Origin of the sequence: Leucobacter ruminantium (genome assembly GCF_017565705.1) — a bacterium.
GTDB lineage: Bacteria > Actinomycetota > Actinomycetes > Actinomycetales > Microbacteriaceae > Leucobacter > Leucobacter ruminantium.
In genome coordinates, this window is the sequence record NZ_JAGDYL010000017.1 from 1 (window position 1) to 54,766 (window position 54,766).

56 protein-coding genes and 3 tRNA genes (1 of these 59 cut by a window edge) are annotated in these 54,766 nt (G+C 70.9%); 35 read left to right on the forward strand and 24 right to left on the reverse strand.

The annotated features are described in order from the left end of the window. Positions 1–232: 232 nt before the first annotated feature. The 3 genes from J4H91_RS09865 to J4H91_RS09875 all read left to right on the forward strand — a co-directional run bounded on the left by J4H91_RS09865 (position 233) and on the right by J4H91_RS09875 (position 3,556). Positions 233–1,216: a sugar-binding transcriptional regulator gene (locus tag J4H91_RS09865; protein WP_243752871.1), complete on the forward strand. Its 984-nt coding sequence runs from the start codon at positions 233–235 to the stop codon at positions 1,214–1,216. A gap of 25 nt (positions 1,217–1,241) precedes the next feature. Then, positions 1,242–2,459, forward strand: coding sequence for a DNA polymerase IV (dinB, locus tag J4H91_RS09870; protein ID WP_208046098.1), 1,218 nt, complete (start codon positions 1,242–1,244; stop codon positions 2,457–2,459). Between the two features lie 101 nt (positions 2,460–2,560). Next, positions 2,561–3,556 carry a pirin family protein gene (locus J4H91_RS09875; RefSeq protein WP_208046099.1) on the forward strand — a complete coding sequence of 332 codons (996 nt, stop codon included), beginning with the start codon at positions 2,561–2,563 and terminating at the stop codon, positions 3,554–3,556. 133 nt (positions 3,557–3,689) lie between these two features. Here J4H91_RS09875 and J4H91_RS09880 read toward each other — a convergent pair. Beyond that, positions 3,690–3,762 (reverse strand) — tRNA-His (locus tag J4H91_RS09880). A gap of 137 nt (positions 3,763–3,899) precedes the next feature. Here J4H91_RS09880 and J4H91_RS09885 point away from each other — a divergent pair. The 3 genes from J4H91_RS09885 to J4H91_RS09895 are packed head-to-tail and all read left to right on the forward strand — an operon-like array spanning position 3,900 to position 5,175. After that, positions 3,900–4,247 (forward strand): metallopeptidase family protein, encoded by a 348-nt coding sequence (locus J4H91_RS09885; protein ID WP_208046100.1) that lies wholly within the window; start codon positions 3,900–3,902, stop codon positions 4,245–4,247. Next, positions 4,238–4,546 (forward strand): ATP-dependent Clp protease adapter ClpS, encoded by a 309-nt coding sequence (gene clpS / locus J4H91_RS09890; RefSeq protein ID WP_424960840.1) that lies wholly within the window; start codon positions 4,238–4,240, stop codon positions 4,544–4,546. The genes J4H91_RS09885 and clpS overlap by 10 nt, the downstream gene beginning before the upstream one ends. Further along, complete coding sequence (locus J4H91_RS09895) at positions 4,543–5,175, forward strand: DUF2017 family protein (RefSeq protein WP_208046102.1); 633 nt, start codon at positions 4,543–4,545, stop codon at positions 5,173–5,175. Before clpS ends, J4H91_RS09895 begins: the two co-directional genes overlap by 4 nt. 83 nt (positions 5,176–5,258) lie before the next feature. On the opposite strand, the gene J4H91_RS09900 is transcribed toward J4H91_RS09895, so the two are convergent. Genes J4H91_RS09900 through J4H91_RS15590 form a run of 3 tightly spaced genes read right to left on the reverse strand, consistent with a single transcriptional unit; the run spans position 5,259 to position 7,683 of the window. Beyond that, entirely contained in the window at positions 5,259–5,966 is a 708-nt protein-coding gene (locus J4H91_RS09900) for an esterase/lipase family protein (protein ID WP_208046103.1), read from the reverse strand. A gap of 59 nt (positions 5,967–6,025) precedes the next feature. Next, positions 6,026–6,937, reverse strand: coding sequence for a DMT family transporter (locus J4H91_RS09905; protein ID WP_208046104.1), 912 nt, complete (start codon positions 6,935–6,937; stop codon positions 6,026–6,028). Further along, positions 6,934–7,683, reverse strand: coding sequence for a TetR/AcrR family transcriptional regulator (locus J4H91_RS15590; RefSeq protein ID WP_341783510.1), 750 nt, complete (start codon positions 7,681–7,683; stop codon positions 6,934–6,936). The genes J4H91_RS09905 and J4H91_RS15590 overlap by 4 nt, the downstream gene beginning before the upstream one ends. A gap of 402 nt (positions 7,684–8,085) precedes the next feature. Between J4H91_RS15590 and J4H91_RS09915 the strand changes: the two genes are divergently transcribed. The 4 genes from J4H91_RS09915 (at position 8,086) to J4H91_RS09930 (ending at position 10,643) form a co-directional block, all read left to right on the forward strand. After that, positions 8,086–8,658 (forward strand): type IV toxin-antitoxin system AbiEi family antitoxin domain-containing protein, encoded by a 573-nt coding sequence (locus J4H91_RS09915; protein ID WP_208046106.1) that lies wholly within the window; start codon positions 8,086–8,088, stop codon positions 8,656–8,658. Continuing rightward, entirely contained in the window at positions 8,655–9,551 is an 897-nt protein-coding gene (locus J4H91_RS09920; RefSeq protein WP_208046107.1) for a nucleotidyl transferase AbiEii/AbiGii toxin family protein, read from the forward strand. Before J4H91_RS09915 ends, J4H91_RS09920 begins: the two co-directional genes overlap by 4 nt. 256 nt (positions 9,552–9,807) lie before the next feature. Then, entirely contained in the window at positions 9,808–10,281 is a 474-nt protein-coding gene (locus J4H91_RS09925) for a fluoride efflux transporter FluC (protein WP_208046108.1), read from the forward strand. Further along, on the forward strand, positions 10,278–10,643 hold the full coding sequence (locus tag J4H91_RS09930) for a fluoride efflux transporter FluC (protein ID WP_208046109.1): 366 nt from the start codon (positions 10,278–10,280) through the stop codon (positions 10,641–10,643). The genes J4H91_RS09925 and J4H91_RS09930 overlap by 4 nt, the downstream gene beginning before the upstream one ends. 31 nt (positions 10,644–10,674) lie before the next feature. Here the strand turns inward: J4H91_RS09930 and pdxY are convergent, their stop codons facing one another. Beyond that, positions 10,675–11,526: a pyridoxal kinase PdxY gene (gene pdxY, locus J4H91_RS09935; protein ID WP_208046110.1), complete on the reverse strand. Its 852-nt coding sequence runs from the start codon at positions 11,524–11,526 to the stop codon at positions 10,675–10,677. 294 nt (positions 11,527–11,820) lie between these two features. After that, entirely contained in the window at positions 11,821–13,203 is a 1,383-nt protein-coding gene (locus J4H91_RS09940; protein WP_208046111.1) for an FAD-binding oxidoreductase, read from the reverse strand. A gap of 228 nt (positions 13,204–13,431) precedes the next feature. Between J4H91_RS09940 and J4H91_RS09945 the strand changes: the two genes are divergently transcribed. From J4H91_RS09945 to gluQRS, 6 genes are all read left to right on the forward strand, one after another. Continuing rightward, positions 13,432–14,193 carry a DeoR/GlpR family DNA-binding transcription regulator gene (locus tag J4H91_RS09945; RefSeq protein WP_208046112.1) on the forward strand — a complete coding sequence of 254 codons (762 nt, stop codon included), beginning with the start codon at positions 13,432–13,434 and terminating at the stop codon, positions 14,191–14,193. Further along, complete coding sequence (pfkB, locus tag J4H91_RS09950) at positions 14,190–15,149, forward strand: 1-phosphofructokinase (protein WP_208046113.1); 960 nt, start codon at positions 14,190–14,192, stop codon at positions 15,147–15,149. Before J4H91_RS09945 ends, pfkB begins: the two co-directional genes overlap by 4 nt. Before the next feature lie 59 nt (positions 15,150–15,208). Beyond that, positions 15,209–17,350, forward strand: coding sequence for a PTS fructose transporter subunit IIABC (locus tag J4H91_RS09955; RefSeq protein WP_208046114.1), 2,142 nt, complete (start codon positions 15,209–15,211; stop codon positions 17,348–17,350). 33 nt (positions 17,351–17,383) lie between these two features. Further along, complete coding sequence (locus J4H91_RS09960) at positions 17,384–17,650, forward strand: HPr family phosphocarrier protein (protein WP_208046115.1); 267 nt, start codon at positions 17,384–17,386, stop codon at positions 17,648–17,650. Continuing rightward, on the forward strand, positions 17,650–19,374 hold the full coding sequence (gene ptsP, locus J4H91_RS09965; RefSeq protein WP_208046116.1) for a phosphoenolpyruvate--protein phosphotransferase: 1,725 nt from the start codon (positions 17,650–17,652) through the stop codon (positions 19,372–19,374). The genes J4H91_RS09960 and ptsP overlap by 1 nt, the downstream gene beginning before the upstream one ends. A gap of 179 nt (positions 19,375–19,553) precedes the next feature. Further along, on the forward strand, positions 19,554–20,507 hold the full coding sequence (gene gluQRS, locus J4H91_RS09970) for a tRNA glutamyl-Q(34) synthetase GluQRS (protein WP_208046117.1): 954 nt from the start codon (positions 19,554–19,556) through the stop codon (positions 20,505–20,507). Between the two features lie 114 nt (positions 20,508–20,621). Here the strand turns inward: gluQRS and J4H91_RS09975 are convergent, their stop codons facing one another. Further along, complete coding sequence (locus J4H91_RS09975; RefSeq protein ID WP_208046118.1) at positions 20,622–20,963, reverse strand: GerW family sporulation protein; 342 nt, start codon at positions 20,961–20,963, stop codon at positions 20,622–20,624. A gap of 23 nt (positions 20,964–20,986) precedes the next feature. Beyond that, positions 20,987–21,793: an SGNH/GDSL hydrolase family protein gene (locus J4H91_RS09980; RefSeq protein ID WP_208046119.1), complete on the reverse strand. Its 807-nt coding sequence runs from the start codon at positions 21,791–21,793 to the stop codon at positions 20,987–20,989. 85 nt (positions 21,794–21,878) lie between these two features. Between J4H91_RS09980 and J4H91_RS09985 the strand changes: the two genes are divergently transcribed. From J4H91_RS09985 to J4H91_RS10035, 11 genes are all read left to right on the forward strand, one after another. Then, the gene (locus J4H91_RS09985; protein WP_208046120.1) at positions 21,879–23,696 is read left to right on the forward strand and encodes a DEAD/DEAH box helicase family protein; all 1,818 of its coding nucleotides are present in this window, start codon (positions 21,879–21,881) and stop codon (positions 23,694–23,696) included. Positions 23,697–23,740: 44 nt separating this feature from the next. After that, complete coding sequence (gene ybaK / locus J4H91_RS09990) at positions 23,741–24,238, forward strand: Cys-tRNA(Pro) deacylase (RefSeq protein WP_208046121.1); 498 nt, start codon at positions 23,741–23,743, stop codon at positions 24,236–24,238. Positions 24,239–24,467: 229 nt separating this feature from the next. Beyond that, positions 24,468–24,553 (forward strand) — tRNA-Leu (locus tag J4H91_RS09995). Positions 24,554–24,631: 78 nt separating this feature from the next. Beyond that, a complete protein-coding gene (locus tag J4H91_RS10000; protein ID WP_279543886.1) occupies positions 24,632–25,222 on the forward strand; it encodes a GNAT family N-acetyltransferase in 591 nt (196 codons plus the stop codon). Between the two features lie 194 nt (positions 25,223–25,416). Beyond that, complete coding sequence (locus tag J4H91_RS10005; RefSeq protein ID WP_208046123.1) at positions 25,417–26,286, forward strand: PPK2 family polyphosphate kinase; 870 nt, start codon at positions 25,417–25,419, stop codon at positions 26,284–26,286. 125 nt (positions 26,287–26,411) lie between these two features. Further along, on the forward strand, positions 26,412–27,407 hold the full coding sequence (gene mvk / locus J4H91_RS10010; RefSeq protein WP_208046124.1) for a mevalonate kinase: 996 nt from the start codon (positions 26,412–26,414) through the stop codon (positions 27,405–27,407). Next, the gene (gene mvaD, locus J4H91_RS10015; RefSeq protein ID WP_208046125.1) at positions 27,404–28,390 is read left to right on the forward strand and encodes a diphosphomevalonate decarboxylase; all 987 of its coding nucleotides are present in this window, start codon (positions 27,404–27,406) and stop codon (positions 28,388–28,390) included. Before mvk ends, mvaD begins: the two co-directional genes overlap by 4 nt. Continuing rightward, positions 28,387–29,484 carry a phosphomevalonate kinase gene (locus tag J4H91_RS10020; RefSeq protein WP_208046126.1) on the forward strand — a complete coding sequence of 366 codons (1,098 nt, stop codon included), beginning with the start codon at positions 28,387–28,389 and terminating at the stop codon, positions 29,482–29,484. The genes mvaD and J4H91_RS10020 overlap by 4 nt, the downstream gene beginning before the upstream one ends. Then, positions 29,474–30,577 carry a type 2 isopentenyl-diphosphate Delta-isomerase gene (gene fni / locus J4H91_RS10025; protein WP_208046127.1) on the forward strand — a complete coding sequence of 368 codons (1,104 nt, stop codon included), beginning with the start codon at positions 29,474–29,476 and terminating at the stop codon, positions 30,575–30,577. Before J4H91_RS10020 ends, fni begins: the two co-directional genes overlap by 11 nt. Positions 30,578–30,623: 46 nt before the next feature. Next, a complete protein-coding gene (locus tag J4H91_RS10030; protein ID WP_208046128.1) occupies positions 30,624–31,694 on the forward strand; it encodes a hydroxymethylglutaryl-CoA reductase in 1,071 nt (356 codons plus the stop codon). Next, on the forward strand, positions 31,691–32,887 hold the full coding sequence (locus J4H91_RS10035; RefSeq protein ID WP_208046129.1) for a hydroxymethylglutaryl-CoA synthase: 1,197 nt from the start codon (positions 31,691–31,693) through the stop codon (positions 32,885–32,887). The genes J4H91_RS10030 and J4H91_RS10035 overlap by 4 nt, the downstream gene beginning before the upstream one ends. A gap of 116 nt (positions 32,888–33,003) precedes the next feature. Here the strand turns inward: J4H91_RS10035 and J4H91_RS10040 are convergent, their stop codons facing one another. Genes J4H91_RS10040 through J4H91_RS10050 form a run of 3 tightly spaced genes read right to left on the reverse strand, consistent with a single transcriptional unit; the run spans position 33,004 to position 36,169 of the window. Beyond that, positions 33,004–33,666, reverse strand: a complete 663-nt coding sequence (locus J4H91_RS10040; protein WP_208046130.1) for a DUF6320 domain-containing protein — start codon at positions 33,664–33,666, stop codon at positions 33,004–33,006. Beyond that, the gene (locus J4H91_RS10045; RefSeq protein ID WP_208046131.1) at positions 33,663–35,162 is read right to left on the reverse strand and encodes an alcohol acetyltransferase; all 1,500 of its coding nucleotides are present in this window, start codon (positions 35,160–35,162) and stop codon (positions 33,663–33,665) included. The genes J4H91_RS10040 and J4H91_RS10045 overlap by 4 nt, the downstream gene beginning before the upstream one ends. Further along, positions 35,159–36,169: an alpha/beta hydrolase gene (locus J4H91_RS10050; protein WP_208046132.1), complete on the reverse strand. Its 1,011-nt coding sequence runs from the start codon at positions 36,167–36,169 to the stop codon at positions 35,159–35,161. The genes J4H91_RS10045 and J4H91_RS10050 overlap by 4 nt, the downstream gene beginning before the upstream one ends. Positions 36,170–36,231: 62 nt before the next feature. Here J4H91_RS10050 and J4H91_RS10055 point away from each other — a divergent pair, with 62 nt between their 5' ends. Next, the gene (locus J4H91_RS10055; protein WP_208046133.1) at positions 36,232–37,914 is read left to right on the forward strand and encodes an FAD-binding dehydrogenase; all 1,683 of its coding nucleotides are present in this window, start codon (positions 36,232–36,234) and stop codon (positions 37,912–37,914) included. A gap of 6 nt (positions 37,915–37,920) precedes the next feature. Here J4H91_RS10055 and J4H91_RS10060 read toward each other — a convergent pair whose 3' ends face one another. The 4 genes from J4H91_RS10060 to J4H91_RS10075 are packed head-to-tail and all read right to left on the reverse strand — an operon-like array spanning position 37,921 to position 41,504. Next, positions 37,921–38,580, reverse strand: coding sequence for a response regulator transcription factor (locus J4H91_RS10060; protein ID WP_208046134.1), 660 nt, complete (start codon positions 38,578–38,580; stop codon positions 37,921–37,923). After that, the gene (locus J4H91_RS10065) at positions 38,574–39,764 is read right to left on the reverse strand and encodes a sensor histidine kinase (protein WP_208046135.1); all 1,191 of its coding nucleotides are present in this window, start codon (positions 39,762–39,764) and stop codon (positions 38,574–38,576) included. The genes J4H91_RS10060 and J4H91_RS10065 overlap by 7 nt, the downstream gene beginning before the upstream one ends. A gap of 9 nt (positions 39,765–39,773) precedes the next feature. Beyond that, positions 39,774–40,529 carry an ABC transporter permease gene (locus J4H91_RS10070; RefSeq protein ID WP_341783511.1) on the reverse strand — a complete coding sequence of 252 codons (756 nt, stop codon included), beginning with the start codon at positions 40,527–40,529 and terminating at the stop codon, positions 39,774–39,776. A gap of 3 nt (positions 40,530–40,532) precedes the next feature. Further along, entirely contained in the window at positions 40,533–41,504 is a 972-nt protein-coding gene (locus J4H91_RS10075; RefSeq protein ID WP_208046136.1) for an ABC transporter ATP-binding protein, read from the reverse strand. A gap of 160 nt (positions 41,505–41,664) precedes the next feature. Between J4H91_RS10075 and J4H91_RS10080 the strand changes: the two genes are divergently transcribed. Further along, positions 41,665–43,077 carry an APC family permease gene (locus J4H91_RS10080; RefSeq protein ID WP_208046137.1) on the forward strand — a complete coding sequence of 471 codons (1,413 nt, stop codon included), beginning with the start codon at positions 41,665–41,667 and terminating at the stop codon, positions 43,075–43,077. A 15-nt stretch (positions 43,078–43,092) separates the two neighbouring features. On the opposite strand, the gene J4H91_RS10085 is transcribed toward J4H91_RS10080, so the two are convergent. Next, on the reverse strand, positions 43,093–43,842 hold the full coding sequence (locus tag J4H91_RS10085; protein ID WP_208046138.1) for a PIG-L deacetylase family protein: 750 nt from the start codon (positions 43,840–43,842) through the stop codon (positions 43,093–43,095). A gap of 67 nt (positions 43,843–43,909) precedes the next feature. Next, a complete protein-coding gene (gene orn / locus J4H91_RS10090) occupies positions 43,910–44,557 on the reverse strand; it encodes an oligoribonuclease (RefSeq protein ID WP_341783513.1) in 648 nt (215 codons plus the stop codon). 123 nt (positions 44,558–44,680) lie between these two features. Between orn and def the strand changes: the two genes are divergently transcribed. Then, positions 44,681–45,244: a peptide deformylase gene (def, locus tag J4H91_RS10095; RefSeq protein WP_208046140.1), complete on the forward strand. Its 564-nt coding sequence runs from the start codon at positions 44,681–44,683 to the stop codon at positions 45,242–45,244. A 15-nt stretch (positions 45,245–45,259) separates the two neighbouring features. Here the strand turns inward: def and J4H91_RS10100 are convergent, their stop codons facing one another. Next, complete coding sequence (locus tag J4H91_RS10100; RefSeq protein WP_208046141.1) at positions 45,260–46,456, reverse strand: MFS transporter; 1,197 nt, start codon at positions 46,454–46,456, stop codon at positions 45,260–45,262. 135 nt (positions 46,457–46,591) lie between these two features. Here J4H91_RS10100 and J4H91_RS10105 point away from each other — a divergent pair, with 135 nt between their 5' ends. Beyond that, positions 46,592–48,472 (forward strand): BCCT family transporter, encoded by a 1,881-nt coding sequence (locus tag J4H91_RS10105; protein ID WP_208046142.1) that lies wholly within the window; start codon positions 46,592–46,594, stop codon positions 48,470–48,472. Positions 48,473–48,526: 54 nt separating this feature from the next. Beyond that, positions 48,527–48,599, forward strand: a tRNA-Arg gene (locus tag J4H91_RS10110). A 314-nt stretch (positions 48,600–48,913) separates the two neighbouring features. Here the strand turns inward: J4H91_RS10110 and J4H91_RS10115 are convergent. From J4H91_RS10115 to J4H91_RS10130, 4 genes are all read right to left on the reverse strand, one after another. Beyond that, positions 48,914–49,585, reverse strand: a complete 672-nt coding sequence (locus J4H91_RS10115) for an alpha-ketoglutarate-dependent dioxygenase AlkB family protein (RefSeq protein ID WP_208046143.1) — start codon at positions 49,583–49,585, stop codon at positions 48,914–48,916. Further along, positions 49,582–50,280: a methylated-DNA--[protein]-cysteine S-methyltransferase gene (locus J4H91_RS10120; RefSeq protein WP_208046144.1), complete on the reverse strand. Its 699-nt coding sequence runs from the start codon at positions 50,278–50,280 to the stop codon at positions 49,582–49,584. The genes J4H91_RS10115 and J4H91_RS10120 overlap by 4 nt, the downstream gene beginning before the upstream one ends. Next, positions 50,277–50,789 carry an RNA polymerase sigma factor gene (locus J4H91_RS10125; protein ID WP_424960841.1) on the reverse strand — a complete coding sequence of 171 codons (513 nt, stop codon included), beginning with the start codon at positions 50,787–50,789 and terminating at the stop codon, positions 50,277–50,279. The genes J4H91_RS10120 and J4H91_RS10125 overlap by 4 nt, the downstream gene beginning before the upstream one ends. 344 nt (positions 50,790–51,133) lie before the next feature. After that, positions 51,134–51,436 (reverse strand): hypothetical protein, encoded by a 303-nt coding sequence (locus J4H91_RS10130; protein ID WP_208046146.1) that lies wholly within the window; start codon positions 51,434–51,436, stop codon positions 51,134–51,136. Between the two features lie 121 nt (positions 51,437–51,557). Between J4H91_RS10130 and J4H91_RS10135 the strand changes: the two genes are divergently transcribed. After that, positions 51,558–51,851 (forward strand): chorismate mutase, encoded by a 294-nt coding sequence (locus tag J4H91_RS10135; RefSeq protein ID WP_208046147.1) that lies wholly within the window; start codon positions 51,558–51,560, stop codon positions 51,849–51,851. A 56-nt stretch (positions 51,852–51,907) separates the two neighbouring features. Here the strand turns inward: J4H91_RS10135 and J4H91_RS10140 are convergent, their stop codons facing one another. Further along, a complete protein-coding gene (locus tag J4H91_RS10140) occupies positions 51,908–52,387 on the reverse strand; it encodes an HXXEE domain-containing protein (protein WP_208046148.1) in 480 nt (159 codons plus the stop codon). A 302-nt stretch (positions 52,388–52,689) separates the two neighbouring features. Further along, positions 52,690–53,673: an FUSC family protein gene (locus J4H91_RS10145; RefSeq protein WP_208046149.1), complete on the reverse strand. Its 984-nt coding sequence runs from the start codon at positions 53,671–53,673 to the stop codon at positions 52,690–52,692. Between the two features lie 246 nt (positions 53,674–53,919). Between J4H91_RS10145 and J4H91_RS10150 the strand changes: the two genes are divergently transcribed. Then, entirely contained in the window at positions 53,920–54,327 is a 408-nt protein-coding gene (locus J4H91_RS10150; protein ID WP_208046150.1) for a DUF1801 domain-containing protein, read from the forward strand. 77 nt (positions 54,328–54,404) lie between these two features. Next, positions 54,405–54,766 carry the 5' portion of a nuclear transport factor 2 family protein gene (locus J4H91_RS10155; RefSeq protein ID WP_208046151.1) on the forward strand. It continues 13 nt past the right edge of the window, so only the first 362 of its 375 coding nucleotides appear in the window; its start codon is at positions 54,405–54,407; the stop codon falls past the right edge of the window.

Here is a 54,766-nt window from a genome sequence, read left to right on the forward strand (position 1 = left end):
TTCTGGCGGGGGGGTCTGGGTTTTCCTCCTGGGGGGGGGGGCCCCCCCCTCGGGGCCCCCCCCCTCTCGGATGCTCCGTCCCCAGACTGTCAGATCTGGAAGGGTTTGCAAGCTTGCTGCACATATGTGCAAGATTGGGGCAAGGAATCCGTACCCGTGGGGCCGCCGCGCCGCTGGGCCGCCGCGCGACCGGGGCAGCAAGCCGGGCGACAGCACGACAGGAGGTGCGAGTATGGCGATCTCGCCGGAGAGCCGCGCGCAGGCCGCGCTGGGCGCAGCGCAGGCCTACTACCTGCAGCACCGCACCATGGAGGCGATCGCGCGCGAGATGCGCATCTCGCGCTCCTCGGTCTCGCGCCTACTCAGCTTCGCGCGCGAGAGCGGACTCGTCGAGATCACCCTGCACTCGCCGCAGATCGCCCGCAGCCGACTCGAGGAGGCACTCGCCGACCGCTTCGGCATCTCCGTGCGGGTGGCGCAGGCGCCTGTTCGCGCTTCCGAGGCCGAACGCCTCGAGCGCACCGCGCAGCTCGCGGCCGGTGCGCTCGCCGCGGCCGTGCGCCCCGAGCTGACGATCGGCATCGCCTGGGGTGCGACGCTGTCGGCCCTCGTGCGACACCTGCCGAGCAAACCCACGCACGACACCCACGTCGTGCAGATGAACGGGGCGATGAACCCGCAGACCTCCGGGCTCTCCTACGCGGGCGAACTGCTCGACCGCTTCGGAGCCGCCTTCCAGGCCTCCCTGCACCAGTTCCCGGTACCCGCCATCTTCGACGATCCGGCGACGAAGCGCGCGATGTGGCGCGAGCGCTCCGTACGCAGCGTGCTCGACATCCAGGCGCGTGTCGGGCTGTTCGTGTTCGGACTCGGCGCGCCCGGTTCCGATATGCCCTCGCACGTCTACACGGGCGGCTATCTCGACGGCGACGACGTCGTCGAGCTCGAGCGGGCCGGCGTGGTCGGCGACTGCGCCACCGTCTTCTACCGCGAGGACGGCACCGACGACGGCATCGAGCTGAACACGCGCTCGAGCGGGCCGTCGCTCGACGCGATCCGCACGATCCCTCATCGCCTCTGCATCGCATCCGGGCGCTCGAAGCGTGAGAGCCTGCTCGGCGCGCTCGCGGCGGGGCTCATCACCGAACTCGTGCTCGACGAATCGTTGGCGCGCGAGGTTCTCAGGGGTGCGCCGCGCGCCCGGTCAGGTGAGTGACGGAGGTTCGTGGTGCAATGGATGCATGACCGGCCGGCAGCGCGAGACAGCCTCGATCCTGCACGTCGACATGGACTCGTTCTTCGTGTCCGTCGAACTGCTCGACCGGCCCGAGCTGCGAGGGCTGCCGGTCGCCGCCGCGCACGACACGCCGCGCTCGGTCGTATCGAGCGCCAGCTACGAGGCGCGCCGCTTCGGAGTGCGCTCGGCCATGCCCGTGGGGCGTGCGAAGCAGCTGTGTCCGCAGCTCGTGCTCGTGCCTCCCACCTTCGAGAAGTACCGGCGGGCGTCGAAGCAGGTGATGCAGATCTTCGGCGAGTTCACCCCGCTCGTCGAACCGCTGAGCATCGATGAGGCGTTCCTCGACGTCGCCGGTTCGGTGCGGCTCTTCGGGCCCCCGGCGGAGATCGCGCGGCAGCTGCGCGAGCGGGTGAGGGATCGCACCGGCCTCCCAGCGTCGGTCGGCCTCGCCGGCACGAAATTCGTCGCGAAGCTCGCCTCGCAGCGCGCGAAGCCCGACGGCGTGCTCGAGATCCCTCCGGAACGCACCCTCGACTTCCTGCACCCGCTGCCGATCGAGGCCATGTGGGGCGTCGGCCGCGCCACGGCTCAGGCACTGAAGTCGCGTGCGATCCACACCGTCGCCGAGCTGGCGCGCGAACCGCTGCCGACGCTCGAGCGGATCGTGGGCGGCGCCTCGGCGCGACGACTGCACGAACTCGCGAACGGCCGCGACGCCCGGAGCGTCGAGACGACCCGGGTCGAGAAGAGCATCGGCCACGAGGAGACCTTCGCGCACGACGAAACCGATGCCGTCGTGCTGGAGCGCGAGCTGCTGCGGCTCGCGACCCGCACGGGGGAGCGTCTGCGATCCGCAGGCGCCGAGGCGCGCACCGTGTCGATTAAGGTGCGCTGGTCGAGCTTCGAGACGGTGACCCGCTCGCGCACCCTCCCCGAGGCGACGAACTCGACCCACCGCATCTACCGCACCGCCCGCGAGTTGTTCGCCGGGCTCGGTGCCGCGGGACGACCCGTGCGCCTCATCGGCGTGCGCGCCGAGCAGCTGGTCGCCGAGGGCAGCGACACCGCCGCACTGTGGAGCGACGACGACGGATGGCGCGCCGTCGACCAGGCCGTCGACGAGGTGCGCGGTCGTTTCGGCTCGGCAGGCGTCACCTCGGCGAGTCTGCTCACGGATCGCGGCCCCGTCGTCGATCCGCGCTCGCTGCAGCCGCCGGTGTGAGCGTGCACCGCCCGACTCGATTCCGGGAGGGATCCGCGGGCGGGGCGCATCCGCGTTACATTGGCATCGAGCACTCACGATCCCTTTCGGAAGGCGGCGACATGACGAACCTCGATCGGCACCCGAGCCTCTCGCTGCTCGGCCCCGGCCGGCCGTGCACGGCCGTCGAGACGCTCGAGCCGCGCGCCGTGCCCCTCGGCGGGCTGCGGGCGATGACGGTGCACCGGACGCTGCCGCAGCGGCGCAGATCGCTCGTCGGCGCCTGGTGCTTCCTAGACCACTACGGGCCCGACGACGTCTCGCTCACGGGAGGCATGCGCGTGCCGCGGCACCCGCACACCGGTCTCGCGACCGTGTCGTGGCTGTTCAGCGGTCGCATCGAGCATCTCGATTCGGGAGGCAACGCCGCCACGGTGGTGCCGGGGGAGCTGAACCTCATGATCGCCGGGCGCGGCATCACCCATCAGGAGCTCAGCGCTCCCGACACGATATCGCTCCACGGGGTGCAGCTCTGGTATGCGCTGCCCGAGGAGACCCGGTTCAGCGAGAACCGATTCGAGCACTACGCGCCCGAGCCGGTCCACCTGCCCGGCGTCACCGCGCGGGTGTTCATCGGCGAGCTGCTGGGATCGGTCTCGCCCGTCGACACCCGCACCCCTCCGCTGCTGGGCGCAGAACTGCACCTGGAGCCGGGGGCGGAGGCCAGGCTCGACGTGCGGCGCGACTTCGAGCACGCGGTGCTGGCCGAGAGCGCGGAGGTCGCCGTCAACGGCGTTCCCGTCGCGCACCGATCCCTCGCCTACGTGCCCCCTGGCGCGGATGCGCTCGAGATATCGGCGGGGGAAGCCGGCGCTCGGGTGCTGCTGCTCGGCGGGGTTCCGCTCGGCGAGCGGATCGTGATGTGGTGGAACTTCGTCGGCCGCGACCATGACGAGATCGTCGAGTACCGCAGCCGTTACCAGGCCGAGCTCGGCTTCGAAGCCGAGCGACCGGAGGATGCAGGCAAGCCGCGCCTGTTCGGCGACTTCCCCGACGGGCAGCCGGCGGCGCTTCCCGCACCGCCGCTGCCGATCTCGCGGTTGGTGCCCAGGCGGTGAGTGCGGGCCGGTTCGGCGGCGGTTTCGACTCGCTCCGCTCGCCGGGCCGGCGGGCGGGCTGATTCGGCCGCCCCGCCACCCGCGCAGAAAAAGAACATCGGCCCCGACTCGAGAGTCGGGGCCGATGCATCGGGGTGGACAACGGGACTTGAACCCGCGACCACCGGCACCACAAGCCGGTGCTCTACCAACTGAGCTATGCCCACCATGCGACCTCACCGCTCGGGCGAGGCAACCCTACGATCATAGCCCATACTCGAGGCGCTTCGCACACTCGCCCGAACCCCGCGCACGCCGCGGGTCTCCCATCCCACTCCACGGCGCTCCCCGCTAGGCTGGACGCATGCTCGAGATCTCGCACGAGGAGTTCGAGTCGATGGTGTCGGACGGCCTCGATTCGCTGCACGACGACATGCTCGAACAGCTCGACAACGTCATCTTCCTGGTCGAGGACCGGCCCGACGACGGCAGCGACATCCTCGGCGTCTACGAGGGGTTCTCGCTCGCCGAGCGCAACATCTACGGCTACGGCGAGGAGCCAGACCGCATCATCCTGTTCCGCGAGAACCTGCTCGAGCACTGCGCCGACCGCGACGAGCTCGCCGCTGAGATCCGCATCACCCTCGTGCACGAGATCGCCCATTTCTACGGGATCACCGAGGAGCGCATCCACGAACTCGGGTGGGGCTGATGGTCGCGGTCGAGATCCGGTCCGAGGCGCGCGGCGCCGAGCTGAGCGAGACCGCCCCCGAGTCGCCGTGGCAGACGGTGGTGTGGGACGACCCCGTGAACCTCATGTCGTACGTCTCCTTCGTGTTCCAGAAGCACTTCGGCTTCACACCCGAGCGGGCCGAGGAGCTGATGCTGCAGGTGCACCACCGGGGGAGCGCCGTGGTCGCCGAGGGCGGGCGCGAAGCGATGGAGATGCACGTCGAGGCGATGCACGACTACGGGCTGTGGGCCACCGTGCGGAAGGCGGGCGACGGATGATGGTGGTGCAGCCGCCCGAGGGCGGCCTGCGGATGGTGCTGCAGCACGACGAGGCGGCGATGCTGAATCAGCTCGTGACGCAGCTCGTGCAGCTGCTGCAGAGCCACAGCTCGACCGCGCTCGATCCAGACCCGCTGTTCGCGAGCCTCGAGGTCGGCGGCTCCGACGCGAAGCCCGAGGACCCCGCGCTCGCCCGGCTCTTCCCCGACGCCTACGAGGGCGACGACGAGTCGGGCCGCTTCCGCCAGGTGACCGAGCAGGGCATCCTGAACCGCAAGCTGCAGGACGCGCTCGAGGTGACCTCGGCGCTCGGCCTCGGGGGCGATCCCTTCTCGGAGGCCGATGTGGAGGTCGAACTGCCGTCCGCCGCGCTCCCCGCGTGGGCCCGCACGCTGACGGCGCTGCGGCTCGCGATCGCGGCCCGCATCGGGCTCGAGCACGAGTCGGACCACGCGCGCCTGGAGGCCGACGAGGAGACACGCGGAACGGTGCTCGTGTTCGACTGGCTCGCCGCGATCCTCGACACGGTGATGCGGGTGCAGCTGGCCGATCTCGACCGCGAGCGAGCGGAAGGCGAAGGATCCGGAGGGCCCGGCGACGAGCCCGGCCGAGGCGGCGAGGGATCCTGACGCGCCTGCGCCTCACGTGGCCGCGGCGACGAGCCGGGCCTAGGGGCGAGGGATCCTAACGCGACCCTGGCGCGCTGGCGGTGTCATCCCACCGCGGCGACGACCGCCTCGATCACCGCCGGATCGCCGAGCACTCGGAAGTGCCCGGCCGTCTCGACGGGGATGTTCACGGCTCCGGCGAGGTGGGAACCGCTCGGGATGTGCGGGTCGAAGCGCGGGTAGATCGAGGTGATCCTGCCGTTCACCTCCGGGTGGGCGTCGAGTGCGAGGATGACGGCGTCGTCGGGGCGGAAGGCCCGCATCGCGGGGTGCGGCACGAGCCGCGCGAGACTCGAACCCGCGAACGGTGTCGCGACCGCCACGAGCCGGTCGATGCGGTCACGCGTGCGGTCCTCTACGCGGCCCCGGGCATCGCCGAGCAGGAGGTGCTTGCCGATGAGCCCGCCCTTGCTGTGCGCCACGAGCACCGTGCTCCGCAGGTCGAACCGCTCGAGATAGGCCTCGGCGAGCGCCGATGCCTGCGGCACCGAGACCGTGTTTCGGCGCAGCTCGGGCAGTGCATGCACGGGGTGGCCGAGCGCGTTCAGGCGCTCGGCGATGCGGCGCATCATGGTCCAGTTCTCGAGCACGCCGGGCAGCAGGAGCACGGGGGCGAGGTCGCCGTGCGCGAAGCGCGGAGGCAGGCGGGGGAACGCGATGCCCCTGCCGATCTCGCGTAGCGCCCACCCGTAGTCGGCTCCGCGGTGCCAGGTGCGGCGCAGTGCGCGCCCCGCTCGATCCCTCGCCCGCATGTCTCGAGCATAGGGCCGGTGCCGAGGGATCGGCCAGGGCAGGCGCGGGATCGCCGCTGCTACGGGGAGCCGCGCCGTGCAGGCAGTGCCAGCACCACGAGCGAGGCGGTGATCGCGGCGACGCCGCACCAGCCCGACAGCGTCAGGCGCTCTCCGACGATCACGACCGCGAGCACGGCGGCGATCGCCGGTTCTGCGAGTGTCAGGGTCGTGGCCGTGCTCGGTGGAACGCGTGTGAGGCCATAGCCGAACAGCACGTACCCGAGGAACATGGGTACGACGGCCATATAGACCGCGACCGCGAACGCGCCTGGGCTCGAGATGAGCGGTGCCCCCGTCGCGACGAGCACCGGGAGCAGCAGCGCGCCGCCGATCCCGAACACCGAACCCATCGCCGAGGCGCGCGAGACGCCGCTCGTGATGAGGCGGTAGGCCGCCCGGGAGTAGAGGGCGTAGGTGAAACCCGCGACGGTGCCGAGCAGGATGCCGAGCGCGGAGGCGGAACCGGCCCCGGTCGCCTCGGTCGCGCTCAGCAGGGCGCAGCCGGCGATGCCCAGCGCGGCGGCGAGCAGCCACTGCCCGCTCAGCCTGGTGCCGTCGAGGGTGCGCTCGAGCACCCCGGAGAAGATCGGCGCCGTACCGAGGGAGACGACCGTGCCGACCGCGACCCCCGCCAGATGCATTGAGCTGTAGAAGGCGAGCGGGTAGACGGCCACCGCGAGGGATCCCGCGGCGATCACCGCCGGGTGCGATCGCAGCGCCCGTCGCTCGCGGAACAGGGAGCGCGCCGCCACCGCGGCCTGCAGCAGACCGCCGACACCGAGCGCAGCCGCGCCGATCGCGAGCGGGCCCGCGGAGGGCGCGAACGTGGCCGCGGTGCCGGTGGTGCCCCAGAGTGCGGCGGCGACCAGGATCGCGAGGAAGGGCAGCGCGGGCCGCGGCAGCTGAGACGTACGGGGCGTCGGCGTCATCGAGCCTCGGCTCCGGGGCCGTGCTCGGAGCGCTCGATGTGTTCCTCACCTGCTGCGTGGGCGCTGCGGGTCGCTCCGTGTTGCGCGTGTGCGGCGTGTTCTGCCGGCTCGGCGTGTTCTGCGTGCACGGTGCATGCCTCGCCCGCCGCGTGCGCCAGCATGTCGGCGGCGATGGCGCGTGCGCGCAGCAGCCGCTCCTCGTGCTCCTCGAGCCCGGCGCGCGCGACGGCCCCCTCCAGCAGGTAGCTGAGCTGTTCCGCGAGCGCCGCAGCCGTCGCCCGGGGTGTGCCCTCGCCGAGCGCATCGGAGACGCGGGTGCGCAGGAGCGCCTCGACCTCCTCCTTCTGGCGGCGAACGAGTGCCCGCGCCGGGTCGCCAGCGGGGAACTCGGCCGCGGCGTTCAGCTGACCGCAGCCGCGGAATCCGTCGCCGATGTCGGGCCGGGCGTGGTCGAGGTAGGCGTCGAAGACGGCGAGCACCCGTCCCTCGGGCGAGCGGGCGAGCTCGTCGCGCGCTGCGAGCAGGTCGAGCCATTCGGAGTGGCGCTCGGCGAGGTAGACGAGCACGAGCTCGCCCTTCGACGCGAAATTGTTGTAGAGGCTGGCCTTGGCGACCCCCGCATCGGCGATGATGCGGTCGATCCCGGTCGCGTTGACGCCGTCGGTGTAGAAGCGGTGGGCCGCCGCGTCGAGCAGGCGCTCGCGCGCGCTCGGCGTGCGGTTTCCGTTTCGTGTGCTCGGTCGCACAGGGCTCCTCCGATCGTGTTCCGTGGGTGAGGTGTGGCCGGTGGTGGGTGAGGGGGTATGGGCAGTGCGAGCCTTGACGAGTCCCCGAGGCCCGCCCGCTGATCCCGATCTCAATGCTGCTGCTGATACCAATGTCGGTGCCGCCGATCCCACTGTCGGTGCCACCGTTCTCAATATAGACAGACCGGTCTGTTTGGTCAAATGAGGTGAGGTGCCCTGCATGATCCATGGCTCGGAAGCATGCCGATCTCGACCTTGATGGATCCCCACCGCTCGAATGTTCGAAGAGCGATACGGCGGCTCTATGTGAGTGGTATTGGGTGGGGTATCGCTCGCCCCATCTGCTTGTGGCCCCTAATTGTCTACAGGTACCATTGGTCTGTAGACGATTAGGAGGTGAAAATGGGGGAACTCACAGTGCCTGCGTTCACCCTTGCCGATGCACGCGCTGCCGGTATCGGCAAGGATCGCATCTACGATCTCCTGCAACGCGGTGATCTGGAACGTATCGCCCGCGGCGTCTTCGTGCGCCCCGGTGTTCTCGACCCGTCGCTCGTGACCCTCGCAGCCGCCACCGCCGTGCATCAGACGGCGACGCTGTGCCTGACGAGTGCCCTGGTTCACCACGACTTGAGCGATGCGATCCCGTTCAGTGCGGATATCGCGCTTCCACGAGGCACTCGCCACCCCGCGGGTTTCGACCACGCCTCATGGCATTCGTTCGATCCGGAAACCTTCGAGATCGGGCGGGAACTGAGCGACATCGGAGGGATGAGCGTGGCGATCTACTCCGCTGAGCGCACGATCATCGATTCATTCCGGCTCATGCACCGCGAAGGAAGCGACGTGGCGCACCAAGCGCTCCGACGCTGGCTCCGAGGGCGCGGCAACTCGCCTGCGACGCTTCTGAGAACAGCCAGGTCGTTCCCAACCGTTGCCCCGCGGCTTCGACTCTCCTTGGAGGCACTGTTGTGACCCCGGCCCCCAGGCGAGACACCCCGGCCGGCCGCGCCTACAACGATCTTCGTAATCTCGCCAAGCGTCATCGCCGAGATCCCGCGGAGTATTTCACCCTCTATGCACTCGAAGGGTTCCTCGAGCGTCTTGCCGTATCCGTGCGTGCGGATGACTTCGTGCTCAAGGGCGGGGTGTTGATGGCAGCCTTCGCCACTCGGCGCCCCACGCGAGACATCGACCTCGCCGCATCGGGCTTCGGCAATGACGTCGCTGAGGTCGAGCGACGGGTGCGTGAAGTTATCGCGCCGCCACTCGAAGACGGCTTGGAGTTCGACGCGGAGTCCGTGGCGGGTGAACCGATTCGAGACGAAGCCGACTATTCCGGCGTGCGAGTCAAGATCACCGCCGAGCTGGCTCCGGCCCGCATCGCACTGCACGTCGATGTGAACTTCGGCGACCCGATCTGGCCAGCCCCCACCACCGCGGAGCTCCCCAGGCTGCTGGGTGGCACGCTGCGGCTGAACGGGTACCCCGATCACATGGTGATCGCAGAGAAGATCGTCACCGCGATCGATCGTGGCGAAGCGAACACCCGCTGGCGAGACTTCGTCGACATCGCAGCGATCGCGGGAACACGCGCCATCTCAGCGGACGATCTGCGCGAAGCGATCCGCATAGTTGCGAACCATCGAAGCGTGGAACTCGAATCGCTCGCACAGCGACTCGGACACATGCCCCAACTCGCCCAGGCGAAGTGGGCGACCTGGCGGCGGAAACAACGACTGACCGAGACCACTCCCGTCGCCTTCGCCGAAGTCCTCGACGCATGCGTCGCGTTCGCCGATCCGATCCTCACCGAATCGACGCTCGGCGGCAGGTGGAACCCTGCCGACCGTGCGTGGGGCATTTGACAGGGCTCATCGAGCTTCCAAGGCGTCGGATCAGGGACCGCACCGGTCGCCACACAGTCGAAGCGGCCAATCCGTCTGCCTGGGGACGAGGCGACGAAGCACGAAGGCCGAAACCGATCCGATGGCCGACGCCATAGAAAGGATCAGGCTGCGGAAGGGCGGCCCGGACCGCTCGCTCATCGGCGCCGTCGTGCTCTGGGGAGTACGATGCGTCTGTGATGCGAGCAGGGGATCGGCGGATGCACGGGGCAGGCGCATGAGCGCCGCACGCAGGGCATCGCGCGTGCGAGCGGCACGTCTCGCCGACGCGGGGCTCGTCGCGCTCGGGGGAGCGTGCGGCACTCTGGCCCGCTATCTGCTCGACGCCGCGATCGGCGACCGCTGGGGCATCCCGCTCGGCATCCTCGCGATCAACGTCGCAGGCGCCTACTTGCTCGGCCTGCTCGCCGAAGGGCTCGCGCCCGGAGGTTCGGACCGCTGGCGAGCCACGCGCCTGCTGCTCGGAACGGGCGTGCTCGGCGGCTTCACCACCTACAGCGCTCTCGCTGTCGGGAGCGCCGAGCTGCTGCTCGGCGGCACAAGCGGAAGCCCCGTCGACCCGGGTCTCGCCGTGGGCTACGGTCTCGCGACGATCGCGCTCGGCGGTCTCGCGAGCTGGCTGGGAATCCTCACCGCACAGGCGTTGCGCAGGGGCCGGCCAGCGCGTGCGACCCGGGGGAGCGCCGCATGAGCCCCGCGATGCTTGCCCTCTGGATCGCCGCTGCCGGAGGTGTCGGAGCGGCCGCGCGCTACCTCGTCGACACGAGTCTGCCCCGCCGCTTTAGAGCGCGCTTCCCGTGGGGCATCGCGATCATCAACCTCACGGGCTCGTTCGCCCTCGGAGTGCTCACCGGCCTCGCACTCGAACACCCTGTCGCGGGCATCGCCTCGGTCGGGTTCCTCGGCGGTTACACGACGTTCAGCACCGCGAGTCTCGATACGGTGCAGCTGCTGCGCGAGCGGCGCACGCTGGCGGCGCTCGCGAACGGTCCGGGCGTGCTCGCGGCCTCCGTCGCGCTGGCCGTGCTGGGAATCGCGGTCGTGCGGGGCTAGGGGAGGGATCCGCGGAGAACGCGCACCGGGGTCAGCGCACGCGGTGCGCTTCGAAGCGCATGCTCGGCGAGGCGTAGGCCTCCTGCGACTCCACGAGCAGCAGTTCCCGACTGCCCGAGGCGAGGGTGCGCTCGAGCAGTTCGAACACGCTCGATGCGGTGCGCGCGAGCGCTCCGGCGGCGTCGCCCGAGCGCCGGAGGTGAGCGGTGAAGAGCGCGGCGGTGACGTCTCCCGATCCGTTGACCTTGAACGGCAGATGCGGGGTCTGCACGATCCACGCTCCGTCGTCGGTAGCCGCGAGCATCTCGATGGTCTGCTCGGGGCGGTCGGGGCGCTCGACGCTCGTCACCAGAACGGTGCGCGGTCCGAGCTCGCGCGCGCGGTCGACCGCGTCGAGGGTCGACTCGAGCGTGTCCGGCGAAGTGCCCGTGATGAAGCCGAGCTCGAACTGGTTCGGCGTGATGAGATCGGCGTTCGGCACCACGCGGTCGCGGATGAGATCCTGCACCTCGGGCGCGACGTGACAGCCAGACTTCGCGTTGCCGAGCACGGGATCGCAGGCGTAGATCGCGTCAGGGCTGTGCCGCTTCACCCGTGCGACGGCGTCGAGGATCGCGTCGCCGATGCTGTCGCCGCCCTGGTAGCCCGAGAGCACGGCGTCGACGTTCTCGAGCCCGCCGCGCTCCTCGATGCCCGTCACGATATCGCGGACGTCGTCGCCGGAGAGCATCGGCCCGCGCCAGGAGCCGTATCCGGTGTGGTTCGAGAAGCACACCGTGTACACGGGCATGACCTCGACGCCGATGCGCTGCAGCGGGAACACCGCCGCCGAGTTGCCGACGTGACCGTACGAGACCGAGGACTGGATCGAGAGGATACGCATGATCCGATCCTGCCACTGGACCAAGAGATGGACCACTCGTAACCCGTACGGATGGACCACTCCTGAGTGCGGGGAAGGGAAGGCCCGGTGAGGGATCAGGTGAGGGATCAGCCGTCGGTATGAAATCTGCCGAAGATATGTCGCAGCCGGCCGAATCGGGCATATCTTTTGAATATCCCATATCTTCGGCAGCGGTAGGCGTCTCCGCTGGTTGAGCGAGTGAGGAACGAACGAGTCGAAACCTCGGAGTTCTTGATTTCGACTCGCTGGCGCTCGCTCAATCAGCGGGGGCGCTCAGATCGCACGATCGGGCGTCAGGATCCCTCGCGGGTCGAGCGCCGCCTTGATGGAGCGCTGCACCTCCATCGCCACGGGGTCGAGCTGCCACGGGAGCTCGTGCCGCTTGAGCGAGCCGATGCCGTGCTCGCCCGTGATCGTGCCTCCGAGCGAGAGCGCGAGGCGCGTGATCTCGTCGATGACCCGCTCCGCGGAAGCCGTGCCGTCGGGCCCGCTGGGTGCCTCGACCGTGCAGTGCAGATTGCCGTCGCCGGCGTGCGCGACGCTCGAGACGCGGAGGCCGAGCCTGCACGAGATCTCGCCGATGCCGTGGAAGACCTCGGCGAGTGCTGCGACGGGCACGCCCACATCGCAGCTGATCTTGAGGCCGCGGGCGTTGAGCGCGGGGTTCGACAGCCGGCGGGCCTCGAGCAGCGCGTCCGTTTCCGAGATCTCCGTGTCGACGGCACCGAAGGCGGCGCAGGTCGCGACGATCGCCGACGCCCGCTCCGCGGCGTCGAGCCCGACGGTCTGGCCGACCAGCATGGCCCCACCGGGGATCGTGAGGCCGCTCGGCCGGAACGACTCGATGATCTCCACGCTCAGCGCGTCCATGAGCTCCAGCACCTCGGGCGTCGCCGGTCCGTTCACGATCGCGGTGACCGCGCGCCCCGCGTCCTCGACCCGGTCGAAGGCGGCGCGGAACGTCCGAGGTGCGCCGGGTGGCACCGGCTTCAGCCGCACGAGAGCGGAGGTGATCACCCCGAGCGTGCCCTCCGAGCCGACGAAGAGGCTCGTCAGGTCGTAGCCGACCACGTTCTTGCGGGTACGCGCGCCCGTGCGCATGACGCGTCCGTCGGCGAGCACGACCTCGAGGCCCGCGACCGAGTCGCGCGTGACGCCGTGGGACACGCAGCGCAGTCCGCCCGCGTTGGTCGCGATGTTGCCGCCGACGGTGCAACTGCGGGCGCTCGCGGGGTCGGGAGGGAAGAAGAGCCCGTGCTCGCGGCAGGCGGCGTCGAGGTCGGCGGTCACGACGCCCGCCTCCACCTCGGCGAGGCGGTTGGACGCGTCGACGCGCAGCACGCGGTTCATCCGCTCGAGCGACACGACGAGGCCGCCCGCGTAGGCGTTCGCGCCACCGGTGAGGCCGGTCCCCGCCCCTCGCACGCTCACGGGGGTGCGGTTCGCGTGGGCCCATGCGAGCGCGGCCGAGACGTCGGCCGTCGACTCGGCGAGTACGAGGCCGAGCGCCTCGCCCGCGGGCTGCGCGCGGGAGGAGTCCCGGGAGTAGGGAGCGATCAGTTCGGGATCCCTCACGAAGCGCTCGCCGAGCCGCCGGCTGAGCTCCGCCGTGTTCCTCCCCACCCGGTGACCGTGCGGTTCGTTCGAACGATGCATGCCGTCCTCCTGCCGTACCCGAGGCGCTGCCGCCGCGGGGATCTCCGCGTCTCACACTAGCGACCGCGCCCCTGCGGACGATCGAAGAGCCTCGGCGGGAGGCGTCCGAATGCACAACACACAGAAAACAAATGTTGGAATATCTTTACTTGTTGGTGATTGTGTGCGATTCTGGTGCCGGACGGCAGCATCGCTCCCGTCACTGGATCGAGACGCAGGAGACCGGCCATGTACGCGGCAGAACGACAGCAGCGCATTCTCGCCGCTGCGCGCGCCCACGGACGGGTCGAGGTCAGCCCCCTCTCCGATGAGTTCGGCGTCACCACCGAGACCATCCGCCGAGATCTCTCCGCACTCGAACGCCGCGGGCTGCTGCGCCGCGTGCACGGCGGTGCGATCCCCGAGGATCTGCTCGAGCCCGAACCTGGCATCGAGGAGCGCGTGGGGCGCAGGGCCGAGGCGAAGCGGAGGATCGCGAAGCGCGCCCTCGAAGTCATTCCCGAGGGCGGCACCGTGCTGCTCGACGCCGGTACCACGACGCTCGCCATCGCCCAGGTGCTGCCCGCGGACGCCTCGCTCACCGTCGTCACCAACAGCCTCATGATCGGAGCCGCGCTCGCGGCCAGGCCGGGGATCTCGCTGCTGCAGATCGGCGGTCGCGTGCGCCCGGTCACCGGCGCGGCCGTCGGACCGTGGGCCTGCGGCGAGCTCGCGTCGCTCACGGTCGATGTCGGCTTCATGGGCTGCAACGGATTCGACGCCGCTCACGGGCTCACGACACCGGACCAGGACGAGGCGGCGACCAAGCGGGCCATGCTGCTCGCCTCGCGCACGACCGTGCTCGTCTCCGACGCCAGCAAGGCCGGGAGGGTCCACCTGCACCGCTTCGCCGCAATCGAGGAGATCGACATGGTAGTGACCGATGCCCAGCTCGCCGAGGAGATCGCGGAGCCGATCCGCGCGGCCGGCCCCGACGTGGTGATCGCATGATCACCACGCTCACCCCGAACCCGAGCGTCGACCGCGCGATCGTCGTCGACGACCTGCGGCGCGGCGAGGTGCTGCGCGCCTCCTCATCCCGCGTCGACGCGGGCGGAAAAGGCGTGAACGTGAGCCGCGCGCTCGCCTCGATGGGGGGAGAGACCGTCGTGGTGCTGCCCTCGGGCGGGCCGGAGGGCGCGTTGCTCGAGACGCTGCTCGACGGGGCGGACGTGCCTCGTCGCACCGTTGCGATCGACGGCTCGGTGCGCATGAACATCAGCGTGCTCGAGCCCGACGGCACGACGACCAAGCTCAACGAGCCGGGGCCGCGGCTCTCCGCGGCCGATGCCGACGCACTGCTCGAGGCCGCGCTCGAGGGGACGGGCGAGGGATCCTGGGTCGCCGGCTGCGGCAGTCTCCCGCCGGGTGCCCCCGACGACCTCTACGCTCGGCTCATCGCCCGTGCCCGCGAGCGCGGAGCCCGCGTCGCGATCGACTCCTCGGGAGCGCCCTATGTCGCGGCCGTCGCGGCCGGGCCCACACTGATCAAGCCCAACCGCGAGGAGCTCGCCGAGCTCGTCGGCCGGGAGCTCGACACCCTCGGAGCCGTGATCGACTGCGCGCGCGAGCTCGTGGCGACCGGCATCGAGCTGGTTGCGGTGAGCCTCGGCCGCGACGGCGCCGTGCTCGTCACCGCCGACGAGACCGTGCATGCCCGAGCGATCGTCACCGACCCGGTCTCGACCGTCGGCGCCGGCGACTGCATGCTCGCCGGGCTGCTCTTCGGCCTCAGTCGGCGCGATACCGAGGGCGGATCCCTCGCAGACGCCCTCGCCGAGGGGGTCGCCTGGGGAGCCGCGGCCGTCCGCCTGCCGGGCACCGAGGTGCCGAAACCCGCCGACCTCGACGCCGTGCCAGTCACGGTCGACCCCGACCCCGACCGCGCCATGCCGCTCGACGACTGACCCGATTCAACCGGCCGCGGCGCCGCCGCGCGAAGCAAGACCCCACGAAAGGACCCGACATGCCACTCATCGACGACGAGCAGGTGGTGCTCGACCTCACCGGCGCAGACCGGCACGAGGCGACCCGCAAGCTCGCGGAGCGCCTCGCCGCCACCGGCAGGTGCACCGACCTCGACCTCTTCCTGAACGACGTACGCGAGCGCGAGACCAAGATGGCTACCGGCCTGCCCGGAGGCATCGGCATCCCGCACGCCCGCAGCGCCGCGATCACCGAGCCCTCGCTCGTGTTCGGCCGCATCGCAGACGGCATCGACTGGGGCGCCAAGGACGGCCCCGCGCACCTCGTCTTCCTCATCGCGGCGCCCGCCGACGGCGGCGACGCCCACATGCAGGTGCTGCCGCAGCTCGCCCGCGCGCTGATGCGCGAAGACTTCCGCGCGGCGCTGACCGAGGCGTCGACCCCCGCTGAGGTCGTGGCGATCGTCGGCGAGCACGTGCAGCTCGCCGAAGCGGCGAAGCCCGTGCCGGAGCCCGAGGCGGCGAAGCCCGCCGAAGCCGCGCCCTCGGCGGCGCAGGCGGATCCCGCACCAGAGGCGGCGCCCGCGGATCCCTCGCCCGCAACCGGCGACGCCTCGGCCGAAGCGCCCGCGGCGGCCGGAGGCCTGCGACTCGTCGGCGTGACCTCGTGCCCCACCGGCATCGCGCACACCTACATGGCTGCCGAGGCGCTGGAGAACGCCGCGAAGGCAGCCGGCCACACCATGCTGGTCGAGACGCAGGGCTCGGCGGGATCGACCCCGCTGACCGCGCAGCAGATCGCCGAGGCCGATGCCGTGATCTTCGCCCACGACCTCGAGGTCAAGGAGCGCGGCCGCTTCGCAGGCAAGCCGACCGTCGACGTCGGGGTGAAGAAGGCGGTCTCGGACGCGCCCGAGCTCATCGCCCGAGCCGAGCGGCTCGCCGCGCAGTGGGCGGCCGATCCCTCGCGCGCCGAGGCGGCGGCCATCGAGACCGAGCCCGCATCCGAGGCCGAGTCCAAGGTCGGCGTCGGCACCAAGCTGCGGCAGTGGCTCATGACCGGCGTCTCTTACATGATCCCGTTCGTGGCCGCGGGCGGCATCCTCATCGCGCTGTCGTTCATGTTCGCGCAGATCGCGCTCGGAGACGAGGGCGCCATCGAGGTCGTGAAGTACGGCCTCGCGGGCGACGACCAGTACAACCTCATGAACCACTTCAGCCCGCTGAGCCTCACCTCGTGGGCCGGCCTGCTGTTCGTCATGGGGTCGACCACCTTCGGGTTCCTCGTGCCGATCCTCTCCGGCTACATCGCCTTCGCCATCGCGGATCGCCCCGGCCTCGTGCCCGGCATCGCGGGCGGCGCGATCGCCGTCGCCATGAACGCGGGCTTCCTCGGCGGCCTCGTCACCGGCCTGCTCGCGGGCTTCGTCGCCCGCTGGATCGCGAGCTGGAAGGTGCACAAGGGCGTGCGCGGCGTCATGCCCGTCGTCGTGATCCCGCTGCTGTCGACCTTCATCACCGCGGGTCTCTTCATCACCCTGCTCGGTCGCCCCGTCGTCTGGCTCATGGAGGCCATGAACGCGGGCCTCAACGGCCTCACCGGCGGCGGCGTGCTCGTGCTCGGGCTGATCCTCGGCGGCATGATGGGCTTCGACCTCGGTGGTCCCGTGAACAAGGTGGCCTACGGCTTCGCCACCGCCGGCCTCTCGGCCGCGGCCGGCGTGAGCGACGCCCCGCAGCTCAAGATCATGGCGGCCGTCATGGCCGCGGGCATGGTCGCACCGCTCGCCCTCGCGCTCGCCACCGCCGTGCGCCCCAAGCTCTTCTCGCCGATCGAGCGCGAGAACGGCAAGGCCGCGTGGCTGCTCGGCGCCTCGTTCATCTCCGAGGGCGCGATCCCGTTCGCCGCGGCCGACCCGATCCGCGTGCTCGTGTCGTCGATCATCGGCTCGGCGGTCACCGGCGGCCTCGCGATGTGGTTCGGCACGACGCTGATGGCGCCCCACGGCGGCATCTGGGTGCTGCCGCTCATCGGCCAGCCGCTGCTCTTCCTCGTCGCCCTCATCGCGGGCGTCGTCGTGATGGCCCTCATCGTCATCGCGCTGAAGTCGCTGGCGCAGCGCCGCGCGCTGGCCGCCGAAGCCGAGACCATCGCCCCCGACGCGGCAGTCGCCGCGCACTAGGATTCTGAGACAACCCCCAAGAAGGAGACACCCATGGCTACTCGTACCGTCACCATCGCTTCCTCGGTCGGCCTGCACGCCCGCCCCGCCTCGCTGTTCGTCGAGGCCGTGGGCGAGTCGGGGCTCGACGTGCTCATCGCCCGCCCGGGCGAGGAGGGCGTGGATGCGGGCAGCATCCTCGGCGTCATGGCGCTCGGCGCCAAGCACGGGGAAGAGGTCGAGCTGACCGCCGAGGGCGACGGCGCCGACGCCGTGCTCGACCGCCTGGTCGAGCTGCTCGCCACGGATCTGGACGCCTGATGCGCACGGCCGGCGAGGCGACCGACGGCCCGGCGATCGGGTCGGAGGCGGAATCGCGGCTGCACGGCATCGGTGTGAGCCCGGGCACCGCCTACGGGCCGGTCGTGCAGGTCGCCGCGCCGGTCGAGCCTCCGCAGAACGAGGCGCCCGCCGCTGATCCGGCGCAGGCCGCCGAGCAGGCCGTCGCGGCCTTCATGCGGGTCGCAGGGGCGCTCGACGCCAAGGCGATCCACGTCGACGCGACCGCGCGCGATGTGCTCAAGGCGACCGCGATGATCGCGCGCGACCGGGCGTTGCACCGCGCCGTCGCGAAGCACCTCGCGGCGGGTCAGGGCCCGGCGACCTCGATCGTGCTCGCAGTCGACGACTTCGCGGCGCAGTTCGAGGCGCTCGGCGGCTACTTCGCCGAGCGCGTGACCGATCTGCGCGACGTCGGATCCCGCGCGATCGCCGAGGTGCTGGGCCTTCCGGTGCCGGGTGTTCCCGACTTCTCCGAGCCGAGTGTGATCGTCGCCGAAGACCTCGCCCCGGCCGAGACCGCGACGCTCGACCGTTCGCTCGTGCTCGGGATCATCACCCGCGCGGGCGGACGTACGAGCCATACCGCGATCCTCGCGGCCCAGATGGGCATCCCGGCCGTCGTGCAGGTGCAGGGGGCAACGGGGATCCCTGTCGGCACCCCCGTGTCGCTCGATGGCGACAGCGGCGAGGTCGTGCTCGACCCCGACCCCGCAGCTGTCGAGGCGCAGCGCGAGCGCCGGGAACGGCTCGCCGCGGCGCTCTCGGCGCTCTCGGGTGCGGGACGCACCCGCGACGGCCACAGCGTCGCGCTGCTCGCCAACATCGGCGGCATCGAGGACGCGGAGCTCGCCGGGCCGCAGGATCTCGAGGGTGTCGGGCTCTTCCGCACCGAGTTCGTGTTCCTCTCGTCGGAGACGGCGCCGACCGTCGAGGAGCAGACCGAGATCTACCGCCGCGTGCTCGCACCCTTCGGCGATCGCCGAGTCGTCGTGCGCACGCTCGACGCGGGTGCGGACAAGCCGCTCGCCTTCGCCGACCTCGGGCCGGAGGAGAATCCGGCGCTCGGACGCAGGGGGCTCCGGCTGTCGCAGGCCCGCCCGGAACTGCTCGACGCGCAGCTCGAGGCGCTCGCCAACGCGGCCCGGGCCACCGGCGCCGACGTGCGCGTCATGGCGCCGATGGTCGCGACGACGGGAGAGGCGCGCTGGTTCGCGGAGCGCGTGGTCGCGGCCGGCCTGCCCAAGTCGGGTGTGATGATCGAGGTGCCCGCGGCGGCGCTGCGCGCGGAGCAGGTGCTGGGGGAGGTCGACTTCGGCAGCCTCGGCACCAACGACCTGGCGCAGTACACGATGGCCGCAGATCGCATGGAGGGCGAGCTCTCGTCGCTGCTCGATCCGTGGCAGCCGGCCGTGCTCGACGTCATCGCGGCCGCTGCGCGCGGAGCCAAGGCTGCAGGCAAGCCTCTGGGCGTCTGCGGCGAATCGGCGGGCGACCCGCTGCTCGCCCTCGTGCTCGCCGGGCTCGGGATCACGAGTCTCTCGATGGCTCCGAGCAAGGTGCCTTTCGTGCGTCTCGCGCTCGCGCACCACGACCTCGCCGATTGCGAGAGGCTCGCGGACCTGGCGCTCGCCGCTTCGTCGGCGGAGGCCGCTCGGCAGGCCGTGCTGAGCGGGGCCGCAGCGGAACTCGTCCAACTGCTGTGAGCCGGCTGCCGTAGCCGGCTGCCGAGAGCTGTGAAGGGCTCGGATCCTGGGGGATCCGAGCCCTTCCGGCGTTCCGTGTGCGTAATGACGGAAGGACGCTAGCGCCTGTGCCGCTCAGGAGGGGGAGGGGGCCTGGACTGTGGGTGTGAGCTGGACACGCCACGTGGGAGGATGAGGGGATGGAGGAGGATCAGAGCGCAGACGGACAGGGATCCGGGCGCTACGCGCCCAGCCCATCCGGCGACCTGCACCTCGGCAATCTGCGCACCGCGTTGCTCGCCTGGCTCTTCGCCCGGTCGAGCGGTCGGCGCTTCCTCATGCGCATCGAGGATCTCGACCGGGCGCGCGACGCCGGGGCGGGGGCGCGGCAGCTCGAGGACCTCGTGCGGCTCGGCATCGACTGGGACGGCGATCCGGTGCTGCAGAGCGACCGCGGCGCCGATCACAAGGCGGCGATCGCCCGACTCGCGGAGGCGGGCCTCGTCTACGAGTGCAGCTGCACGAGGCGCGACATCCTCGCCGCGCCGAGCGCGCCCCACGCGCCTCCCGGCGCCTACCCGGGCACCTGCCGCGAGCTGAGCGAGACCGAGCGCGCGGCCGCCCGCGAGCGCATCGCTCCCCGCGAACCCGCGCTGCGGCTCCGCGCGCCGGAAGGGGTGACGCAGCTCGCGTTCGATGACCTGCTGCTCGGGCCCACCGTGGGCGACATCGACGACTTCGTGCTGCGCCGCGGCGACGGCACCGTCGCCTACAACCTCGCCGTCGTCGTCGACGACGCCGCCATGGGTGTCGACCAGATCGTGCGGGGAGACGATCTCGCACCGTCGACGCCGCGCCAGATCCTGCTGCAGCGGCTGCTCGGCGTCCCATCGCCGCCCGAGGTCGAGTACGCGCACGTCCCGCTCGTGCTGGGGCCGACGGGCGCGAGGCTCGCGAAGCGCGACGGCGCGGTCACACTCTCCGAGCTGAGGGATCGCGGCGTCTCCGACGCCGAGGTGCTGAGCACGCTCGCCTCGTCACTCGGGCTCGCGGGGGCGGGAGAGCGCGTCACCGTCGAGCGATTGCTCGAGCGCTTCGATCCCGCCGCGCTGCCCCGGGAGCCGTGGGTCTGGGGCGGCGGGTCCGCTGATTGATGCGGTTTCGACTCGGCTGCGCCTCGCTCAACCGGCGGTGGCGCCCGACCCGCTGTTGGGGCGAGCGGATGCCCCACCCGCTGATTGAGCGAGCGGAGCGAGTCGAAATCCGACCTACTTCTTCAGCGCGCGGATGATGCGGGCGAGCACGCGACCTGCGACCCACACGAAGGGGATGCCGACGGCCACGAGCGCGATCAGGTTCGGCTCGAATCGGGTGAAGCCGTCGCGGGTGACGTAGGCGCCCACGGGAATGGAGATGCCGCCTCCGCCTCCGCCGGATCCCTCGCCCTGCGCCTGATCCATGCCCGCATCGCCCTCACCTGCGCCGAAGCCGTAGGAGGTGCATGCCACGGGAATGATGGTCGTTCCGTCGACCTCGATCGGATCGCCGAAGGCGGAGTGGACGCCGACCTTCGTCACGGTGTCTGCGAGGTGCTTCGTCAGTTCAGCCATGCTCCCCACCCTAGCCGCTCGGGCTATTCCTCGACAGCCCCGTAGCGGCCGCGGCGCGGACTCGAGGGCTGCGGGCGCTTGGGCTCGATGTCGTCGCCGGAGGAGACGTGCTTGATGCGGCGGATCACCCAGGGCACGAGGTGCTCCTTCGCCCACACGACGTCCTCCCTGCGGGCCTCGCGCCAGCTGCGCATCGGCAGCGGGGGCGGGTCGAGCGGGGTGAGATCGTTCGGCACGTTCAGCGCCTTGAGCGCCGCGCGCGCGATGGTGTGGTGCCCGAGCGCGTTGAGGTGGAGGCGGTCTCCCGCCCAGTAGCGGCCGTCCTGCAACTCCTCGATGGCCCACTGGTCGACGACGATGCAGTCGTGCCGCTGCGCCACCTTGCGCACGTTCTCGTTGTAGATCGCGACCTTGCCGCGGATGGAGCGGAAGACGGGCTGGAAGTTCGTGTCGACGCCGGTGAACAGCATGATCGTCGCACCGCCCTCCGAGAGGCGCTCCACGATGCGCTCGAGCTGGGCGGCCACCTCGTCGGGGTCGGTGCCGGGGCGGATCACGTCGTTGCCGCCAGCGCACAGGCTGATCAGGTCGGGCCGCAGCTCGAGCGCCGCCTCGACCTGCTCCTCCGCGATCTGGCGGATCAGCTTGCCGCGCACAGCCAGGTTCGCGTAGGCGAACTCCTCGCTGTGCTCGGCGAGCACCTCGGCGAAGCGGTCGGCCCAGCCGCGCAGCCCGCCCGGGCTGTCGGCGTCGGGGTCGCCCACGCCCTCGGTGAACGAATCGCCCAGTGCGACGAATCGCGACCAGGGGAGCTCGATCGCCTCTGCCATGTTCCCGCCCTTCTCATCGGTGACCCGTGACGGCCGGTCGCCCGGTGGCGCCCGCTGTCGGCGTCACCGGCTAGTCTAGAGCGTCGTGACAGATTCGGACCCCGGCCTTCATCTCCCAGGAACGAGTGCCGCCGAACATCTGCCCCCCGCCTATCCCGAGCGCGCCGCCCACGGCACGGCCCCGCGCCTGCGCGCCTGGCAGGAGGAGGCGATCCGGCTCTATCTCGACGAGAACCCGCGCGACTTCCTCGCCTCGGCGACCCCCGGTGCGGGCAAGACGACCTTCGCCCTCAGGCTCGCCGCGATCCTGCGCTCGAACCGCACCGTGTCGCAGATCATCGTCGTCGCCCCGACCGAGCATCTGAAGACGCAGTGGGCCGATGCCGCCGCGCGCGCCGGCATCAGGCTCAACCCCAACTACTCCAACGGCGATGGCCTCGGCTACGGCAGGCACTTCCACGGCGTCGCGGTCACCTACGCGCAGATCGCGATGAAGCCCGTGCAGCACCGCCTGCTCACCGAGAGCGCGGACACCCTCGTGATCCTCGACGAGGTGCACCACGGCGGCGACGCGCTCAGCTGGGGCGACGCCATCCGAGAAGCGTACGGCAGCGCCAAACGCCGCCTCTCGCTCACGGGCACGCCGTTCCGCTCCGACGACGCCCCGATCCCGTTCGTGCAATACGCACCGCAGGGCGACGGCTCGCGCGTCTCCCTCACCGACTACGACTACGGTTACGGGCGCGCGCTCGCCGACGGCATCGTGCGCCCCGTGATCTTCATGGTCTACGCGGGCAAGATGCGCTGGCAGACCTCGGCCGGAGAGGAGATGGAGGCGGCCCTCGGGGAGGGCAACACCAAGGACATCACCTCGCAGGCCTGGCGCACGGCGCTCGATCCCTCGGGAGAGTGGATCGCGAAGGTGCTGCGAGCGGCGGATCGCAGGCTGAGCGAGGTGCGGCAGCAGATCCCCGACGCGGGCGGCCTCGTCATCGCCACCGACCACGCGGCCGCGAAATCGTATGCGAAGCAACTGCGCGAGATCACGGGGGAGGAGGTCGCGCTGATCCTCTCGGACGACAGCACGGCCTCCGAGCAGATCGACGAGTTCTCGATGGGTGCGAAGAAGACGCTGCGCTGGATGGTGGCGGTGCGCATGGTGTCCGAGGGCGTCGACGTGCCCCGTCTCGCCGTGGGCGTGTACGCGACGAGCTCGTCGACCCCCCTGTTCTTCGCGCAGGCGATCGGCCGCTTCGTGCGCTCCCGCCGCCGCGGCGAGGTCGCCTCCGTGTTCATCCCGAACGTGCCCGCCCTCATGCAGCTCGCCGCCGAGCTCGAGAAGGAGCGCAACCACGTGCTCGAGGGGCCGAAGAGCGCCGAGGAGATGTGGGACGCCGAGGCCGCGCTCATGGCCGAGGCCGAGCGCGAGGATAGAGCCTCCAACGAGCTCGAGGAGGCCGAGTTCAAGTACCAGGCCCTCGCCTCCGACGCGCACTTCGATCGCGCCGTGTTCGACGGCGCCGAGTTCGGCGGCTACGCGGAGGTGGAGAGCGAGGAAGAGCTCGACTTCCTCGGTTTCCCCGGCCTGCTCGAACCGCAGGAGGTGAAGGCCCTGCTGCAGCAGCGGCAGGCGCGGCAGGCCAGGCGCAGCGCGACCAGACAGGGCCTGCTCGAGCACCCGCCGGAGCGGGCGGAAGCACCCGAGGCGCTGCACCGCACGCTCGGCGAGCAGCGCAAACTGCTGAACTCGCTCGTCGGCATGTACTCCAAGGTCTCGGGAGAGCCGCACAAGGACATCCACACCGAGCTGCGCCGCGTGTGCGGCGGGCCGGCCGTGGCCCAGGCCTCCGTCACCCAGCTGCAGAAGCGCATCGACCTCCTGCGACGACGCCTGCGGCCGTAGGAGCGCTCCGATCCGTCGCCGGGACCGGTATCTAGACTGTCACCGTGGCGAAGAAGAAGCAGGGCGAGGGATCCACCCCGGCGACGGCGGCGCTGACGAAGGCGGGGATCCCTTTCGAGATACGCGCCTATGCGCACGACCCGCACGAGACGGATTTCGGGGGAGAGGCCGCCGCGGCGCTCGGGGTCGAACCCGAGCGCGTGTTCAAGACGCTGCTCGCGGAGGTCGACGGTGAGCTCGTCTTCGGCATCGTGCCGGTCGCGGGCAGGCTCGACCTCAAGGCGCTCGCCGCAGCCCTCGGCGGGAAGCGCGCCGTCATGGCCGATCCCGCGGTCGCAGAGCGCAAGACCGGTTACGTGGTCGGCGGTATCAGCCCCCTCGGTCAGCGCGCGCGGCTGCGCACGGTGCTCGACTCGTCCGCCGAGGGTTTCACCACCGTGCTCGTGTCGGGCGGTCGGCGCGGTCTCGATATCGAGCTGGCTCCTGCCGACCTGGTCCGGGCGACCGGGGCGCTTCTCGCCCCGATCGGGCGCGCAGGATGATGCCGGGGCCGCGCTGTGAGCGGCCTCTCGCGGAAGGGGTCGCGTTCGGGGGATATTCGGCCGTTAATACCCCCGAATGCGCCCCCTCGCGTGAGCCGAGGGTCGCTCCTGAGGATGAAGCGCACCCCGAGCCCGGTGCGACGCGCCCGGCGAATCGGCCGCGATTCGTGCGGTGGCGGGATCCGTGCTAACTTATTCTCTGTTCGGCCGATGAAGGTCCGGATGGTTCGCGCGGGTGGCGGAATTGGCAGACGCGCTAGCTTGAGGTGCTAGTGCCCGTATTAGGGCGTGGGGGTTCAAGTCCCCCCTCGCGCACGCGAATCGAATGGCCCCCGACCGGGTAGTGATACCGAGGTCGGGGGCTGTTCTGTTTCCCGGAAGTGCTCCGCCGCCATGCTGCTGCGTTCACGCTCCGCGGGCACAGCGGTGCGGGCGACCTCGATACGACGAAGGGAGAACCCGATGGCGCATAGGGATCTGCCGGGACTGCGGAGGGCGAAGACCTCCGACCACGCGGTGATCGTGGAGTGCATCGCGCGATGGTGGACCGACTCGCGCAGCCCGGAGCGGGCTCGTGAGCTGTCGCGGCTGCTTCCGAGACTGTTCCTGCAGTTCTTCTCGCAGACGAGCCTGGTGCTCGAGGATGACACGGGCATCCGAGCCTTCCTCGTGGGTCTCTACGCCGCGGACGACGACAGGGAGGCCTACATCCACTTCGTCGGGGTGGATCCCGAGCTCCGCGGCCGGGGCTTCGCACGCCACTTGTACGGGAGGTTCTTGCGGGAGGCGGCGGAGGCCGGGCGCCGCGAGGTGCGTGCGATCACCTCCCCGGGCAATAGCGGGTCGATCGCCTTCCACTGTGCGATGGGCTTCGAGTTCGAGGGCGGTGACCGGGTGGTGAACGGAGTTCCGGTGCATTCCGACTACGACGGGCCCGGCGAGGATCGCGTGTGCTTCCGGAGGGCGATCGCCCCCGCTGGTTGAGCGAGGCGCAGCCGAGTCGGAACCCTCGGGGGGCCTTGGTTTCGACTCGCTTCGCGGTTGCTGAGCGAGCGGAGCGAGTCGAAGTGCGCTCAACCAGCGGAGGGAAGCTCGCTCGACCAGCGGAGGGGCCCGACCGGCGGGGCGGCGGGGTAGCCTGGCGGGAGACGTCCGTCGAGAACCGCGCTGGAGGCCGCATGTCCGCACCTTTCTGGAGCTCCGAACCCGACGAGCTGCTGCGCGTCGGCCCTGATTTCCGGCTGCGGAGCGTCGACCCGGGTTCGAAACCCGGCACCGACGCCGACCGTGAGGCCGGCCGCGCAGAGCTGGCGCGCGCCTCCGAAGAGTTGCGCGAGCTGCAGCAGAAGCTGTTCGCGCAGAGCCGCACGGGGGCGAGGGATCGTCTGCTCGTCGTGCTGCAGGCCATGGACGCCGCGGGCAAGGGCGGCATCGTCAATCACGTCTTCGGAGCGTTGGAGCCCTACGGGCTGGCGCTCGCGGCGTTCAAAGCGCCCTCGGCGGAGGAGCGCGAGCACGACTTCCTGTGGCGGGTGGAGCCCCGCGTGCCCGGGCCCGGCGTGATCGGGGTGTTCGACCGCTCGCACTACGAGGATGTCATCGTGCAGCGGGTGCGATCCCTCGCCCCGCCCGAGGAGATCGAACGGCGCTACGAGGCGATCGCCGAGTTCGAGCGTCGCATCGCCGACGACGGGGTGCGGATCGTGAAGATCATGCTGCACATCTCCCCGGAGGAGCAGGCCGAACGGCTGCTCGCGAGGCTCGACGAGCCAGAGAAGCACTGGAAGTACGATCCGGGCGACGTCGATGAGAGGCTGCGCTGGGCGGAGTACATGGAGGCGTTCCAGGCCGCCATCGACCGCACGAACGCGCCGCACGCCCCCTGGTTCGTGGTCCCGGCGGACGCCAAGTGGTACGCGCGGGTCGCGGTGCAGCGGATCGTGCTGTCCGAGCTGCACGGGATCGATCCGCGCTGGCCCGCGGGCGACTTCGACCCCGAGGAGCAGCGGTCTCGGGTGGAGCGCACCCTCGATCTGCGGTGGCCGTGAACGGCCCGAATACCCGATACGAACAGGGTGGGGTGGTATCGTTCCTCGTTGGCGACGGTGCGTTCGTGACGCCATCAGCGCGTCCGCGCCATCGCAGACATTGACCGTCACCGAAACGGATTCGAATGAACACGACCTCCCCGATGCGCTCGGGCACGCCGGCCGCGCGACCGGAACGAGATGCGGGTGCACGCACGGGCACGGGCCGCGCGCACGCCAAGGCGATTCTCTTCGGCGAGCACGCGGTGGTCTACGGGGCCCCCGCCGTCGCGGTGCCGCTCTGCCAGCTCGAGGTCGAGGCCGAGGTCCGTACCTTCCACGGGGCGGAGACGCGCATCGAGAGCGAGCTCTTCGCGGGAACGCTCCAGGCCATGCCCGAGCGCCTGCAGCCCGTCGCGACCGCGGCGCGCGCATCGCTCGCGGAGGCCGGCCTCGGCTCGGCGGCCGTGCAGCTGCGCATCCGCAGCGCCGTACCGCACGGCCGCGGGCTCGGCTCGAGCGCGGCGGTCGCCGCGGCGGTCGCGCGGGCCACGGCTGATTTCGCCGGCCGCGAGTTCGACACCGAGCAGCTCTACGGCATCGTGCAGCAGGCCGAGCGCGTCGCGCACGGCAACCCGAGCGGCATCGACGCTCGGGCCGTCGCGGCCCGCGGCCCGATCCGCTTCCAATCCGGCAGCACCGCCGAGCTGCCGATCGGAGCGCCGCTGACCTTCGTGATCGCCGACTCCGGCGTCTCCGGCTCGACCGCCGAGGCCGTGGCCGGGGTGCGCGAGCTCCGCGCCGCAGAGCCCGCCCGGATCGACCGCGCCATCTCGCGCCTGTCCGACCTCGCCGAGGGCGCCACGCTCGATCTCGGCCTGGGCGACCGCGCCGCCCTCGGCGCCCGCATGCGCGAGGCGCACGAACTGCTGGGCCGGATCGGCGTCAGCACGACCGCCCTCGACGCGCTCGTCGACGCCGCGTGCGCCGCCGGTGCGGCGGGCGCCAAGCTCACCGGCAGCGGCCTCGGCGGCTGCGTTCTCGCGCTCGTCGACTCCGAGGAGCAGGCGGAGCGCATCGCGCTCACGCTGCGCGCCGCCGGTGCGCAGCGCACCTGGACGACCACGGTGCCCGTCGCATGACCGCCGCGACCGCGCGCGCCTTCCCGAACATCGCGCTCGTCAAGTACTGGGGGAAGCGCGACGAGGAGCTGATCCTGCCGGTCGCGGGCAGCCTCTCGCTCACTCTCGACATCCTGCCGACCACCACGACCGTGTCGCTCGCGCCCGAGGCCGAAGCGGATCGCTTCGAGCTGAACGGCCGGGAGGCGACGGGGGAGTCGCTGCGCAGGGTCGCCGCCTTCCTCGACCTCGTGCGATCCCTCGCGGGCTCGCAGACCCCCGCGTTCGTCCGCTCCCGCAACGAGGCGCCGACCGGTGCCGGGCTCGCCTCCTCCGCCTCGGGCTTCGCGGCCCTCGCGACGGCAGCGGCCGCGGCCTACGGTCTGGACCTCGACGCAAGGGGGCTGAGCCGGCTCGCCCGCCGCGGCTCGGGCTCGGCGTCGCGCTCCATCGTGCCGGGCGTCGCCGTGTGGCATGCCGGCGACGGCGACGAGACCTCGTTCGCCGAGGCGGTCGCCGCGCCCGAGATGCACATGGTGATCGTCACGGTCGACGCGGGGGAGAAGCCCGTCTCCAGCCGCGTCGCCATGCGCCGCACCGCGCTCACCTCGCCGTTCGCCGAGGCATGGCCGCGCACCACCGAGGAGAGCCTCGCCGAGATGATCTCGGCGTGCGAGGCCGGCGACTTCACGCGCATCGGCCGCATCACCGAGACGCACGCGCTCCGCATGCACGCGCTGATCCAGTCGGCCGATCCGCCCATCCGCTACCTCACGCCGCGCAGCGTGGCGGTGTTCGACGCCGTCGCCGAGCTGCGCGAGCGCGGCGTCGAGGCCTACGCCACGGCGGACGCGGGCCCGAACGTCGTGGTGCTCGTGCAGTCCGCCGATGCCGAGGCCGTCGCGGCGCGCATGGAGGAGTTCGGTCGGGTGCAGATCGCGAAGCCCGGCCCGGGCGTCGAGCTGCTGGAGGGCGACGCATCGCCCGAGGGCGATCCCTCGTGATCGAGGTCCGTTCACCGGGCAAGCTCTACATCGCCGGCGAGTACGCCGTGGTGGAGCCGGGCGAGCCCGCCGTGCTCGTGGCGGTCGATCGCTGCCTCACCGCGCGGCTGTCCGAGAGCACCGATGCCGGGCAGGTCCGCTCGGCGGGGGAGCAGCACGAGACCGTCTCCTGGACCCGCGAGGGGCGAGGGATCGCGGCCCGCGGCGCTCGCGGCGGCATCGAAGTCTCCGAGGACTACGCGATCGCCGCGATCGCCGCGGTCGAGGATCTGCGGCTGGAACGGGGGCTGCCGCCCCGATACTTCGACATCAACATCACGAGCGACCTCGCAGACGCGAGCGGTCGGAAGTTCGGCCTCGGCTCGTCGGCAGCCGTGACCGCGGCCGTCGTGTCGGCGCTCGACGAGTTCTACGATCTGGGTCTGAACCTCGTGGAGCGCTTCAAGCTCGCGATGCTGGCCTCCGCCGAGGTGTCGCCGCGCGGTTCCGGGGGCGACCTCGCAGCGAGCGTCTTCGGCGGGTGGATCCGCTACTCCTCGCCCGACCGCGAGGCACTGCGCCGGCACCGCGCGACGCGCGGCGTTGCGGCGACTCTCGCGTCGACCGAGGCGTGGGCCGGCTGCGGCGCGAAGCGGCTGCGACCGCCCACCGGATTGCAACTGCTCGTCGGCTGGACCGGATCGCCCGCCTCGACCGAGAACCTCGTCGAGCGCTCGCGCCGATCCGGCTCGACCGCGCCGTCCCGCGAGTTCCTCGCCGAGAGCCGCGCCTGCGTCGACGCGCTCGAAGCCTCCTCGGAGCGCGGCGACGTCGGCGCGCTCGACGCGATCCGCAGAGCGCGTCGCCTGCTGCGGCGATTCGGCGCCGAGTCGGGGGTCGAGGTCGAGACCGAGCAGCTGCGCGAACTGTGCGACGCGGCCGAGCGCCACGGCGCCGCAGGCAAGCCGTCGGGCGCGGGAGGCGGAGACTGCGGTATCGTGCTGGCACCGGAAGAACCCGCGCCGACCGGCATCCTGCGCGAGTGGGAGGCGCACGACATCCGGCGGCTCGACCTGTCGGTCCATCCGCCGCTGGGAGGCATCGATGACTTCTGAACGCGCGGCAGCGCCTGGCGCCTCGGTGCGCGCGGCGCGCAAGGACGATCACGTGCGCCTCGCCCTGCAGCAGCGCGAGGGCCGTTCCGCCCGCAACGAGTTCGACGATCTCGAGTTCCTGCACCACGCCCTCGACGGCGTGGACGCCGAGCGCGTCGACCTCTCGGTGCGCGTCGGAGAGTGGAGCTGGGCCACGCCGTTCTACGTCAACGGAATGACCGGCGGCACCGACCTCACCGAGCGGATCAACCGCCAGCTCGCCATCGCGGCGCGCGAGACCGGCATGCCCATGGCCTGCGGGTCCATGAGCATTGCCATCGACGATCCCTCGACCGCCCGCAGCTTCGCGGTGATCCGCGAGGAGAATCCGTCGGGCTTCGTCATGGCGAACCTCGGAGCGGGGCGCAGCGCGGACGATGCGTTGCGCGCGGTCGAGCTTCTGCAGGCGAACGCCCTGCAGCTCCACGTCAACCCCGTGCAGGAGACCGCGATGCCCGAGGGATCGCGCGACTTCTCGGGCTGGCTCGTCGGTCTCGAACGCATCGTCGAGGCGTCCCCGGTGCCGGTCGTCGCGAAGGAGGTCGGCTTCGGCCTCAGCCGTCGCACGCTGGAGAAGCTGCGCGGCATCGGTGTGCGGGTCGCCGATGTGAGCGGGACCGGCGGCACCGACTTCCTCGGCATCGAGAACTCCCGCGCCACGGCCGCCGATGACTTCTCGATGCTCACCGGCTTCGGCCAGTCCGCGCTCGCCTGTCTGCTCGACGCTCCCGCCGACGGGCCTGCGCTGCTCGCCTCGGGCGGAGTGCGCCACCCCTACGACGTGGTGAAGGCCCTCGCCGCCGGTGCCAGAGGGGTGGGTGTCGCGGGCGCGTTCCTGCAGACCGTGATGGACGGCGACGCCGAGGCGCTCGTGACGCTCGTGCGCGGCTGGCTGACGCAGACGCGCGCGCTCTTCGCACTGCTCGGGGCCGAGAACGCCGAGCAGCTGGCCTCCACCGATCTGATCCTGCGCGGCCGCCTCGGGGAGTTCTGCCGTCTGCGAGGCATCGACCCGGCCGAATTCTCCCGCCGCTCGGAGCGGCGCCCCGCGTGAACGCCACGATGACCCGAATCCCCGCTCAGCCCACCAGGAGGAAGCAGTGAACGATCCCGGAACGTTCAGCACCGAGGTGCCCACCCGCTGGGTCGGCCCGCTGCGCATCAGCGGCGACGCGATCGCGAAGGGAGAGCCCTACGCCGAGGTATCGGTGCCGCTCGCGACCTACGAGACGCCGCTGTGGCCCTCCGTCGGGCGCGGTGCGAGCATCTCCCGAGAGCTCGACGCGGGCATCCGCACCGTCGTCGTCGACGAGCGCATGACCCGCTCCTCGCTTTTCGTCGCCGACAGCGCGATCGGAGCCGAGGCGGCGGCCCGCGCCATCCGGGAGCGGCTGTCCGAGCTGGAACAGCTCGTGGCGGCCGATAGCAGGCACGCGAGGCTCATCGAGGTCCACCCCGAGATCGTGGGCAACCTGCTCTTCGTGCGCTTCGCCTTCACCACGGGCGACGCCTCGGGCCACAACATGGCGACCAAGGCGGCCGAGGCGCTCATGGAGCGCATCCTGTCGTGGGGGCTGGGCCTCGACTACGGCTCGATCTCGGGCAACTACTGCTCCGACAAGAAGGCGACCGCGGTCAACGGCATCCTCGGCCGAGGCCGCAGCGTCGTGGCCGAGATGCTGATCCCTCACGAGGTCGTCGGTCGGCGCCTGCGCACCACCGCGCAGCAGATGGCCGACATCGTCGTGCGCAAGAACCTCGTGGGCAGCACGATCGCCGGCGCCCTGCGCTCGGCGAACGCGCACTACGCGAACATGCTGCTCGCCTTCTACCTCGCCACGGGCCAGGATGCGGCCAACATCGTCGAGGGCTCCCAGGGCATCACCTACGCGGAGGCGCGCGAGGAGGGCCTCTACTTCTCGTGCACCCTGCCGCACCTGATCGTCGGCACGGTCGGCAACGGCAAGCACCTCGCCCACGTCGACGCCGCCCTCGAACGGCTCGGCTGCCGCGAGGAGCGCGAGCCGGGCGCGAACGCCAGGCGGCTCGCCGTGCTCATGGCGGCGACCGTGCTCTGCGGCGAGCTCTCACTGCTCGCCGCCCAGACCAACCCGGGCGAGCTCATGCAGACCCACCTGCTCATGGAACGGAAAGGACGCCAGAGCGCATGACGCGGATCGGCATTCACGACCTCGAACTCGCAACCGCACACCACGTGCTCGATCTCGATCGGCTCGCGGAGTCGAACGGCATCGACCCGAACAAGTTCCGGCTCGGCCTCGGCCAGGACGAGATGAGCGTGCCGGCGCCCGACGAGGACATCGTCACGATGGGTGCGTCGGCCGCGCTGCCGATCATCGAACGCAACGGGATGGACGGCATCCGCACGCTGCTGTTCGCCACCGAGTCGGGCGTCGACCAGTCGAAGGCGGCGGGCGTCTCGGTGCAGCGCCTGGTGGGCCTGCCGCCGCAGGTGCGCGTAGTCGAGTTCAAGCAGGCCTGCTACGGCGGCACAGCCGCCCTGCAGGCCGCGGTGGGCATCGTCAGCCGCTTCCCGGAGGAGCGGGTGCTCGTCATCGCGAGCGACGTCGCGCGCTACGAGCTCGACAGCCCCGGCGAACCCACCCAGGGCGCCGGCGCCGTCGCGATGCTCGTCTCGGCCGATCCCTCGCTGCTCGAGATCGAGCCGGCCGCAGGCCTCTTCACCGACGAGGTCGACGACTTCTGGCGGCCCAACGACTCGTCGACCGCGGTCGTCGACGGTGCGCTCTCGGTGACCGCCTACCTCGACGCCCTCGCGGGCTCGTGGGACGACCTGCAGTCGCGGGGCGGCCCCGGCATCGCCGACATCGACCGGATCCTCTACCACCAGCCCTTCACCAAGATGGCGAAGAAGGCCCAGGCGCACCTCGCGCAGCACACCGGCGCCGCGCTGAGCACGGCCCTCACCGAGGGGGAGGCGGCGGAAGCCGAGGGGCGGGACACGGGGCTCGCCGCGAGCTCGCTGTACAACCGCCGGCTCGGCAACTCCTACACGGCGTCGGTCTACGCGGCTCTCGCCGCCCTGCTCGACCACGACTCCGAGCTGGAGGGACGCCGAATCGGCCTGTTCAGCTACGGTTCGGGCAGCGTGAGCGAATTCATCACGGGGATCGTGCAGCCGGGATACGAGACCCGCGGGCACGCGGACCGCGTGTCGCGCGCGCTCGATGCGCGCGTGCCGCTCGACGTGCCCGCGTACCGCGAGCTGCACTCGACGGTCTACCCGAGCGCCGTGGACGTCGAGACGCCGCGCGTCACGAACGCACCATTCCGCTTCGCGGGGATCTCGGGCAGGGCGCGTCGCTACGAGCGGACGGTGTAGGCGCCGAGCGCGCCTCTCCTCCCGCTGATTGAGCGAGCGGAGCGAGTCGAAATCGAGGGCCCGACGCCCCGGGTTTCGACTCGGCTGCGCCTCGCTCAACCAGCGGGTCGGCGCAGCTACAGGTTGAGGCGCTTCGCGAGTTCGTGGCGCATCTCGGCGCCGCGGACCAGCTCGAGGATCAGCAGCATCAGGCTGAGCACCCCGCAGATGGCCGAGGGCAACGGGTGCGTGACCCAGCCGAGCACGAGAAACACGATCGGCACGAGGCCGAGCGTCACGGCGAGCACGCTGTAGACCACGTGCTCGCCGGCCTCGATGCGCATCAGCTGCACCGTGATGAAGAGCGCGATGATCGCCGATGCGCAGACGATCGGCACGGCGTAGGTCAGCGACCAGGCGTGCCAGCCCGTCAGGTAGTCCCAGTAGCTGCACACCAGTCCGACGAGCACCACCAGGGAGACCGTGCCCTTGGCCGGGTTGCGGCGCTGGCGCACCGCCATGAGCACCACGAGCCACATCGAGGCGATGCCCAGCCAGACGAATCGCAGCGCACCGATGCCGCTCGGGTCGGCGCGGAAGAACAGCTGAGCGGCGAACGAGCCGAGGATGAGCGCGAGGGACGCGGCGAACAGCGCGCGCAGCACCCTGCGACGCGAGAATCTCAGCGGCGCGGCGGGCAGCGGACTCGGCGAGGGATCGCCCGCGAGCTTGGCCGCGCAGAGCGGGCATCGCGACCACGCGCCCTCGACGTCGACCGCGCAGGCCGTGCAGCGCCTCATGCCCGCACCCCGATCGGGTCGCCCGAGTCGGCGCCTGACTCGGCGAGCTCCTCCTCCGTGACGCGCGCTGCGACGACGGTCACGGGGATGCCGTGCGCGGTGAGCACGCGCGCGAACTCCCGCACGTGGTCGGTCTCGACGAAGGGGGAGGTGAAGCTGATCGCGAGCATGCCCGCGTGCGACATCGCGCAGAACTGGGGGCGCACGGCGGAGACGTGGAACAGCATGCGGCCGACTCGGGGCTCCGCCTCGGCCGGCAGCGTCACCCGGCCGAGGTTCGAGATCGCGACGGTGAGGCCCCGGTTGTTGACCCGATTGATGAGGTTCAGCAGTACGTCCTTGAGCGGCCGCGGCACGATCCGCAGCGCCGGCATGCGTTCGAACCGCACGAGTCGGCGGAGCCTGCGCTCGAGCGCCTCGGGGCCGGCCTTCGGCCTGAACTGCCGCTCCAGGTTCCGGGCGACCGATCCGATGTCGTCGGGCCCCCGGCCGTAGACGTGTTCGATGCGCACGGTCGCGAAGAAGTTGCGCGCCGAGGTCGAGGGGAAGAACTGGCGCAGGTTGACCGGCACGGATGCCGCGAACGAGCGGGAGGCGGCGCGTCCGGAGGAGGTGCGCCGGATCGACTCGAAGAACACGGCGGTCAGATAGGCGGTCGGGGAGACGCCCTCGGCCCTGGCGAGCGCGAGCACCGGGTCGGCGGGAGCTGTGAGCTCGACGAGCCGCGGCCGGTTGTCCGGGGTGCGGGTGCCGCGCACGCGGTGCACCCGTCCGCGCGGGGTCCGAGTTCGTCGAACGGTGGGCGGGACCGTCGGCTGAGCGGTCGTCGGGGCGCTCTGCTCGGGGCTCTCGCCGGTGGACGCGTCGGAGGCCCCAACGCCCTCCGCGGCGGTCCCAGCGGCGGCTCCGCGCGGTCGACCGCGGAAGTGGAGGGCGAAGCCGTCGATCTCGAGTTCGTGCAGCGGGCCGGGATCGGTCACCGGATCGGTGACGGGCTCCGGGAGTTCGGCAAGGGGACGCACGCGGGGCCCCTTCCCGGACGTCCCTTCCTCGCTCCGCTCCTCCCCGTCAGGCGCCGGGTGGCGCAGCCGCACGTACTCCGTCACGAGATCGGAGACGAACCAGAGCGCGCCCGTGCCGTCGGAGAGCGCGTGGAAGATCTCGAGCGCGATGCGACGGCGGTGATGCAGCACCCGGAACAGCAGGGTGCGCCGATCGGGACGGTAGATCGGCGCGCACGTGGGCAGCGTCTCGGACTCCACGACCGGCCGCAGATCGCTCGCCTGCAGGTAGTACCAGAACACGCCGCGGCGCAGCACCGAGTGGTACAGCGGATAGCGATCGTACACGGTCTCGAGCGCCCGCTGCAGCAGTTCCGCATCCACCTCGTGATCCATCTCGGCGCTGATGCGGAAGACCTTCGGGTCGACCTCGCTGCGCGCGGCGAGGAAGATGTTGGACGCGTTGTCGAGGCGCGCCCATGCTCTGCGGCTCACGAGGCCCCCGGATCCCTCGTCGCCCTGGGAGCGGTCGCCGAGCCCGAGGATCCCTCGTCGAGAAAGGCGTTGATCACCTCGTACGCCTCGCGCAGCGAGCGCGAGAAGCGGGGGAGCGCGATGAAGCCGTGCAGCGCGCCCGGCACGCGGTGCACCCGCACGTCGTTGCCCGATCGCTCGAGCGCCCCGCCGTAGGCCTCGCCCTCGTCGCGCAGCAGATCGAGTTCGGCGGTGATCAGCAGCGTGCGCGGCTGCCCCGTCAGATCCTCCGCCAGCAGCGGAGCGACCAGGGGGCTGCGCCTCAGCTCGGGGTCGGGCACGTACAGGTCGAAGTAGTCCTGCACCTCGGTGTTGGTGAGCCGGTAGTCGTCTCCGTGGTTGCGCACCGAGGGGAACGGCGAGGTACGGGGATCGTGATCCCAGTGCGCCACCGGATAGAGCAGGATCTGCCGCGACGGGCCCGGGAGGCCGCGTTCGCGCCGCAGCAGCGAGACCACGGCGGCGAGGTTGGCCCCTGCCGAATCACCGACGAGCACGATGCGATCCGGGTGCTCGGCGCCGACGCGCCGGGGCTCGTCCAGCAGCGTCGCGGCGACGTCGAGGCAGTCCTCGAGCCCTGCCGGGAACGGGTGTTCGGGAGCCAGGCGGTAGTCGACCGAGGCCACGACGCAGCCGGTGAGGTCGGCCATCGTGGTGCATGCCGGGCTGTAGCTCTCGATGTCGCCGGTCACCCAGCCGCCGCCGTGGAAGAACACGAGCACGTCGTCGCGCCGCCGTTCGCGGGGCTCGAAGACGCGAACGGGGATCGACTCGCCGCTCGTACGGGAGACGAGGGTGCGGTCGAGCGCGCGGAACCGCGGCACCGCGGGCAGCGCGGCGAGTCGCTGGAGTCGGCGCACCTTCTCGTAGTCCTCGCGCATGTTCACACGAGGGGCCGCGAAGAGGCGGAGGAAGGGGCGCAGCAGGCGGGTCGACGGCGAGCGACGCTCGGGCTCGGCCTGATCCATGTCCCCAGCATAGGGGCAGGATGCCGTGCCCCCGCTCGGAGAGCGCGCCCTACACTTGGGGCATGGACGCCGACGTCATCATCGTGGGGGCCGGACTCTCCGGTCTCGTCGCAGCGCGGGAGACGCACCGCGCCGGGTTGCGCACCGTGGTCATCGACCAGGAGGGGCCGCAGGATCTCGGCGGGCAGGCCTGGTGGTCGTTCGGCGGGCTCTTCCTCGTCGACTCGCCCGAGCAGCGGCGTCTCGGCGTGCGCGATTCCTTCGAACTGGCGTGGCAGGACTGGCGGGGCAGCGCTGGGTGGGACCGGCTCGACGGCGAGCACCCGGAAGACGAGTGGGCGGAGCGCTGGGGCCGCGCCTACGTCGAGTTCGCGGCGGGCGAGAAGCGCGCGTGGATCCGCGAGGCGGGCATCGAACTCACGCCCGTCGTCGGCTGGGCGGAGCGCGGCGACCTGACCGCCGGCGGGCACGGCAACTCCGTGCCCCGCTTCCACGTGCCATGGGGCACGGGCACCGGAGTGGTCGGCCCGTTCATCGCAGCTGCGCAGGAGGCTGCGGCGGGCGCACGCACGCGGATCCTGCATCGCCACCGCTGCGACGGCATCGTGGTCGAGAACGGCCGGGCGGTCGGGGTGCGCGGCAGCGTGCTCGCGCCCGACGCGAACGCCCGCGGCGCGGTGTCGTCGCGCGAATCGGTCGGAGACTTCGAGCTGCGGGCCGGGGCCGTCATCGTGGCGAGCGGAGGGATCGGCGGCGATCACGAGCTGGTGCGGCGCTTCTGGCCCGACCGTCTCGGCACCCCGCCGCGCAGCATGGTCACGGGCGTGCCGGCCTATGTCGACGGCCGCATGCTCGGAATCGCCGAGCAGGCGGGGGCCCGCCTCGTCAACCGGGACCGCATGTGGCACTACACGGAGGGCGTGCGCAACTGGAACCCCGTCTGGCCGGGGCACGCGATCCGCATTCTGCCCGGGCCCTCGCCGCTGTGGCTCGACGCGCTGGGCCGGCGCCTGCCCCCGCCCGGCCTGCCCGGTCACGACACGCTCGGCACGCTGCGCATGCTGCGCACCGTTCCAGGACTCGCGGAGCACGACCACTCCTGGTTCATCGTCACGAGCCGCATCGCGGCCAAGGAGTTCGCGCTGTCGGGATCCGAGCAGAACCCCGATATCACCGGCCGCGACCGCAAGCTGCTGCTCAAGGCCAGGCTCGGCCGCGGCGCACCCGGGCCGGTGCGCGCGTTCATCGACCGCGGGGCCGACTTCGTGACGGCCGGGAGCGTTCCCGAGCTCGTCGCGAAGATGAACGGGCTGACCGCCGAGCCGCTGCTCTCGGCCGACGCCGTCGAGCGGGTGATCCGGGAGCGCGACGCCGAGATCCGCAACCCGTTCTCGAAGGACGCGCAGGTGATGAGCATCCGCAACTCGCGGCGCTACCTCGGAGACCGCCTCACCCGCACAACGGCGCCGCACCGGCTCCTCGATCCCGCGGCGGGGCCGCTCGTGGCCGTGCGACTGCACGTGCTCACGCGCAAGACCCTGGGCGGCATCCAGACCGACCTCTCGTCGCGGGTGCTCGGTGCATCGGGCGAGCCGATCCCCGGTCTCTACGCCGCGGGCGAGGCGGCCGGTTTCGGCGGGGGCGGCGTGCACGGGTACAACGCGCTCGAGGGAACCTTTCTCGGCGGTTGCCTGTTCTCGGGCCGCGCGGCCGGAAGAGCCGCGGCGGGCGCCGCGGGCGGATAGGCCCGGCTACAGCCAGCCCTTGTCGGCGGCGATGCGCGCCGCCTGGGCGCGATTGACCGCGCCGGTCTTGCCGATGGCCGACGAGAGGTGGTTGCGCACCGTGCCGGGCGAGAGGAAGACCTCGGCGGCGATCTCGGCGGCCGTGCGCCCCTCGCCCGCGAGGCGCAGCACCTGCTGCTCGCGCTCGGTGAGCGGATTGGCGCCCTCGAAGAGCGACGCCTCGGCGAGCGCGGGGTCGACCACGCGCATGCCCGCGTGCACCCGCCGCACGGCGTCGGCGAGCTGTTCGGGAGGGGCGTCCTTCACGATGAAGCCGCCGGCGCCCGCGTCGAGCGCGGCCCGCAGATAGCCCGGTCTGGCGAAGGTCGTGACGATGAGCACGCGCGTCGCCGCGTGCGCCGCGAGCACGGCGCGGGTCGCGGCGATGCCGTCCACGCCGGGCATCTGGATGTCCATGAGGCACACGTCGGGGCGCAGCTGCGCGGCCCGCTCGGCCGCTTCGGCGCCGTCTCCGGCGTAGCCCGCGACCGAGAGGTCGGGTTCGAGCTCGAGCAGTGCGCCGAGCGCACCGCGCACGAGGGCCTGGTCGTCGACGATCAGGAGGCGGATCGGCCCGCGCTCCGGTCCGTTCCCGGCCGATCCTTCACCGTCCGCTGCCGTCACCATGTGAGACTCACTCTCGTTCCCCGCGCTCCGCCTGTGGGGGATCCCTCGTGCTCCGCCGCGGGGGGTCCCTCGCCCTCCGCTTCCGCGGATCCCTCGCCGCCTGCGCCCGAATGCGCTCCGCCCCGCACCGGCTCGACGCGCAGCACCGCGCCCGCCGCCGAGGCCCGCTCGGCCATGCCGCGCAGCCCGTGGCCCCGCGAGGCCGCGCCGAGCCCGACGCCCGCGCCGTCGTCCTCCACCACGACCGTGCCCGGCTCGACGGCGATGCGCACGCGGCCCGCGCCCGAGTGCCGCAGGATGTTGGTCGTCGCCTCGCGCAGAACCCACGCGGCTGGGATCGACTGGGCGGGGGAGAGGGATCCCGCGTCGCCGGCGATCTCGACCGCGATCCCGCCCGATTCGAGCACCTCGCGGCTCGCGCGCAACTGCTCGGCCATGCCCGAGGAGCGCAGGCCCGTCACCGTCGCGCGCACCCCCGCGATCGCCTCGCCCGTGAGGCGCGCGATCTCCTCGAGCTCGGCGCGCGCCGCGGCAGGATCCCTCTCGATGAGGCGCATCGCGAGCTCGGCCTTCAGTTTCACGATCGTGAGCGAGTGCCCGAGCAGGTCGTGCACGTCGCGGGCGACCGCCTCGCGCTCCTCGCTCGTCGCGAGCTCCATGCGCAGTTCGTCCTCCGCCTGCGAGCGGTCGAGCAGCCATGTGGTCACGGTGTTCACCGCCGCCATCATGGCGACGATCGCGAGCAGCGTCCAGGGAGGGGTCTCACGGGCGGCGAGGTCGACGGCCACCTCCAGCACGATGATCGCGAGGGCCGCTCCCGTCGCGACCCAGTGCCAGACCCGGGCGAAGTTGTACGATGCGAACGACATCAGGAACGGGAGAAAGCTCGTCGCCTCCCAGCCGATCGCCGGCACCGTCGCCGCGGCGCAGAGCAGCGCCACGGCGTAGAGCCGGGCTGCCGAGCGAGACGGCTGCGCCCAACCCGCGCGCATGCCGACGATGAAGCCGACCAGGTAGCTCGCTGCGAAGCATGCGAGGCCGGCCCAGCCGAGCGCGAGCAGCACGAGCGGTGCGCGCGAGGCGACGAGGGCGTTCGCGGGGAAGAACAGGAACACCATCCAGACCGCGGCCATGAGCCAGCCGTAGCGCTCCCATGTGCCCTGCGTCAGGTCCGCTCTCGCCATGCCACGAGCCTAGCGACGCTGCCGCGAGCGCAGCACCCCGAAGCGGGTGATCGCGGCGAACACGAGCGCCCACGCCAGAACGTTCAGCAGCAGAGCCCAGAGAGGATCGCTCCCGCCCGCGAGGAGCGCGCCCTCGGTGATCGGCCAGCGCGCGAGCGCCACGTAGCCGTACATCGGGGTGAAGTGGGCGATGTCGAGCATCACGCCCTCGAGCGGCATGAACACGTTGCCGAAGAAGCCGAAGAAGGTGATCGAGATCGAGGCGAGCGCCGCCGCGGAGTCGGAGTTGAAGGCCAGTCCGACGCCGAGGCCGAAGAGCCCGAACATGAAGCCGCCCGCCAGGATGAGTCCCGCGACCGCGAACCAGCGCCACAGCCCGTCGGCCGCGGCCCCCGTGCAGGCGCCGACCGCGAACACGGCGGCCGTCGAGATCGCGGAGAAGCAGACCGCCGTGACCACCTTCACGAGCGCGTAGCCCGCGATCGTGAGCGGGGTCATCGCGATCTGCCTGCCCCAGCCCTGGCCGACCTCCGACGCCGCGAGCGAGCACATCGACGTCATCGCCGTCGCGGTGCCGAAGGCGGCCATCGACGCCATCACGTAGAAGGCGACGTTGCCGTTGCCCGCGCTCTCATCGGCGTATTCGGCGTTCGCGCCGAAGAGCAGGTACATCGCGATCGGCATCGCGAGCGTGAAGGCGAGCGTATAGGGGTTGCGCAGCTGGCGCTTGATCTCGACGATGAAGAAGGGCATGGAGAAGAGCACGGTTCAGTCCTCCGTCAGCGCGGTGAAAGCGGTTTCGAGCGAGGGGGCCGCGATCTCGAGATCGCGCGCTCCGATTTCGAGCAGCAGTGCGGCCAGGGCGTCGGAGTCGGTCGTGCGCACGCGGAGCCTCGCGCCGTCGAGCGCGACGCCGGAGGTGGGGAGACCGGCGAGGGGCGCCGTGCCGCGCAGCCGCTGGAGCACGGCCTCCGGGTCGGGGCCCGGCAGGGTCGCGGTGACGGTGCGCCCGCCGAGCGACGCCCTGAGCTCCCCGGTGTCGCCGTCTGCGACGACGCGCCCGTGGTTCATGACCACGGTGCGCCGGGCGAACTGCTCCGCCTCCTCGAGGTAGTGGGTCGCGAAGACGACGGTGCGGCCGCCGCGCGCCTCCTCGTGCATGACCTCCCAGAAGCGCCGTCGCGCCGTCACGTCCATGCCGGTCGTCGGCTCGTCGAGCACGAGCACGTCGGGGTCGGGCAGCAGCGCGAGCGCGAACTTGATGCGCTGCTGCTCGCCGCCCGAGCACTTGCTCACCTTGCGCCGTGCGATCGGCGCGAGGCCGGTGCGCTCCATGACGGGCGCCACCCGGCTCGTCGCGCCGTGGAAACCTGCGATCACCGCGACCGTCTCGCCCACGGTCAGGTCGGCGAGCAGGCCGCCGGTCTGCAGGAGCGCCGACAGTCGGCCCGACGCGACCGCCCGCCGCGGAGGGAGTCCGAGCACGCGCACCTCGCCCGCGTCGGGCTCGCTCAGGCCGAGCAGCATGTCGAGTGTCGTGGTCTTGCCCGCTCCGTTCGGGCCGAGCAGTGCGACGACCTCCCCGCGCGCGACGACGAGATCGACGCCGTCGACCGCGCGCACGCGCCGCTCCCCGCTGCCGAAGCCGCGCGCGAGGCCGGTGATCTCGACCGCGGGGGCGCGGTCGGGTTCGGGCGAGGGATCGGGTGCGCTGCGCCCGTGTCGTGTCAGTGCGTCCATGCTCCCAGCCTCCCGCTGCGGTGGTGCGCGGCGCAGGAGGGGAGTGTCACGGCGTCGGCGTGACGTTTGTCACGGGTCGCGGGCGTCCTCGGGAAGTGCAGCTCAGCCGCGGCCGCCGCGGTCTCGTCGCGACGAAATGCCTCTACACTGAGGAATCCTTATGGAAACCACACTGCACCGTAGGCTGGGCGTGCCCGGCATCGTCTTCATGGTGATCGCCGCTGCGGCGCCCATCACCGTCGTCGCGGCGAATTTCCCGATCATCATCAGCGTCTCCGGATCGCTCGGCGCGCCGCTGATGATCCTCGCCGCAACGGTCATCCTGCTGCTCTTCTCGGTCGGCTACGCGTGGATGACGCCGCGCGTGCCCGACGCCGGCGCCTTCTACTCCTACGTGCATCGCGGTCTCGGCCGTCGCGCCGGGCTCGGCACCGCCGCGATCGCGCTGCTCTGCTACCTGCTGCTAACCGTGTCCATGACGTGCTATCTCGGCGTGCAGGCGGGCAACCTGTTGGAGCTCTGGACCGGGGCGCAGGCCCCGTGGTGGTCGATCTCAGCCCTCATGATCGTGATCGTCGGGCTGCTCGGGTACCGCGACATCGAACTCTCGGCGAAGGTGCTCGGCATCGTACTCGTGCTCGAGGTCGTCGCGGTGATCGCGATCGACCTCGGTGTTCTGGCCTCCGGTCGTGAGCTCACCGCGGCGCCCTTCGACCCGACCGAGGCGCTGTCCGGAGCGCCGGGGCTCGGCCTCCTCTTCGCGTTCCTCGGCTTCTTCGGCTTCGAAGCGACCGCTGTCTTCCGCAACGAGGCCCGCGACCCTGAACGCACCGTGCCGCGAGCCACCTACATCGCGGTGGTCTCGGTCGGCGCGCTCTACCTCGTATCGTCCTGGCTGATCATCGCGGGGCTGGGAGGGGAGCAGGCCATCACGACGTCGACGGAGCACCCGGACCGGGCGGTGATCGCGCTGGCCGGCGAGGTGATCGCCCCGATCGCGGCCGACATCGTGCAGGTGCTCGTGGTGACGAGCATGTTCGCGTGCATGCTGGCCTTCCACAACATCGTCGCGCGCTACCTCTTCACTCTCGGACAACGCGGAGTGCTGCCGAAGCGGCTCTCCGACGTCCACCCCAAGCACCGCGCGCCGTCGCGGGCCTCGCTGTGGGTCAGCGGTCTGACCGCATCGGTCGTGCTGGTCTCCGCCGCGATCGGCCTCGACCCGGTGCTGCAGATCTATACCTGGTACTCGGGAGCCGGCGCGGTCGGCGTGATCTGGATGATGGCTTTGACGAGCCTCGCGGTGCTCTCCTTCGGGGTGAAGCGCCGCGGTCGCCCGGGGGAGGCCCCGTCCGCTTGGGTGGTGTCGGCATCGGTGCTCGGCGGGATCGGTCTACTCCTCGTGCTCGGGATCTCGCTGTGGAACCTCCCGTTCCTGGTCGGAGGCACCGTGCCCGCGATCGTCTGGGGCGCGGTGCTGCTGGGGGTCTTCGCCGGGGGTCTCCTCCTGCCGCGACGAGACGGTGCTGCGGCGGAACAGGCTCCGGCGGTGCCCGAGCCTGCGCAGCGCTGATACTCCTCGCGCGGGCTACGCCTCGCCGCGCATGCGGAGCGCGCGGAAGCAGACCGCGTGCGGCGCGCCCGCGGCGGAGCCCATCTCGCGCAGCATCTCCGGGATGAACTCCGCAGGGGCCGGATGCCACGGCAGATCGGCGAGATACGCCTCGTGGGCGGTGAGCGACGCCACCGCTCGCCGCACCGACGCCTCGCCGATCGCCACGGCGTGTGTCGGCTCCGACCCCGTCAGCAGCAACCAGGTCGTGCCCCACGGGGCGAGGTCCTCGTCGCGCAGCAGTTCCGGGAAGACCCACCGATTGTCGGCGTCTCGCACCGCGTCGATGGCCGCGAGGCCGGCGGCGCGGTGGTCGGCGTGGTCGACGCCCCAGCCCACGAAGAGCTCGCCCGACCCCGTGACGACGGCATCCGGCCTGAAGCGCCGGATCTCCCGGGCGATCGCGCGTCGCAGCTCGAGGCCGTACTCGAGCACGCCGTCGGTGAACTCGAGAATGGTGAGGTGCTCGACGCCGACCTCGGAGCACGCGCGGCGCTGCTCCTCGGCTCGGAGCGGCCCGGCCTCCTCCGGCGGGCGCTGCATGCCGGCCTCACCCGAGGTGAGCAGCAGATAGCCGACCTCGATGCCTCGGGCCGTCCACTCGGCGACGGCCGCGGAGGTGCCGTACTCCGGATCGTCGGGGTGGGCGACGACTACGAGCACCCGACGGATGCCCGTCTCGTCGAACGCGGGGAGCGATGCGGGGGAGTCGTGTCGAGCGTCCATGCCGCCCACCCTACGCCGCGGCTGCCGGAGGCGTAAGGGGTTGCGGGCTCGGGCGCCGCTCGCTCGATCAGCGGGGAGGCTGGGGCTCGCCGTCGATGAACGGGGCGTAGCGCTCGCCCATGCGCCGCGCGATCTCGGCGGTGACGGTCTTATCGGGCCCGGGCGCCTCGAGCATCACGGTCTCGCGGAAGTAGGCGAGTTCCTGGATCGACTCGGCGATGTCGGCGAGCGCGCGGTGCCCGCCCCGCTTCTCGGGCGCGTTGAAGTAGGCGGGCACGTACCAGCGCCGCGCGAGCTCCTTGATCGTGGAGACGTCGATGCTGCGGTAGTGCAGGCGCTCCTCGAGCACCGGCATGTACTTCGCGATGAAGCGGCGGTCCATGCCGATCGTGTTGCCCGCGACGAGCGGGCGGCGGCCGGGGCCGACGAAGCGGTTCACGTAATCGAGCACCTGGCGCTCAGCCTCCTCCACGGAGACGCCGGCCTCGATGCGGGGCAGCAGCCCGGAGCCGGCGTGCATCGAGCGCACGAAGTCGTTCATCTGCTCCAGCGCGTCGGGGCCGGGGTTGATGACGACCTCGAAGCCGGGGTCGAGCGGGGTGAGGTCGAAGTCGGTGACGATCACCGCGATCTCGCAGAGCCCGTCGCGGTCCACGTCGAGTCCGGTCATCTCGCAGTCGATCCAGACGATCTGCTCGGCGGGGGTGTTCGACACGGTCGCTCCTCGGTGCTGGTCCTGGTGCTCGGGCGCGAGGGATCCCTCGCCGTGGCACGGGGTCGATGCCGCGCGCAACCCACCCAGTCTACCCGGCGGCCCGGATGCCCTAGGCTTTTCGGCATGACTGTGCTCCCCATCACGATCTGCGGCGAACCGGTGCTGCATCGACCAGCCGAACCCGTCACCGAGTTCGACGCCGAACTGCGCACCCTCGTCGACGACATGTTCGAGACCTGCGAGCAGGCCCCGGGCGTGGGGCTCGCCGCACCCCAGGTCGGGGTCGGCAAGCGCCTCTTCGTGTGGATGTACGACGACCAGGACGAGGCGCCCGCCCGCGGCGTCGCGATCAACCCCGTGCTGTGGATCTCGCCGCCCGAGCCGGGTCTGCCCGGCGAGGACGAGATCGAGGGGTGCCTCTCGTTCCCCGGGGAGCGCTTCGCCCTGCGCCGTTCGCCCCGCGCGCTGCTGCGCGCGCAGAACATCGACGGCGAGTCTTTCGAGTTCGAGGCGAGCGGCTGGTTCGCGCGCATCATGCAGCACGAGTACGACCACCTCGAAGGCCTCCTCTACGTCGACCGCCTCGTGCATCCCGAGAACAAGGGGGCGCAGAAGGCGAAGCGCAAGAACGGTTGGGGACGGCCCGGTCTCACCTGGCTTCCGGGGGTCGACGACCTCGAGGGGTAGGGATCCCTCGCCGAATCACGGCGCCGCCGGGCGGCGGAGGTCCGAGACGAACAGCCACGCCGTCGCCGCGACCGCGAGGAGAACGGCCGTGGTACCGAACGCCCAGCCGAACCCGGCGGCGTCGAGGATCGCGCCCGCGATGAGCGGGCCGAGCACCCCGCCGAGGTCGCTCATCATCGAGTAGGCCGCGACGACGTTGCCGCCGCGCCGCTGTGCGAGCACGTCGGCGAGCACGGCCTGCTGGCCGGGGTTCACGAGTGCCGAGCCGGCCCCGGCCGCGACCATGATCGCGATCGCGACCCACATCGACGGCGACACCGGGAACACGAGGTAGCTCGCCACGAGCACCGCCATGCCCGTCACCAGCAGCGGCTTGCGGCCCACGGTGTCGGTCCAGCGCCCCGCCGGGAAGATCAGCAGCGCGTTGCCCGCTGCGTAACCCGCGAGCACCCAGGCGGCCGCAGCGGCGTCGCCGTCGAAGGCCACGGCGACGAAGATCGGGATGATCGAGACGCGCACGCCGAAGGACGCCCACCCGAACGCGAACACCGACACCAGCAGCGCGCGGTACTGCGGCACGCGCAGCGCTTCGCCGAGCACCACGGACTCTGGCTGCGCCGATCCCTCGACCGGGCCGGCCGCGAACGCCGAACGCCGCAGCGCGACCGCGACGACCGCGGCTGCGGCGAGCAGGGTGAAGAAGTAGAACACGAACGGGGCGCGCAGGCCGAAGGCTGCGACCACTCCGCCGAGCACCGGGCCGAGCAGCCCGCCGAGCAGGAACCCGGCGGCGTTGAGACTCGCCACCCGGCCCCGGGCGTCGGGCGGGCTGACCTTCGCGAGCAGCGCGGTCGCGGAGACCGTGAACATCGCGGAGCCGACGCCTCCAGCGCCGCGCAGCACGAGGAACTGCGCGTAGTCGGCCGCGAAGGCGGCTGCGCCCGTGGAGAGCGCCACGATCAGGATGCCGGTCGCGTAGGTGCGGCGCTCGCCCATGCGCGACACCGCCCACCCAGCGAACGGGGCGGTGACGAGCCGCATCAGCGCGAAAGCGCTCACGATCGCGGAGGCCGCGAACTTCGAGACGCCGAACTCCAACGCGAACTGAGGGATCGCGGGGGCGACGACGCCGTAGCCGAGCGCGACCGCGAAGGCGCCCGCGACGAGAGCCCAGACCTCGAACGGCAGGGGAGTGCGAGGGGAACGGGCCACCCTGCGATCCTAGCCGCAGAGCGGGAAACAGGCGGTGCCGAAGGGGGTCGCGGCGGCCGCTCGACTTGCAACACCGCACAGAAGCCGAAAGGGTGGAAAGGTCACGAAGAGCGCCGACAGAACGGACCATCGCCCATGAGTGCACCCGAACCGCCCGCCCAGAACCCCGCCGATCCGGTGGTGCCCGATCCCTCGCCCCTGCTTCCCGACTACTCGAGCCTGCCGGAGTCGGTGCACCTGCCGCGCGCGGTGCAGATCGAGGAGCAGGACACCGACGATCAGATCACGGCGAAGCTGCGCAGGCACGGAGTGCGCATCGGGAGAGGCATGATCTCCCCGCGGGTGTTCTGGCCCGCGCTCATCGTCATCCTGCTCGTCGTGGCGTTCGCGATCCTGCTCCCCGACGCCGCCGGCAGCGTGTTCACCAGCATCCAGACGTGGATCGTCGGGCACCTCGGCTGGTACTACATGCTCATCGTCGGCGCGTTCATCATGGTAGCGGCGGGCATCGCGTTCTCCCGTCTCGGGCGCATCAGACTCGGTCGAGACGAGGACCGGCCCGAGTTCGGCGTGCTGTCGTGGTTCGCGATGCTGTTCGCCGCGGGCATGGGCATCGGCCTCGTCTTCTACGGCGTGGGCGAGCCGCTCACCTACGCCACCGTGCAGCCGAAGCCGGGATGGGAGGGCGACCAGGCCGAGCTCGCCGGGCTCGCGATGGCGCAGACCTTCGTGCACTGGGGACTGCACCCGTGGGCGATCTACGCCATCATCGGCCTCTCCATCGCCTACGCGATCCACCGGCGCGGCCGTCCCGTGTCGATCCGCTGGGCGCTCGAACCGCTCTTCGGCGAGCGGGTGAAGGGATGGGTGGGCGACGTCATCGATGTGCTCGCCATCTTCGGCACCGTGTTCGGCGTCGCGACGTCGCTCGGCCTCGGCGTGCAGCAGATCTCCGCGGGCATGGCCGAGATCGGCATCGTCGACCGCCCGAGCAACACCCTGCTCGTCGTGCTGATCATCGTCATCACCCTCATCGCCATGCTCTCCGTGGTCAGCGGCATCGGAGCCGGCATGAAGTGGCTCTCGAACATCAACCTCTCGATGGCGGCAGCGCTGCTCATCAGTGTGCTGCTGCTCGGCCCGACGCTCTTCCTGCTGCGGAACCTGACGGAGTCGATCGGCTTCTACCTGGCGAACGTGCTCCAGATGACCTTCGACATCGGTGCCTACCGGCGCGGGGAGGCGACGAGCTGGTTCTCCGACTGGACCATCTTCTACTGGGGCTGGTGGATCTCGTGGTCGCCGTTCGTCGGCATCTTCATCGCCCGCATCTCGCGCGGGCGTACCGTGCGCGAGTTCATCGCGGGCGTGATGCTCGTGCCGACGCTCGTGGGCTTCCTCTGGTTCTCCGTCATGGGCGGCGCCGGCCTCTACCGGCAGATCTTCGGAGAGGGAGACCTCGTGCAGAACGGGGCGGTGAGCGTCGAGCACGCCCTCTTCCAGGTGCTCGGCGATCTGCCGTTCGGCACGGTCTTCTCAGTGCTCGGCATCCTGCTCGTGGCGATCTTCTTCATCACGTCCTCCGACTCGGGATCCCTCGTGGTCGACATGCTTGCGTCGGGCGGACACCCGAATCCGCCCGTCTGGTCGCGGGTGCTGTGGGCCCTGCTCGAGGGTGCGGTGGCCATCGCCCTGCTGCTCGCGGGCGGTCTGCAGTCGCTGCAGGCGGCGGCCCTCGCGACGGCGCTGCCCTTCAGCATCGTGCTGCTGCTCATGAGCTGGTCGACCCTCCGCGCGTTGCGGATCGACGACAAGGTGCTCGAGCGGGCCGAGATGGAGGCGAGGCTCGAGCGCGTCACCCAGCACGTGACCGCGGAGTGGGCGAGCTCCTTCGGCACGCACCCCGAGATCGAGACCTACGTGGACGACCGGATCGACTACCGGATCTCACGTACGCGGGGTGCCTTCGAGCGACGCGGGGGGCCGCGGTCGCCGCTCGACCGCGGGAGCCGGTAGGAGCAGCCCGGATGTCCCGAGCACGGTTTCCGGCATAGTAGCCTTGGAAGCACCGCCTCCGTAGCTCAGTGGATAGAGCAACGGCCTTCTAATCCGTCGGTCGCAGGTTCGAATCCTGCCGGGGGCACCGACCCGAACTGGAGCGCATCGCGTTCGAATCGGTCGCCGTGCCGCTGCAGCGGCAGCCCGCGGAGGGCAGCGATCAGTGGAGCACCGCGCTTCCGGTGGTCGCGCGTATTCGAGCCGTTGCGCCAGAGCTGTGCGAACAGATCGCCGGTGGCCGAGTCGTGCCCCCAGACGCTCTATGCGCTGCGTCGAGCACGACGCTTTCAGCGAGACCGACGCTTCCAGGGGCTCTGAAACAGCGGGTCTCGCTGAAACATTCGGTCTCGCTGGAGCGAGGTGACGAACTCCGCCCCGCCGCTGATTCCTCCGCTTTGCTCAGTCGTTGAGCCCGGTCATCCGCATGGTGATGTTGATCCGACCGGCGTCGAGGCCGCAACCCTCCGGGGCGGTGGCGGGGTGGATCCGGGTGACCCCGTGGTAGGCGAGCCGGGAGGCCCCGCCGAACACGAACAGGTCGCCGGAACGCAGCATCAGGTCGGTATAGGGCTTGTTGCGGTTCTCGGTGTTGCCGAAGCGGAAGGTGCAGGCGTCCCCGATCGACAGCGAGACGATCGGCGCAAGCGAGTGCTCGTCCTTGTCCTGGTGCATACCCATGCGCGCATGCTCGTCGTAGTAGTTCGCGAGCGCGGTGTCCGGGGTGTAGCCCGCGACCTCGACCTCTGAGTAACCGGCCTCCTCGAGTGCGCGACGACCGAGACGTACCATCCAGTCCGGGAACGGGAGCACCCGGGCGCCGTTGACGTCGGTCGCCTCGCGTGTGTACTTGTACGGCTGCCAGTGCCAGCCGAGGCAGACGGTGCGAACCGACATCTCGTGCCCGCGGACCTTCGCGGCCCGGATCGGCACAGGACCTGCCGCCCACTCGCGGAACCTGCGCACGACCCACCTCTGCTGGTCGAGAGCGAGCCAGTCGGGCACGTGCACGGCGTCGGGGCGTGGTCGGCTGCGTTCGCGCGGTTCCGGGTCGAGGGTGAACAGGGTCGTCATGATCCGTCTCCCTCCTCCGTGGCTTTCCCCGTTACGGCGCTTCTCGTCGCCCATGCCGCCGCCTCCAGCTTCAGCAGGGTGGTCTTGGCCTCGAGCCCGCCGATGTAGCCGCCGAGGCTGCCGTCGGTGCGCAGTACGCGGTGGCAGGGCACCACGACGGGCAGCGGGTTGGTCGCGCAGGCGGTACCGACGGCGCGGACAGCCTTCGGGTTGCCGACCATCTCGGCCATCTCCTTGTAGCTGCGCGTCTGTCCGTAGCCGATGTCGGGCAGGTGCCTCTGCACGAGCCGGCGGAAGCCCTTGGACAGCGACAGGTCGAGGTCGAGGGCGAAGGTCTGCCTGCGGTGCTCGAAGTACTCGTCGAGCTCGCGGGCTGCCGTGTCGAGCTGCTTCGGGGCGCGAAGGATGCGGGGGCTGAGCTTCACGGCCAGCGACTCCAGCACCCTGTCGTGGTCCTCGTTCGCGTACGCGACGCGCACCAGACCCTTCGGGGTCGAGGCGAGCAGCAGCTCGCCGACCGGGCTGTCGACCACGCGGTAAGCGACGTCGATGAGGCCCTCTGATTCCGCCGCGGCCTCCAGCCGGCGGTGCAGCATTGCCAGCTTCCGCGCTTCCTCGGACGCTGGGTCGACGGGCGTCGGGTCGATGGGCGCCGACAGGACGGCGAGGGTGTCATCGCCGTGGAGGTCACTCATGATCTTGCTCCTTTCGCCAGCCCTGACTGGGGCCGTGCGCCCGGATAGGTTCTTCGGAGGTTCTTGACTCCGTCGGCCGACGCCCTTCGCGCCGCGTCGACGGTGCCGCCGACGATCGCCGCGATCTCGGCGTACGACATTCCGACGAGGTATCGGAAGGTGATCGCCTGCCGCTGCTTCTCAGGCAGTCGGCCCACGGTCTCCCACAGGTCTGTATCTTCTGCGCCGGGAATGCCCAGCGCGGTCGGAACTTCGGGAAGCTCCTCCACCGGCAGCGGATCTCGTTTCGCCGCCCGGTGAACGTCGATGGCCTTGCGGCGGGCGATGGTCACCAGCCACGCCTCGAGGTTCGCCGACTCCGGAAGATCCGGGTAGGCGCGCATCGCGGCGAGGAAGGTCTCCGACCAGGCGTCATCGGCGTCGTGCACCCCGAGGAGTGCGCGGCACACCCGCAGCACGGTGGTGCCGTGCAGCTCCACGACGGTCTCGAACGGTTGTTTCATGCTCATCCCATTGAATACGGTTCCGGCGGATCTTTCGTGAGATCCGGCTAGAACGACCGTCCGGCGCTCGCCTGGGCGGTCCCCACCAGCGTGTGTCGCGTGTTCATCGATCTTCCTCTCTCCGTCATCATGGAGACGCGTCCGACGCCGAGAACGTGAGATGTTCGCCGAATCTTTCTGCGACGTTCGGCGGGGGCGGTCCCGAACGGTCGGTCGCGGAGGCCGCCTATCTCTTCCTGTTCCAGAAGCCGCTCCTCTTGAAGGAGGCGACGATTCTCACGGCGAGGGATCTCGACGGTCCGCACGGGGTGCCAAGTCCGCACGGGGCGCTTCGATCGTGGAGGGTGCGGTCACCGCGTCCAGCGTCGCAGCCCGTCGGTAGTGTTCGTCGGAGTATCACCGGGAGCGAGCAAGCCGCTGGAATCGATCGGATCACCGGGAGACGGCGCCTCGGCGGGAAGCTCGCGCTGGATCTCGCGGATCTCAGATGCGCGTGCGGCCTCCGGGTGGAAGGCCTGATCGAATACGCTGATCATCCCCGAGAGCATCGATCCCTCGCGCCTTCTGCGCCGACGGTCACGAACTCCGACGGTCCAGAGCAGGCCGACCACGGCGATGATGACGCCGAGGGTGATCATCTCGTTCGTCGTCATGCGGCCTCCCTGCTGCCTCGTACCCGACCCTACCTCGCGAGAGCGATGAGGAGGTCAGAGACCTCGGCGGAGTGCTCGAACAGCGCGGGCGCCGGGTGATCGTTCCCTAGAATCTGAGGATATGGGAACCCAACCGGCCGACATCGAAACCGTCCGAACCCGGATCGATGACCTTGATCGCCGCATCGTGGAGCTCGTCGCCGAGCGCCAGACCTGGGTGGAGGTGGCCGGCCGTTTGAAGCAGAACGAGCGGGCCGTGCGAGCACCCGCGAGAGTCGAACAGGTCGTCGAGAAGGTGCGCGCGCTCGCCGAGCAGAGCGGCGCGTCTCCCGCGGTCGTGGAGCGGACCTATCGAGCGATGATCGCCGCCTTCATCGATCTCGAGCTCCATACCCACCGCTCCACGCGCAGCTGAAGCGCCGCCGCGGCTCGCCACTCGGAGCCTCCGATCGGAACTCGAGAGACGCTGAGCTACTCGCTCCTGCGGATGAGCACGCGCGCGAGGACCTGGCATGCAAGCGCGGCGGGAATCAGCAGCGCGGCTCCGGCGAGGTAGTCTCTCGTGCGGAGAGGGCGCCCCGAGTCACGAATCTCTCGGCGAGCCGACTCCGCGCCGGGCAGCATGACGGGCAGTGCCGTCGCGACGCCTGCGGTGTAGCTGCGCTGCAACAGCGAGGCCAGAAGATGCGTCGCGACGTGCGCGTGGAGTCCGGCGACCGTCGCACGGTACAACCGCGAGCGAACCTCCGACGTTCTCCCGCGACGGCAGGCGAATGCGGCCAGAACACCCATGAGCCCGACGGCCAGCCAAGACTGGCGCTGATCGAGGCGAAGGGCTTCGATCCCTGTCGTGTCGGCCAGAGAGCCGCACGTTCCCGGGAAGGCGATCGCCTCTTCCACGTCGTGTACCGCCCACGCGAGGAAGAGGTGTGCGGGGCCGCGAGGGTTCATGCCCTCAACGCTACCAATGGCGATGAGACCCGTGAGATCCGGCTCTTCGCCCCGGCATCGCTCCGCTGCGTTCACCGGAGCGAGGGATTTCGGTCCGGCTGCATCGATGAACCGGGCGGGGCCGAGTCAGTCGGCCAGTGAGTAGAAGTCGCCGACCGCGTCGAGGTAGCGGATCACGACGGCGAGCCGTTCCGGGAGGTCGTGGTTCCGCTTTCAGATACGAAACTGCTTCATTTCGAAATATATCGGGCGGGATGCTCGACCGCAATACCGTCGAACTGGTGCTATCCGTTGAAGCAGACTTACTCGTCCAGGCTTCCAGGGACGTCGGCGCCTCGCTTGCGCAGGACGGCACGCAGAACCGGTTCGTAGACGGCTGCCAGGGCCGCGACCAGCACCGCGGCTGCGAGCGTCAGGCCGACGCGTTGCAGGTCGACGGCGAGGACGTTCTGCTCGGTCGAGCTCAACAGCACGATCGCCGTCGTCAGCGCGAAGGCGTAGCCGGCGTAGCTCGCTCCGGTGGCGTAGAGGCCGAGCGCGACGAGCATGGCGGTCCCTCCGAGGGCGACTTGGACGCCATGGGCGGGTGCGAGGAGCGCGATCCCTGCGGCGAGCAGGCCGCCCAGCATCGTGCCGAACGAGCGGGCGAGGAGCCGTTGCCGGGTATCGGCGAGTCCGGGCTTCACGATGACGAGGATCGACAGCAGCGCCCAGCCCGCGAGCGAACCGGGCAGCCAGGTCGCGGCGACGAATGCGACTCCGCCCAGCAACACGGCGAGCGCCGCGCCGTAGAGTCGCGCGGACAGCGGGTCGACAGCTGCGATCGCGAATCGGGGGAACCTGGCGCCTGCCAGCGCGGCAAGGGCGACGGCCCAGAGGCCGCCGAGGGCGGCGAGAAGCGCCGGGGTCAGGATCTGCCCGGCCCCGTGGGAGGTCCAGTCGAAGCCGGGAACCCCGAATCTGGCCGCGATGAGCAAGGTCGCGGGCCACGCACTCGCCTGCACCGCGGCCGGGTGCCACCCTCTCCGTGCGCATGCCCCGATCACCACGCCGGTCACCGCCATCAGCGCTGCGGCAGCGAGGGGCCACGGGGCCGCTAAGCCGGCCAGTGCGATGAGTGCGGTGCTGCCGGTGACCGCGCTCAGGCCGACGGGGCGGCCGTAGAGCGAGCCGACGATGCCCACGGCGGTCCCCGCAAGCACATGGGACAGTCCCGAGGCGAGCGGCGTAAGAGCGATGGCCAGCGCCGGAATGCCGCTGACGACGAGGAGAAGCAGCGGTGCCATTGCAGCACGCGCTATCGACCTGCGATCCCTCACCGGAACCTCCCTGACGCTCTCTGTCGCGGTACGTACACCAATCCTCGCACCGCAGACAGCTTCGGAGTGCGGGTTGTCGCGCGCGTGAAAGGGATGGTGCTCATGTGAGGCGGGCAGGGCGTCGAACGCTCGCAGGGAGAAGCGCGGCCGACACCGAAGCCGCGGCTTTCGGCGGCAACCGGAGCCTGGCGGATCCACCGATATCATGACGCTGTGACCGTTTCGAAACGAGGCGACCGCAGCGTCGCAGCCTGGTTCGAAGAGCACTCGGACCATCCCGATCTCCCGGTGCTCCTCGCTCTTTGCGATCGCATCGATCGTGTCGACCCCCGGCTGATCTGCGAGATCAAGTGGAACGCGCCCAGCTACGCCATCGTCGACCACTTCGCCACCACCGGGTTGGTGCCGAAGGGCGGAGTGCGATTGGTGCTCCACTGCGGGGCGGTCAAGCGGGAGACGCCGCTGCGACTGCGGGGAGGGATCCCTGACACGAGCGGTCTGCTCGATTGGCGGGGTCACGATCGGGCCACCGCGACCTTTCGCACCGTGGCCGAGGTCGACGTTGCCGGCGAAGCGCTCGAAGCGATCATCGGGGAGTGGATCCTCCTGACGCAGACCTGAGGTGGAGGGCGACCGCATATCGGCGGTCGCCCGAACAGAGGGTCGATGAGGGCACCCGCCGTTGATATCCTGTGCCCATGAGCGTCCCGACCTTGGATGAGCTCATCGAGCTCGAGCACGAAGGCTGGCGATCGCTCTGCGAATCGCGAGGCGGCACCTTCTACGGCGACCTGATGACTCCGGACGCCGTGTTCATCCTGGTCAACGGCGCGATCATGAGCCGTGACGAGATCGCCGCGTCGCTCGACGGTGCTCCGGGTTGGGACTCCTACGAGATCGCAGACGCGCGTGTGATCGAGCTCGAGCCGAACGCGGCCGCCCTGGCGTACCGGGCCACGGCGACGCGAGCGGATCTTTCGGATCCCTTCGTCGCGCTCATGTCGAGCGTCTACCGCCGCCTCGACGATCGGCTGCGGCTTGCGCTCTATCAGCAGACGAC

Coding starts and splice junctions, on each gene's coding strand:
- J4H91_RS10000 (WP_279543886.1), top strand. CDS start 24,632: ATGCTGCTGCGTTCACGCTCCGCGGGCACAGCGGTGCGGGCGACCTCG.
- J4H91_RS09875 (WP_208046099.1), top strand. CDS start 2,561: ATGACGAACCTCGATCGGCACCCGAGCCTCTCGCTGCTCGGCCCCGGC.
- mvk (WP_208046124.1), top strand. CDS start 26,412: ATGAACACGACCTCCCCGATGCGCTCGGGCACGCCGGCCGCGCGACCG.
- J4H91_RS10145 (WP_208046149.1), bottom strand. CDS start 53,673: ATGGCACCGCTGCTTCTCCTCGTCGTCAGCGGCATTCCGGCGCTGGCC.
- J4H91_RS10035 (WP_208046129.1), top strand. CDS start 31,691: ATGACGCGGATCGGCATTCACGACCTCGAACTCGCAACCGCACACCAC.
- J4H91_RS09955 (WP_208046114.1), top strand. CDS start 15,209: ATGCCACTCATCGACGACGAGCAGGTGGTGCTCGACCTCACCGGCGCA.
- J4H91_RS10105 (WP_208046142.1), top strand. CDS start 46,592: ATGAGTGCACCCGAACCGCCCGCCCAGAACCCCGCCGATCCGGTGGTG.
- J4H91_RS10060 (WP_208046134.1), bottom strand. CDS start 38,580: ATGGTGACGGCAGCGGACGGTGAAGGATCGGCCGGGAACGGACCGGAG.
- gluQRS (WP_208046117.1), top strand. CDS start 19,554: ATGGAGGAGGATCAGAGCGCAGACGGACAGGGATCCGGGCGCTACGCG.
- mvaD (WP_208046125.1), top strand. CDS start 27,404: ATGACCGCCGCGACCGCGCGCGCCTTCCCGAACATCGCGCTCGTCAAG.
- J4H91_RS09865 (WP_243752871.1), top strand. CDS start 233: ATGGCGATCTCGCCGGAGAGCCGCGCGCAGGCCGCGCTGGGCGCAGCG.
- J4H91_RS10055 (WP_208046133.1), top strand. CDS start 36,232: ATGGACGCCGACGTCATCATCGTGGGGGCCGGACTCTCCGGTCTCGTC.
- ptsP (WP_208046116.1), top strand. CDS start 17,650: ATGCGCACGGCCGGCGAGGCGACCGACGGCCCGGCGATCGGGTCGGAG.
- J4H91_RS10005 (WP_208046123.1), top strand. CDS start 25,417: ATGTCCGCACCTTTCTGGAGCTCCGAACCCGACGAGCTGCTGCGCGTC.
- J4H91_RS10130 (WP_208046146.1), bottom strand. CDS start 51,436: ATGACGACGAACGAGATGATCACCCTCGGCGTCATCATCGCCGTGGTC.
- J4H91_RS09895 (WP_208046102.1), top strand. CDS start 4,543: ATGATGGTGGTGCAGCCGCCCGAGGGCGGCCTGCGGATGGTGCTGCAG.
- J4H91_RS09930 (WP_208046109.1), top strand. CDS start 10,278: ATGAGCCCCGCGATGCTTGCCCTCTGGATCGCCGCTGCCGGAGGTGTC.
- J4H91_RS09900 (WP_208046103.1), bottom strand. CDS start 5,966: ATGCGGGCGAGGGATCGAGCGGGGCGCGCACTGCGCCGCACCTGGCAC.
- J4H91_RS10120 (WP_208046144.1), bottom strand. CDS start 50,280: ATGAGTGACCTCCACGGCGATGACACCCTCGCCGTCCTGTCGGCGCCC.
- J4H91_RS09960 (WP_208046115.1), top strand. CDS start 17,384: ATGGCTACTCGTACCGTCACCATCGCTTCCTCGGTCGGCCTGCACGCC.
- pdxY (WP_208046110.1), bottom strand. CDS start 11,526: ATGCGTATCCTCTCGATCCAGTCCTCGGTCTCGTACGGTCACGTCGGC.
- J4H91_RS10115 (WP_208046143.1), bottom strand. CDS start 49,585: ATGACGACCCTGTTCACCCTCGACCCGGAACCGCGCGAACGCAGCCGA.
- dinB (WP_208046098.1), top strand. CDS start 1,242: ATGACCGGCCGGCAGCGCGAGACAGCCTCGATCCTGCACGTCGACATG.
- J4H91_RS09925 (WP_208046108.1), top strand. CDS start 9,808: ATGAGCGCCGCACGCAGGGCATCGCGCGTGCGAGCGGCACGTCTCGCC.
- J4H91_RS09885 (WP_208046100.1), top strand. CDS start 3,900: ATGCTCGAGATCTCGCACGAGGAGTTCGAGTCGATGGTGTCGGACGGC.
- J4H91_RS10075 (WP_208046136.1), bottom strand. CDS start 41,504: ATGGACGCACTGACACGACACGGGCGCAGCGCACCCGATCCCTCGCCC.
- J4H91_RS10080 (WP_208046137.1), top strand. CDS start 41,665: ATGGAAACCACACTGCACCGTAGGCTGGGCGTGCCCGGCATCGTCTTC.
- J4H91_RS09945 (WP_208046112.1), top strand. CDS start 13,432: ATGTACGCGGCAGAACGACAGCAGCGCATTCTCGCCGCTGCGCGCGCC.
- J4H91_RS10125 (WP_424960841.1), bottom strand. CDS start 50,789: ATGAGCATGAAACAACCGTTCGAGACCGTCGTGGAGCTGCACGGCACC.
- J4H91_RS10140 (WP_208046148.1), bottom strand. CDS start 52,387: ATGAACCCTCGCGGCCCCGCACACCTCTTCCTCGCGTGGGCGGTACAC.
- J4H91_RS09905 (WP_208046104.1), bottom strand. CDS start 6,937: ATGACGCCGACGCCCCGTACGTCTCAGCTGCCGCGGCCCGCGCTGCCC.
- J4H91_RS10085 (WP_208046138.1), bottom strand. CDS start 43,842: ATGGACGCTCGACACGACTCCCCCGCATCGCTCCCCGCGTTCGACGAG.
- J4H91_RS09915 (WP_208046106.1), top strand. CDS start 8,086: ATGGGGGAACTCACAGTGCCTGCGTTCACCCTTGCCGATGCACGCGCT.
- J4H91_RS10135 (WP_208046147.1), top strand. CDS start 51,558: ATGGGAACCCAACCGGCCGACATCGAAACCGTCCGAACCCGGATCGAT.
- fni (WP_208046127.1), top strand. CDS start 29,474: ATGACTTCTGAACGCGCGGCAGCGCCTGGCGCCTCGGTGCGCGCGGCG.
- pfkB (WP_208046113.1), top strand. CDS start 14,190: ATGATCACCACGCTCACCCCGAACCCGAGCGTCGACCGCGCGATCGTC.
- J4H91_RS09940 (WP_208046111.1), bottom strand. CDS start 13,203: ATGCATCGTTCGAACGAACCGCACGGTCACCGGGTGGGGAGGAACACG.
- J4H91_RS10065 (WP_208046135.1), bottom strand. CDS start 39,764: ATGGCGAGAGCGGACCTGACGCAGGGCACATGGGAGCGCTACGGCTGG.
- J4H91_RS09975 (WP_208046118.1), bottom strand. CDS start 20,963: ATGGCTGAACTGACGAAGCACCTCGCAGACACCGTGACGAAGGTCGGC.
- J4H91_RS09980 (WP_208046119.1), bottom strand. CDS start 21,793: ATGGCAGAGGCGATCGAGCTCCCCTGGTCGCGATTCGTCGCACTGGGC.
- def (WP_208046140.1), top strand. CDS start 44,681: ATGACTGTGCTCCCCATCACGATCTGCGGCGAACCGGTGCTGCATCGA.
- J4H91_RS10040 (WP_208046130.1), bottom strand. CDS start 33,666: ATGAGGCGCTGCACGGCCTGCGCGGTCGACGTCGAGGGCGCGTGGTCG.
- J4H91_RS10050 (WP_208046132.1), bottom strand. CDS start 36,169: ATGGATCAGGCCGAGCCCGAGCGTCGCTCGCCGTCGACCCGCCTGCTG.